General features: G+C 48.4%; 59 protein-coding genes and 3 riboswitches. Of the genes, 27 read left to right on the top strand and 32 right to left on the bottom strand.

Going from position 1 to position 55499, the window contains the following annotated elements; translation table 11 throughout:
* The coding region (locus tag BVJ53_RS01260; protein WP_158280553.1) for a helix-turn-helix domain-containing protein at positions 1 to 413 on the bottom strand (413 nt) is incomplete at its 3' end.
* Between the two features lie 567 nt (positions 414 to 980).
* Between BVJ53_RS01260 and BVJ53_RS01255 the strand changes: the two genes are divergently transcribed.
* From BVJ53_RS01255 to BVJ53_RS01210, 10 genes are all read left to right on the top strand, one after another.
* Positions 981 to 4790 (top strand): SpaA isopeptide-forming pilin-related protein, encoded by a 3810-nt coding sequence (locus tag BVJ53_RS01255; protein ID WP_191983423.1) that lies wholly within the window; start codon positions 981 to 983, stop codon positions 4788 to 4790.
* Position 4791: 1 nt separating this feature from the next.
* Positions 4792 to 5034 (top strand): septation protein SpoVG family protein, encoded by a 243-nt coding sequence (locus BVJ53_RS01250; RefSeq protein ID WP_129300802.1) that lies wholly within the window; start codon positions 4792 to 4794, stop codon positions 5032 to 5034.
* Between the two features lie 42 nt (positions 5035 to 5076).
* Positions 5077 to 5400 (top strand): DUF961 family protein, encoded by a 324-nt coding sequence (locus BVJ53_RS01245; protein WP_003606404.1) that lies wholly within the window; start codon positions 5077 to 5079, stop codon positions 5398 to 5400.
* Positions 5401 to 5417: 17 nt separating this feature from the next.
* On the top strand, positions 5418 to 5789 hold the full coding sequence (locus tag BVJ53_RS01240) for a YdcP family protein (protein WP_045600994.1): 372 nt from the start codon (positions 5418 to 5420) through the stop codon (positions 5787 to 5789).
* Positions 5790 to 5863: 74 nt separating this feature from the next.
* A complete protein-coding gene (locus BVJ53_RS01235) occupies positions 5864 to 6127 on the top strand; it encodes a hypothetical protein (RefSeq protein ID WP_003606402.1) in 264 nt (87 codons plus the stop codon).
* Positions 6087 to 6377, top strand: coding sequence for a hypothetical protein (locus BVJ53_RS01230; RefSeq protein WP_191983421.1), 291 nt, complete (start codon positions 6087 to 6089; stop codon positions 6375 to 6377). The genes BVJ53_RS01235 and BVJ53_RS01230 overlap by 41 nt, the downstream gene beginning before the upstream one ends.
* Before the next feature lie 34 nt (positions 6378 to 6411).
* Positions 6412 to 6660, top strand: a complete 249-nt coding sequence (locus BVJ53_RS01225) for a hypothetical protein (protein ID WP_129300800.1) — start codon at positions 6412 to 6414, stop codon at positions 6658 to 6660.
* Between the two features lie 19 nt (positions 6661 to 6679).
* Positions 6680 to 6967 (top strand): hypothetical protein, encoded by a 288-nt coding sequence (locus tag BVJ53_RS01220; RefSeq protein ID WP_107773161.1) that lies wholly within the window; start codon positions 6680 to 6682, stop codon positions 6965 to 6967.
* Positions 6964 to 8352, top strand: a complete 1389-nt coding sequence (locus BVJ53_RS01215) for an FtsK/SpoIIIE domain-containing protein (protein WP_129300799.1) — start codon at positions 6964 to 6966, stop codon at positions 8350 to 8352. The genes BVJ53_RS01220 and BVJ53_RS01215 overlap by 4 nt, the downstream gene beginning before the upstream one ends.
* Entirely contained in the window at positions 8342 to 8617 is a 276-nt protein-coding gene (locus tag BVJ53_RS01210) for a hypothetical protein (protein ID WP_129300798.1), read from the top strand. The genes BVJ53_RS01215 and BVJ53_RS01210 overlap by 11 nt, the downstream gene beginning before the upstream one ends.
* Positions 8618 to 8723: 106 nt before the next feature.
* On the opposite strand, the gene BVJ53_RS01205 is transcribed toward BVJ53_RS01210, so the two are convergent.
* Positions 8724 to 11423 carry a TrlF family AAA-like ATPase gene (locus tag BVJ53_RS01205; RefSeq protein ID WP_129300797.1) on the bottom strand — a complete coding sequence of 900 codons (2700 nt, stop codon included), beginning with the start codon at positions 11421 to 11423 and terminating at the stop codon, positions 8724 to 8726.
* A 422-nt stretch (positions 11424 to 11845) separates the two neighbouring features.
* Between BVJ53_RS01205 and BVJ53_RS01200 the strand changes: the two genes are divergently transcribed.
* The 11 genes from BVJ53_RS01200 to BVJ53_RS01150 all read left to right on the top strand — a co-directional run bounded on the left by BVJ53_RS01200 (position 11846) and on the right by BVJ53_RS01150 (position 22476).
* Positions 11846 to 13036: an XRE family transcriptional regulator gene (locus BVJ53_RS01200; protein WP_129300796.1), complete on the top strand. Its 1191-nt coding sequence runs from the start codon at positions 11846 to 11848 to the stop codon at positions 13034 to 13036.
* Positions 13026 to 13352: a hypothetical protein gene (locus BVJ53_RS01195; RefSeq protein ID WP_129300795.1), complete on the top strand. Its 327-nt coding sequence runs from the start codon at positions 13026 to 13028 to the stop codon at positions 13350 to 13352. The genes BVJ53_RS01200 and BVJ53_RS01195 overlap by 11 nt, the downstream gene beginning before the upstream one ends.
* A gap of 130 nt (positions 13353 to 13482) precedes the next feature.
* Positions 13483 to 14217 (top strand): DNA-methyltransferase, encoded by a 735-nt coding sequence (locus BVJ53_RS01190; RefSeq protein WP_129300794.1) that lies wholly within the window; start codon positions 13483 to 13485, stop codon positions 14215 to 14217.
* A 98-nt stretch (positions 14218 to 14315) separates the two neighbouring features.
* Positions 14316 to 14537 (top strand): hypothetical protein, encoded by a 222-nt coding sequence (locus BVJ53_RS01185; protein ID WP_003606383.1) that lies wholly within the window; start codon positions 14316 to 14318, stop codon positions 14535 to 14537.
* Between the two features lie 3 nt (positions 14538 to 14540).
* Positions 14541 to 15038 carry an antirestriction protein ArdA gene (locus tag BVJ53_RS01180; protein WP_129300793.1) on the top strand — a complete coding sequence of 166 codons (498 nt, stop codon included), beginning with the start codon at positions 14541 to 14543 and terminating at the stop codon, positions 15036 to 15038.
* Positions 15039 to 15099: 61 nt separating this feature from the next.
* Positions 15100 to 15492: a conjugal transfer protein gene (locus BVJ53_RS01175; RefSeq protein WP_129300792.1), complete on the top strand. Its 393-nt coding sequence runs from the start codon at positions 15100 to 15102 to the stop codon at positions 15490 to 15492.
* The gene (tcpF, locus tag BVJ53_RS01170; protein WP_129300791.1) at positions 15476 to 17941 is read left to right on the top strand and encodes a conjugal transfer ATPase TcpF; all 2466 of its coding nucleotides are present in this window, start codon (positions 15476 to 15478) and stop codon (positions 17939 to 17941) included. Before BVJ53_RS01175 ends, tcpF begins: the two co-directional genes overlap by 17 nt.
* The gene (locus BVJ53_RS01165; RefSeq protein ID WP_129300790.1) at positions 17928 to 20021 is read left to right on the top strand and encodes a CD3337/EF1877 family mobilome membrane protein; all 2094 of its coding nucleotides are present in this window, start codon (positions 17928 to 17930) and stop codon (positions 20019 to 20021) included. The genes tcpF and BVJ53_RS01165 overlap by 14 nt, the downstream gene beginning before the upstream one ends.
* Positions 20018 to 21013, top strand: coding sequence for a bifunctional lytic transglycosylase/C40 family peptidase (locus tag BVJ53_RS01160; protein WP_129300789.1), 996 nt, complete (start codon positions 20018 to 20020; stop codon positions 21011 to 21013). The genes BVJ53_RS01165 and BVJ53_RS01160 overlap by 4 nt, the downstream gene beginning before the upstream one ends.
* Before the next feature lie 6 nt (positions 21014 to 21019).
* Positions 21020 to 21556, top strand: coding sequence for a hypothetical protein (locus BVJ53_RS01155; protein WP_238150123.1), 537 nt, complete (start codon positions 21020 to 21022; stop codon positions 21554 to 21556).
* Positions 21553 to 22476 (top strand): conjugal transfer protein, encoded by a 924-nt coding sequence (locus BVJ53_RS01150; RefSeq protein WP_129300788.1) that lies wholly within the window; start codon positions 21553 to 21555, stop codon positions 22474 to 22476. The genes BVJ53_RS01155 and BVJ53_RS01150 overlap by 4 nt, the downstream gene beginning before the upstream one ends.
* A gap of 61 nt (positions 22477 to 22537) precedes the next feature.
* Here BVJ53_RS01150 and BVJ53_RS01145 read toward each other — a convergent pair whose 3' ends face one another.
* The 7 genes from BVJ53_RS01145 to BVJ53_RS01115 form a co-directional block, all read right to left on the bottom strand.
* Complete coding sequence (locus tag BVJ53_RS01145) at positions 22538 to 22951, bottom strand: hypothetical protein (RefSeq protein ID WP_129300787.1); 414 nt, start codon at positions 22949 to 22951, stop codon at positions 22538 to 22540.
* 131 nt (positions 22952 to 23082) lie between these two features.
* On the bottom strand, positions 23083 to 23457 hold the full coding sequence (locus tag BVJ53_RS01140; protein ID WP_129300786.1) for a DUF1304 domain-containing protein: 375 nt from the start codon (positions 23455 to 23457) through the stop codon (positions 23083 to 23085).
* A 9-nt stretch (positions 23458 to 23466) separates the two neighbouring features.
* Complete coding sequence (locus BVJ53_RS01135) at positions 23467 to 24123, bottom strand: DUF190 domain-containing protein (protein ID WP_129300785.1); 657 nt, start codon at positions 24121 to 24123, stop codon at positions 23467 to 23469.
* 10 nt (positions 24124 to 24133) lie between these two features.
* Complete coding sequence (locus BVJ53_RS01130; protein WP_129300784.1) at positions 24134 to 24976, bottom strand: metallophosphoesterase family protein; 843 nt, start codon at positions 24974 to 24976, stop codon at positions 24134 to 24136.
* A 63-nt stretch (positions 24977 to 25039) separates the two neighbouring features.
* Positions 25040 to 25101: riboswitch (Fluoride riboswitch) on the bottom strand.
* 35 nt (positions 25102 to 25136) lie between these two features.
* Positions 25137 to 25706, bottom strand: coding sequence for a DHH family phosphoesterase (locus tag BVJ53_RS01125; RefSeq protein WP_129300783.1), 570 nt, complete (start codon positions 25704 to 25706; stop codon positions 25137 to 25139).
* Between the two features lie 48 nt (positions 25707 to 25754).
* Positions 25755 to 25814: riboswitch (Fluoride riboswitch) on the bottom strand.
* A gap of 73 nt (positions 25815 to 25887) precedes the next feature.
* Positions 25888 to 26238: a fluoride efflux transporter FluC gene (locus BVJ53_RS01120; protein ID WP_024305594.1), complete on the bottom strand. Its 351-nt coding sequence runs from the start codon at positions 26236 to 26238 to the stop codon at positions 25888 to 25890.
* Positions 26232 to 26630: a fluoride efflux transporter FluC gene (locus tag BVJ53_RS01115; RefSeq protein ID WP_129300782.1), complete on the bottom strand. Its 399-nt coding sequence runs from the start codon at positions 26628 to 26630 to the stop codon at positions 26232 to 26234. Before BVJ53_RS01115 ends, BVJ53_RS01120 begins: the two co-directional genes overlap by 7 nt.
* 185 nt (positions 26631 to 26815) lie before the next feature.
* Positions 26816 to 26884: riboswitch (Fluoride riboswitch) on the top strand.
* A 50-nt stretch (positions 26885 to 26934) separates the two neighbouring features.
* Between BVJ53_RS01115 and eno the strand changes: the two genes are divergently transcribed.
* From eno to BVJ53_RS01085, 6 genes are all read left to right on the top strand, one after another.
* A complete protein-coding gene (gene eno, locus BVJ53_RS01110) occupies positions 26935 to 28221 on the top strand; it encodes a phosphopyruvate hydratase (protein WP_167470147.1) in 1287 nt (428 codons plus the stop codon).
* Between the two features lie 74 nt (positions 28222 to 28295).
* On the top strand, positions 28296 to 30569 hold the full coding sequence (locus BVJ53_RS01105) for an HAD-IC family P-type ATPase (protein WP_129300780.1): 2274 nt from the start codon (positions 28296 to 28298) through the stop codon (positions 30567 to 30569).
* Between the two features lie 179 nt (positions 30570 to 30748).
* Entirely contained in the window at positions 30749 to 31147 is a 399-nt protein-coding gene (locus tag BVJ53_RS01100) for an RNA polymerase sigma factor (protein ID WP_129300779.1), read from the top strand.
* A 20-nt stretch (positions 31148 to 31167) separates the two neighbouring features.
* Complete coding sequence (locus BVJ53_RS01095; RefSeq protein ID WP_129300778.1) at positions 31168 to 31425, top strand: helix-turn-helix domain-containing protein; 258 nt, start codon at positions 31168 to 31170, stop codon at positions 31423 to 31425.
* Positions 31426 to 31794: 369 nt separating this feature from the next.
* Positions 31795 to 32043, top strand: coding sequence for a DUF3173 family protein (locus BVJ53_RS01090; protein WP_129300777.1), 249 nt, complete (start codon positions 31795 to 31797; stop codon positions 32041 to 32043).
* Between the two features lie 3 nt (positions 32044 to 32046).
* A complete protein-coding gene (locus BVJ53_RS01085; protein ID WP_129300776.1) occupies positions 32047 to 33240 on the top strand; it encodes a site-specific integrase in 1194 nt (397 codons plus the stop codon).
* Positions 33241 to 33447: 207 nt separating this feature from the next.
* On the opposite strand, the gene BVJ53_RS01080 is transcribed toward BVJ53_RS01085, so the two are convergent.
* The 23 genes from BVJ53_RS01080 to BVJ53_RS00970 form a co-directional block, all read right to left on the bottom strand.
* Positions 33448 to 34632 carry a GH25 family lysozyme gene (locus tag BVJ53_RS01080; protein ID WP_129300775.1) on the bottom strand — a complete coding sequence of 395 codons (1185 nt, stop codon included), beginning with the start codon at positions 34630 to 34632 and terminating at the stop codon, positions 33448 to 33450.
* A 9-nt stretch (positions 34633 to 34641) separates the two neighbouring features.
* On the bottom strand, positions 34642 to 35088 hold the full coding sequence (locus BVJ53_RS01075; protein WP_129300774.1) for a phage holin: 447 nt from the start codon (positions 35086 to 35088) through the stop codon (positions 34642 to 34644).
* Entirely contained in the window at positions 35081 to 35290 is a 210-nt protein-coding gene (locus BVJ53_RS15280; RefSeq protein WP_129300773.1) for a hypothetical protein, read from the bottom strand. Before BVJ53_RS15280 ends, BVJ53_RS01075 begins: the two co-directional genes overlap by 8 nt.
* Positions 35259 to 35657: a hypothetical protein gene (locus BVJ53_RS01065; RefSeq protein ID WP_129300772.1), complete on the bottom strand. Its 399-nt coding sequence runs from the start codon at positions 35655 to 35657 to the stop codon at positions 35259 to 35261. The genes BVJ53_RS15280 and BVJ53_RS01065 overlap by 32 nt, the downstream gene beginning before the upstream one ends.
* A 12-nt stretch (positions 35658 to 35669) precedes the next feature.
* Positions 35670 to 39755 carry a CotH kinase family protein gene (locus tag BVJ53_RS01060; protein ID WP_129300771.1) on the bottom strand — a complete coding sequence of 1362 codons (4086 nt, stop codon included), beginning with the start codon at positions 39753 to 39755 and terminating at the stop codon, positions 35670 to 35672.
* Positions 39724 to 41826 (bottom strand): phage tail protein, encoded by a 2103-nt coding sequence (locus BVJ53_RS01055; protein ID WP_129300770.1) that lies wholly within the window; start codon positions 41824 to 41826, stop codon positions 39724 to 39726. The genes BVJ53_RS01060 and BVJ53_RS01055 overlap by 32 nt, the downstream gene beginning before the upstream one ends.
* A gap of 12 nt (positions 41827 to 41838) precedes the next feature.
* Positions 41839 to 42657 (bottom strand): phage tail domain-containing protein, encoded by an 819-nt coding sequence (locus BVJ53_RS01050; RefSeq protein ID WP_129300769.1) that lies wholly within the window; start codon positions 42655 to 42657, stop codon positions 41839 to 41841.
* Positions 42658 to 42660: 3 nt separating this feature from the next.
* Positions 42661 to 45639 carry a tape measure protein gene (locus BVJ53_RS01045; RefSeq protein ID WP_238150122.1) on the bottom strand — a complete coding sequence of 993 codons (2979 nt, stop codon included), beginning with the start codon at positions 45637 to 45639 and terminating at the stop codon, positions 42661 to 42663.
* Positions 45639 to 45872, bottom strand: a complete 234-nt coding sequence (locus BVJ53_RS01040; protein WP_238150121.1) for a hypothetical protein — start codon at positions 45870 to 45872, stop codon at positions 45639 to 45641. Before BVJ53_RS01040 ends, BVJ53_RS01045 begins: the two co-directional genes overlap by 1 nt.
* Before the next feature lie 74 nt (positions 45873 to 45946).
* Complete coding sequence (locus tag BVJ53_RS01035) at positions 45947 to 46378, bottom strand: tail assembly chaperone (protein WP_129300768.1); 432 nt, start codon at positions 46376 to 46378, stop codon at positions 45947 to 45949.
* 63 nt (positions 46379 to 46441) lie between these two features.
* Positions 46442 to 47092 carry a phage major tail protein, TP901-1 family gene (locus BVJ53_RS01030; RefSeq protein ID WP_129300767.1) on the bottom strand — a complete coding sequence of 217 codons (651 nt, stop codon included), beginning with the start codon at positions 47090 to 47092 and terminating at the stop codon, positions 46442 to 46444.
* A 2-nt stretch (positions 47093 to 47094) separates the two neighbouring features.
* On the bottom strand, positions 47095 to 47460 hold the full coding sequence (locus BVJ53_RS01025) for a hypothetical protein (RefSeq protein WP_129300766.1): 366 nt from the start codon (positions 47458 to 47460) through the stop codon (positions 47095 to 47097).
* Positions 47457 to 47831 (bottom strand): HK97-gp10 family putative phage morphogenesis protein, encoded by a 375-nt coding sequence (locus tag BVJ53_RS01020; RefSeq protein WP_129300765.1) that lies wholly within the window; start codon positions 47829 to 47831, stop codon positions 47457 to 47459. Before BVJ53_RS01020 ends, BVJ53_RS01025 begins: the two co-directional genes overlap by 4 nt.
* Positions 47824 to 48120, bottom strand: a complete 297-nt coding sequence (locus BVJ53_RS01015) for a hypothetical protein (protein ID WP_129300764.1) — start codon at positions 48118 to 48120, stop codon at positions 47824 to 47826. Before BVJ53_RS01015 ends, BVJ53_RS01020 begins: the two co-directional genes overlap by 8 nt.
* Entirely contained in the window at positions 48117 to 48476 is a 360-nt protein-coding gene (locus tag BVJ53_RS01010; RefSeq protein WP_129300763.1) for a phage head-tail connector protein, read from the bottom strand. The genes BVJ53_RS01015 and BVJ53_RS01010 overlap by 4 nt, the downstream gene beginning before the upstream one ends.
* Positions 48476 to 49354: a hypothetical protein gene (locus BVJ53_RS01005; RefSeq protein WP_129300762.1), complete on the bottom strand. Its 879-nt coding sequence runs from the start codon at positions 49352 to 49354 to the stop codon at positions 48476 to 48478. Before BVJ53_RS01005 ends, BVJ53_RS01010 begins: the two co-directional genes overlap by 1 nt.
* 67 nt (positions 49355 to 49421) lie before the next feature.
* A complete protein-coding gene (locus BVJ53_RS01000) occupies positions 49422 to 50339 on the bottom strand; it encodes a phage capsid protein (RefSeq protein ID WP_129300761.1) in 918 nt (305 codons plus the stop codon).
* 13 nt (positions 50340 to 50352) lie between these two features.
* Positions 50353 to 50895, bottom strand: coding sequence for a DUF4355 domain-containing protein (locus BVJ53_RS00995; RefSeq protein ID WP_129300760.1), 543 nt, complete (start codon positions 50893 to 50895; stop codon positions 50353 to 50355).
* 139 nt (positions 50896 to 51034) lie between these two features.
* A complete protein-coding gene (locus tag BVJ53_RS00990) occupies positions 51035 to 51844 on the bottom strand; it encodes a structural protein (protein ID WP_238150120.1) in 810 nt (269 codons plus the stop codon).
* Positions 51768 to 53288, bottom strand: coding sequence for a phage portal protein (locus BVJ53_RS00985; RefSeq protein ID WP_129300759.1), 1521 nt, complete (start codon positions 53286 to 53288; stop codon positions 51768 to 51770). The genes BVJ53_RS00990 and BVJ53_RS00985 overlap by 77 nt, the downstream gene beginning before the upstream one ends.
* 1 nt (position 53289) lies before the next feature.
* Positions 53290 to 54588, bottom strand: coding sequence for a PBSX family phage terminase large subunit (locus tag BVJ53_RS00980; protein ID WP_033573197.1), 1299 nt, complete (start codon positions 54586 to 54588; stop codon positions 53290 to 53292).
* Positions 54572 to 55039, bottom strand: coding sequence for a phBC6A51 family helix-turn-helix protein (locus BVJ53_RS00975; RefSeq protein ID WP_129300758.1), 468 nt, complete (start codon positions 55037 to 55039; stop codon positions 54572 to 54574). Before BVJ53_RS00975 ends, BVJ53_RS00980 begins: the two co-directional genes overlap by 17 nt.
* A 36-nt stretch (positions 55040 to 55075) precedes the next feature.
* The gene (locus BVJ53_RS00970) at positions 55076 to 55399 is read right to left on the bottom strand and encodes a thioredoxin domain-containing protein (RefSeq protein WP_129300757.1); all 324 of its coding nucleotides are present in this window, start codon (positions 55397 to 55399) and stop codon (positions 55076 to 55078) included.
* Positions 55400 to 55499 lie beyond the last annotated feature (100 nt).

Below are 55499 nucleotides of genomic sequence, written 5' to 3'. Positions count from 1 at the left end.
TATTCAACGACTTTAATGCGTTCTTCGAAGGTGGTTGTACGACTCATGGTGGGGACCTGCTTTCTAGACGGTGAAGCCGTCAAAGATTGATGATCCCTATTATACATGGCTATCCAACGTTGCAGTTGTGTTGATGAGCGCAGACCAAACTGCATCGTAACTTCGGCTAATGACCCTTCACCACTAAGATAAGCAAGCACTGCTTCAAGCTTTAGCTCTCTGGTATAATGTTGATTCTTTCGAGCTTCCTCTAATCCCTTAATCCCATCACGTTCATAGCGCGCCTGCCAACGTTGTAATGTACGATCACCAAGACCGTGTTGACGGGAGAAACTACTGATACTTGTCTTCGAATGTCTGAACTCCTCCAATATGAGTAACTTTTCTTGAGCTGTATGCTTAGATCTGGGCATAGAAAATCCCTCCATGATCATCAGATGAATTATGATATTTCATCTGACAACCATAAAGGGATTATCGCATTTGGTAAGGCCCTTTAAAATGTACAGTCGACTTATTGAATCAAAATCATGCAGAATAAAGCGTTTATCAAAAAAGCTGAAGCACCAACGATTTTCGTCATTGAGCTTCAGCTAAATTCATTTAAATTTTGTACCGGTCATTCCCACTCTGTTGCCCCAAAAAGCCGAATGAGCGCAAATCGGCGCCGTTAAAGGCTTTTGAATTTCGATAAACTCGATTATATCAAAAAACACAGCTTTGGAAGCAGCATAAAAGTTGCACGGTGCAAATTGGAGAAAACTTCATATCAACAGCAGGCGTAGACCCTCAATGTCCGAGCGGTCTATTTTTATTTCCTGTTATTTATTTGCCGACGACTTATTCACCGATGAATAGTCGCCCGCAAATTTTCCAAATAAAATAACGAGCTTACGTTGCTGAACCGTGATTCAGCTTCAATTTTGTTGCACTTAGTTCACACGCTGCTACTGAACAATAAGAATGGAGGAATTACATTGATGAAAGCAGTTCGGCGAACCTCCGTATTCGCCGCTCTAATTGCAATCTTCGTCCAGCTTTTTATCCCGGCCTCAATGGCGATTGCCGCCAGCATGACCAACACCAAGGTCGCTGACTGGCGTAACACTTGGCACCTGCATCTGTTTAATGGCTTACATTGGACGGACACCGGTATGTGGATGAAAAAGGTGGACGGCAAAGTTGCCTTCTGTGTGGAGCACGGCGTCGATCTCGATATGAGTGGCTCCGGCTACAACCCCAGCACCTACTCCGACGCTAAGAAGGATCAACTAGCCAAGATTGCTTACTACGGCTACTACCAAAATCCAACCAATCGCAACTACGCCGTAACCCAGATGATTATTTGGGAAACGCTAGGCGATTCGCTGCTCACCACACCAAACAAGACCTATCAGTCTGAAAAGAAAGCGATTCTCGATAAGGTCGACGCGCATGATCGCAAGCCGTCGTTCAACGGCAAACAGATCACCCTCGCAGTTGGCGATTCAATCACCTTGACTGACACCAACGGACGGCTTGCGGCTTTCGCCCAGCAAACGGCGAACACCGCAAACCTCAAGATCACCAAGTCTGGCAATAAGCTCACGCTGACGGCCACTGCCCAGTCGAAGGAATCCGGCAAGGTGGCTTACGCGATTGCGAAGGCCGCTGACGTTGGTACCTCTTTCGTCTACACGAAAGGCTCACAACAAAAACTCGTCAACTTCAAGCTCTCCAACAACGGTGAGTTCAGCCTACCAATCATGGTCAACTTGAATGGTAACGTGAAAGCCAAGAAGGTTGACGCCGACACCAACAAGGCGCTGCCGGGTGCTAAGCTCAAGTTTGAATACGATGGCACCACCAAGGAAGTCACGACTGGCACTGACGGCTATGCTGCCCTGAACGGGATCAAAGCTGGTACCAAAATCAAGATCAGCGAAGTCACTGCGCCGAACGGCTACGTCAATAAGGGTGAACTCAAGGAAGTCACCATTGAACCCGGCAAGACCGTTGAAGTTGTTCTCGGCAACAAGGAGCAACTCGGTAATGTGACCCTCGCCAAGATCGGGCGTGAGTTCGGCAGTGATATGTTCAATGCCTATTACTCGCTTAACGGCGCCGTTTATGGGATCTACACCAATAACGGAACACGGGTTGGTGCAATCACGACCGATGGCAATGGCAAAGGAACCTTGCAGAATCTCAAGCTCGGTAGCTACTACGCACTGGAAGAAAAAGCCCCTGCTGGCTATGTTCTGAACACGACCAAGCTGCCGTTTGAATTGAAGTATGCTGGTCAATCTGTCGCGGTCACTACGGCTCACGTCGATACGACCGATCAAGAACAACGCGGCACTGCCACCATCATCAAAGAAGACACAGTTACGGGTAAGCAGCCACAAGGCGCTGCCAGTCTTAACGGTGCTGTCTACGAACTCCACCGCGCAGCCGATGACAAGCTCGTGAAGTCAGTGACGATCGCCAACAACACGGCGTCTGTTTCCGGCTTGGAACTGGACGATTATTACTGGCAAGAAGTAAAGGCGCCAACTGGCTACGTTCTTGATCCGCAAAAGCACGCCTTCAAGTTAGCTTACGCTGGTCAGAACGTCACCACCACAACTGCTACCACGACGGTCAAGGAACAGGTCATCACTGGTGACCTTGACTTGCTCAAGTACGGGAACTACGACTGGACAACCCAAGGCAAAGGCACTAAACCGGTCATGCTCAAGGACACTCAGTTCACTGTCACCAGCAAGACCACTGGCAAGGTTGTCCGTACCGGCCTCACCGATGCCCAAGGCTACGTGAAGTTCACAGATCTGCCTTACGACACTTACACCGTAGCTGAAACCAAGACCCCAACGGGCTACAACGGGATCAAGCCGTTCACAGTCGTTATTGACGGTACCCAGAAGTCCCAGCATTACACTATTGAAAACAAGGTTATCGAAGAAAAACTGCGTGTAGTCAAAGTCGATAGCGAAACTGGTAAGACCGTGCTGCGCGCTGGTGCGATCTTCCGCGTGAAAAATCTGCAAACCAACAAGTACGAAACCCAGCCAACTGCTGACAAGACCGGTGCGACTGATAAGTTCGCGACCGACAACTCTGGCGAGTTGATCACAGCCGAAGCGCTCGGCTACGGCAAGTACCAGCTCGAAGAAGTTCAAGCTCCAGAAGGCTATGTACTGGCTAAGGAACCAGCTAAGTTCACCATCGACGACAGCCATAAGGACGGCATCGTGGTCATCAAGTTCGCTGACCTCTCCCAAAAGGGTGTCGCCACCTTGACCAAGACCGGGGCTACCCCAGTCGCCGTCGAAAAGGTTGAAAATGAATACGGCGATCAGTATAAGTACCGCTACGACTACACCGCCCTCGCTGGTGCGAAGTTCGAGTTCAAGGCCGCCGAAGACATTACGACTGCTGACGGCACCGTTCGTGCACACAAGGGTGATGTGGTTGCCACTGGCACGACTGATGCTCAAGGCCAGATCCAGACCCCAGAGCTGTACCTCGGCAAGTACACCGTAACTGAATTGTCTGCGCCAAATGGCTTCATCATGAACCCTGATCCGATTGATTTTGAACTCAAGTATGCCGGGCAAGAAGTGACGGTGACCTCCACTTCACTTGAAGCCAAGAACGACTTCCAACAGCTCGACATCACGCTCAACAAGCAAGAAGAAAGCATCACTGGCTGGAAGAACAACCTTCGAGAAATCAAGAACATCGCTGCGAATGGTCAAGTCTTCGGACTGTTCACTCAAGGTGAAGCCAAGATCGGCGACACTGTGATTCCTTCTGAATCACTCGTCGCCACCACGACGGTCGAGAACGGTAAAGCCGAATTTGGCGCGATTCAGCTTCCCGAAGGTTACTACTTCGTGAAGGAACTTGATGCTGGTGAGAAGCACGACTTGAATACCACGATGTATGGCTTCCATTTCCACACCACCGACAATGAGAAGATCAAACACATTGACCTCAATGACGGCAAGGTGATCGACAACAAGCTCCACGAAAATGAACTGTCATTCAAGAAGATCAATGAAGTTGCGACGCTGGTTTCAGGTAAGGGTTACACTTACGCGATGACCGGTAATGCTGCTGGGGCGGTTTTTGAACTGCTCGACGCTGACAAGAAGGTCATTCAGACGATCACGGTCGGCAAAGATTCCACTGGCTCCATCAAGCATCTGCCAGTAGGCACGTTCTACTTGCGCGAAACCAAGCCTTCTGCCACCAACCTTGTCTTATCGAAGGAAACCCTCAAGCTCGTGTCTACTAAGGACGGCGTGACGGTTTTCGATAGCAAAGACAAGCAGATTGGGGAGACCAAGGCTGACGCCAAGGAAACCACGATTGCCTTTGAACTGACCAACGACTTGATCAAGGGCACGGGCGAACTGACCAAGACCGACGTTTCTACCGGCAAGCGGCTACCCAACACCGGCATCCGCATTCTGGACGAAAACGGCAAGACGGTTGTGTCTGGCCGCACCGACAAGAACGGGGTCTTCTCCTTTGGCAATCTGCCTGAGGGCAAGTACAGCTTCCAAGAATACGATGCACCCAAGGGCTACGAAATTAGTGAAGCCCTCGTGCCATTCGAGATCACTAAGGATGGTGAAATCGTGAAGGCCGTCATGACCGACAAGCAGACACCTAAGCCTGGCCTCCCACAAACCGGTAACGCGACGTCCGGCTGGCTCATCGTCATCGGTGTAGTGCTGCTGCTCGGCGTCCTCTCTGCAATGGTTGTGATCGGTGGTACCAAGAAGAAAGATGGCAAGTAACATGCGCATTTCTTCTATCAATATGTACCCCGATCCCGGTGGCGACGTACTGCTCCAAGGCGACATCGTACTGGATCATGTACTCATCTTGAAAAACGTGAAGCTCATCGAAGGTCAGCATCGCTGGTATATCCAGTTCCCACGATACGCTGATGGTCGCACGGTTCACCCAATCTCCAAATCATTTTACGACTACCTACTTCAACAACTAACCGAATACTATCACCAAGCCACAGCCGAGTAGCCCACCTACCCGGCTTTTTGAATACGAAAGGAAGGCTACAACATGGAACTCAAATTTGTTGCACCAAATATTGAAAAGACGTTCGGCCACCTGTACTTCGGTTCGCTCAAGCGCGAACTGTCCGAAGGTGATCGCGACAATCGCAAGGTTGTCTCCCGCACTTACGAGTTGTTCTCCGACTTGCAGCGTACCGACAACATCGAGATCACCATTCCGGCGAAGAAAGGTGACAAGGCCGAAAGCATTGAAGTTGATGCGCCCGTCACCATCATCAAGCCGCGTATTGCGACTGTCGGCTACCGAATCGGTGAGCAGGCCTTTGTGCGCTACATCTGCAATGCCGACGATATTGTCCCAGTCAAATAAAGAAAAGAGGAACCCACATGCGATTAGCAGAAGGCATCGTTATCGACTTAGAAGAAACCTTTGGCGTCTTGAAATTCTCCGGTCAACGCCGCGAACGCTTCGTGCAAGACGAAGACGGCAACCGTACTGATGACGTGAAAGAACGCACCTATGACTTGAAGTCCATGAAACAGGGAATGATGATTCAGGTTTCCATTCCGGCCGAAGCAGGGGTCAAAGACTTCAAGTACAACCAGATTGTGACCTTGGTTGATCCAGTGATCGACACCGTGGCGAACGCGAACTTCAACCGCGTTGAAACCTCGTGGTACATGAAAGCCAAGGATCTCGTGATTGCCACCGCACCGGCCAAGCCACAGGAGAAGCCAAACAACAATGACAAGAAATAGCTCATTGCCCCACTCCTCTCGCGCGCCGCCCGCTGCGGCGGTTGCTTACCACTCACGAAAGGAGTTGATCACAGATGATGACTTCCACCCTGACCGTAGTTGGTCGTGAAGTGTTCATCGACGACTATAACGAAGAAATCGACAATGACTACCGCCTCGACCCAGACGAGATCCTGCAAGACATGGTGGAACTCATGGAAGAAAGCCCTGAATCCTACCAACACCTGCATATCGACAGCGAACAGACCAACGACGGCATGAATAAGTTGTTCTCGTTCACTTCATACGAAGGTGAAGATGGCTTACGGCTCTCGTATCTGGGCGTCAGCGATGAATAAGGATGTGAGATCGATTCAACCACAAAATTTTGAAATCACCGAATTCATCGAAGACTACATCAGACTTGTCAGAACGGATAGCGTTCCCCCAAACGCTGATTTTTTACAGGAATTGGTCGCTGATGCCGCAGCACAGGCAATGGACGGTCAATTCATTGTCTGGGTTGATGACAACACGATTGATGGCGAACCAAAGGAATTTATTTTCAACTTGCTTGAAGACACCGTGATTTATATGGGTGTGGAATGAATTTCGTATTATCACAAATGAAAGGAGCTCGAAAATGTCCGCAATGAATATCGACGGATTCTTGGAAGACTACCCCGCGCTAGTTGACCCTGATTTCCAGGATCCTAGCCCGGACGCTTTGATCGACATGGTGTTGATGGCTGCCGAGCAGGCAACTGCTGGCGAACCGTTTTCTATTTGGGTAGACGGCGAATGTACCCGCGATCATGAATCCAAAGAGTTCAGTTTCAATATCGACACCGAAGACCGACAACCCGCTATCAAATATATTGGCGTCAAGTAACGCCCAAAGGAGAATGTCTATGAATGATCAAGTAACCCTCGTCAACTTGGACGACTTTCAACTTCACTACGAACACATCGCTGATTTTGACAACGGTGCATCACCCACTGGTGACGTCATCATCAACTTAATCGACGCAGCTAATCACGCGATTCAAGCTGGCATGAATGCTTGTGACCTGATTTTAGCCAGTGAACAGTGTGCGAAACCCGAAGCCTACCTTCAAGGCGCGCGCTTTAGTTTCAACGTTTCAAGTAGTCCACTTGGTCTCGTGATTGGCTACGACGGAGTGAACATTGACGAATGAAACTCACGTATCGCGGTACACGGGTCTATCCCCGTCAACGTAACTTACTCTACAACACGGCGATGACGGTTGTGGTTTGCTTGTGGGTAACTGGAGCTGCCATTGCCTATTGGCCGCTGCTAAGACAAATCAACTGGAAATTCTTTAGTTGGTCGGACGTAGCGGCCTTGCCTTGGGCATGGTTGCCGCTGATTATCAATAGTTTATGCACAGCACTATTCTTTGGTACTGGACTGTGGGCATACCGAACTTGGTTTGCGGATTCCTATAAGCAGATGGAACATCGCCAAAAGCTCGCCCGCATGATCATGGAGAACAAGTGGTACCAAACCGACCAGTCCAACAGCGAGAGTTTCTTCAAAGACTTAGGCTCAACACGTACCAAAGAGAAGATTTCTCATTTCCCAAAGATTTACTACCGGCTCAAGGACGGGTTGATCCATGTTTCCGTTGAAATCGTCATGTCTTCCTATCAAGACCAGCTCCTTCACTTGGAAAAGAAGCTAGAAGCTGGTCTTTACTGTGAGCTGGTCGACAAGAACCTGCACGATTCTTACGTCGAATACACATTGCTGTACAACACTATCGGCAAGCGTATCACCGTCACCGACGTGACCTGTGAACATGGCTCCATGCAGCTCATGGAAACTGTCGCTTGGCACTACGACGCGCTGCCCCACATGTTAATCGCTGGCGGGACTGGTGGTGGGAAGACCTACTTCATTTTGACGTTGATTGAGGCGTTGCTGAAAGACGGTGCCCAGCTCACTATTCTTGACCCGAAAAATGCTGACCTCGCCGATTTAGCTGACGTGATGCCAGGTGTCTACTCGAAGAAGGAGGCCATGCTGGGTGCACTTGAAACCTTCTATCAGGACATGATGGCGCGTAACGACAAAATGAAACAAATGGACGGATACAAGACCGGCGAGAACTACGCCTATCTTGGACTACCCGCCCACTTCCTAATTTTTGACGAATATGTTGCCTTCATGGACATGCTTGGCCGCGATGCCATGCAAGTCATGTCCAAACTCAAACAGATTGTCATGCTGGGCCGTCAAGCCGGCTTCTTCCTCGTGTTAGCTTGCCAACGCCCTGACGCAAAGTATTTGGGCGACGGGATCAGAGACCAGTTTATGTTCCGCGTTGCGCTCGGGCGCATGAGTGAACTTGGTTACAGCATGATGTTTGGTGAAACCAACAAGGACTTCTTCCAAAAGCCAATCAAGGGACGCGGATACGTCGATACTGGCGGTAGCGTGATCTCTGAATTTTACACACCACTAGTGCCACGCGGCTATGATTTTCTCACCGAAATTGGTGCCGCAGTCAATACCGTACCCGCAACCCCAACAGAACAGGAGGTGCCAAATGAGCACTGATGTCAAAATCGAAAACCGCTCGCAATTTCTCAACGACTTTCACGAGAACGTGCCTTTCCAATCTGACGAAGACGCGGAAGACCAACTTAAATGGATGGCAATGCACGCTCACGAGTACCCGGATTCACGAATCTGGATGGGCGCTCCCGGTAGTCTGACCGCTGACCGTTTTCCGAAGCGCTTTTGGTTCAACGTCACCACTGGCGATGACGGCGGCTTGACCATGACTTACACCAATGTCGCAGATGAAGGTGAGGAAGACTAGTGTTTGATGTCGCGGGGTCGAAAAGCTACACTATGACCACATTGAAATCTTAAAGTTAATGAATTCGGACAACTATTTGAAGTAATTCAATGTCGCAACGATTTCTTTAAACGCCCCGACTAAATGCATAGCGTTCCTCACGCTTCTGAAATGCGCGTTTTCCTCCCTCCAACACTTCGCAAATTGCGTTCTGCATTGTGGGGTTTTCAATGGGGCCCTGAGTGTATTGAAATTGCCGGCCATTAGTAACATTCGAATCCATAACTTCCTCGGCGAGAGTCACACACTCGCTGTCCCCACCGACCAACACGTTAGCATTATGAGTAACAACGAATAATTGTCGGTGTTGTTTCTGCTGTCTCAGATACGAGACGAGTTCGTCATATATGGCCTTATTATCAAGTTCGTCTTCAGGTTGATCAATTAGGAATGGCTTGTCAGCTTTATCAAGACTTAGCTGCATCATTAACAGAATGAATGCTTGCTTGCCTTCTGACATCTCCGAAAAATCCTGTCCCTTATAGGTGATCTTGTAATTGGTTGAAATAAATTCCAGTTCAGAAAACTGTTCTAGCCATGAATACGGAGAAATGCCTGCACGAAATGGAGAATCAGAGGATGATGACAAATCGCTAAGTTCCAAACTTCTTTTCATCATTCCGTGAATACTGTCCGTTTTGATAGATTCCAAATCATTAATATTGATGGAATCGTCTTCAGAGTCAAGGTTTTCCAACTTCGTTTTAAACGCGACCGAGTGTACCTTAAAGTTCGAATTAACGAGATTTACTAACTTGTTGGGGTCAATAGCAGAAACAATTTCGAATTTTAGATTGCCATCTTCGGTTTGATAGATTTCTTCTGTGAATAGAGCGTCATCAAAAGTTAACTCATCCAGCATCTGTTCGAGTAATTCATCCCTTGATACTTTTAGCTTTTTAAGCGCCTCGATAGCAGCAGTCGTATCTTCGAGTATTTGCTTTTGCTCAGTAAGAATATTTTGAAATTTCTTAAGCTCAGGAGACCGCTTTTGCTGATCCTGGTATTGCTTGTATATTTCAGTAGCAAGCAATGCTTTAATCTCTTTGTTTTTTGCTGCAACAAACTGTTTCTTTGTTTGAATCAGCGAGGTCACTTTCTCCTCTAATGCTGAATTCAAGGCACTCACCTGATCCACAAAGTCAGTTAAAATATCCTTAGCAACCTGTCGGGTATATTGCCGTGCTTGTGGGTTCAGCTGAACGATATCTCCTTCGTTGAGTTGCATCAACTCTTTGATATCATCTTGCGCCTCTTTCGCTGCTGCCTGAAGTGTATGTCCCTGCTCAAGCATCTGGTCCACGGCTTGTTGATCAACAACATTGGACTGTTCCTGGAGCTTCTGTACACTCTGGTTTAAAGACGCGATATTACTTGTAATTGTTTGAATATCCTGCTGAGAATCCAGCTTTGTCTCTTGATCGCTGATTTTCTGATTTAGCAATTTGAGTTGGCTAACTTCTTTAACAATCAAATCATGCTTTTGTCGACGATAATTGTCATTCTTGTCCTTGATGGTATCAATATCGGTTAAAGCTGACAGTGTATTTTCAATAAAGTCATTGCGTTGTTGTGCATCCCGGGCTATTTCTTGCAATCCATCTTGATAGATGAACCTAATACGTCCCGCGGCGCTCGATTTACTGCCGTCCGCGTATTCCAGCACACACTTATCGCTCAGTTGATTGATAAGCTCATCATAATTAGAATTGTTACTCTTAAAATGTTCCACGCCACTTGCAAGTTTGCTAATTACTGAAAGGAGTACAGACTTGCCGCTCGACCGACCACCGATGATAGTATTCAAACTTTCCGAGAATTCGAGTTTATCGGTTCCAAATGAGGAATTGTTGAGTTGGAGAGACTTGATGACTTTCGATTTTACAGGGGGTTCGGGTTTATTAGCTTGAATTCTGACACGCAACTCAGGTTCATACGTAATTTGTTTCAGCCCTTCGAAGGTTTGTTCGGCCTTAATCCAAGTGAAAGAAGATTGTGGAAAATCGTGCAACTGCTCATACCGGTGTGCATCGCATCCGGTAATAGCCGGGAAGACTTTACCAAAGCGATTATTGTCAGATAACAGAAATTGCCGATCCGTTTCTCCTTGGGAAGTTTTCGCTTGAATGATGTTAACTGAACCTTGAATGAATTCTTTTCCATTCATTGATCCGTTGCCATCACTAAGATTGGGACCGTCACCACTATTCGGAAGCATGATTAAAACTGACTCTGCATAGTTATTGCCAAATGTATCCCGGAGTGCTTCCAATACGCCGGAGGTAGTGGGCATATAATCTACTCTATTGTCATGAACGATTTTGTCAATATCATCAACGTAGTTGAGTTTCATCCCCGATGCCGTTGTAGCCTTTACGCTCCGGAGAAACTTATTTAGCGTCTTTTCCTCAATTTCTGGGCTAAATATCAAGTGCAAATTAACAAAACTGGTCGTCTTTCCATGTTCAATCTGCTTTTTTGAAGCTAAATCCGTTACTCGGATTTCGATATTCGGGAATAAAACGATGTTAGAATTAAGTCCCCAGGAATTACGATACTTTCGTAACTTAAAAAAATTGCTGGCTGAGAAATAGTCGGTGATTCCAAGAACATCAGCACCATACTCATTAAGTTCCCGACAGTACCGTTTCCAAACTGCCTCTTTGTCTGTTTTTAGGTTCTCATCATCAACAAAATGATCTTGCATATGGGTCTCAGGTGTGTGGAGATGCATATCCCAACGAGACCAACTAGACATTTTTTCCATTTGTACTCCCCCAAAATCACTCACTGGTTTTCATCAAAACGCATATACATCATTGCCTTGTAATGTTAAACCCATTTTACACTGCTCATTATACCGCGCATTTCTGCCCCAGACATCCACAAAAAATGACATTAGTCTTGGCTCAGGAGCATTCTTCCGCATGTACAATCAAGAATCTGTATGCAACCTTCTTGCCGCCACGCGCGGCGGGCAACGCGAAAGCCGCAAGCGTGAGTGGCAGCGGTCGGCGCCAGCCGACCGCTTACCCCCAGTACTCTAACAGGGGGGTATTAAATACAACGTCTGTGCCTGAACACAAGGTAGAAAGCCTGATATGAAAGGCTTAAATTGAATAATTACAAAATGATGGATTGCACCTCGCATCCATCATTTTTTTGTCCAAAAATTAACGGAGGTTAAAAATGATTTCTTGGCATGAACAAATTAAGCTGCGGCGAAAACAACTACGACTGACGCAAGCTCAAGTCGCACGGCGCTTAGGTGTCACGCGGATGCATTACGTCCAAGTGGAAAACGGTAAAACGAACCCTAGTGCCTCGCTGCAAATGGAAATCGACCGGCTGCTCAAGAACTGGAACGACGAACCTGAACTGACGCTGATGTTTGACTACATGCGCGTGCGGTTCCCGACACATGACGCCAGGGCCGTGATCACAAAGATTCTCGGTTTGACCCCAGAACACCTGATATTTGAGGAACACGGCTTCTACGGCTATTCGGCCATGTATATCTTCTCTAACATTCAGGTCATGGTGGCACCGGTTGGCTCCAACCTCGGCACATTGGTTGAGATGAAAGGTCAAGGCTGCCGCGAGTTTGAAGGCATTCTGCTTAGCCACGGCGAAAACTGGTACGACTACTTCCTTCGGGTCGATGAAGCTGGCGGCATCTTCAAGCGGGTCGATATCGCGATTAACGACATGGTTGGCCTACTAAGTATTCCAGAGCTGGTCGATAAGTGCCTGAACAACGAGTGTATTTCCGTCATGCGGTCGTTCCAAGGACTGCAATCAGGCAAGCTCGTGGATCTCGACGAGGCTGGCCGGGGCAACACGCTATACGTCGGCACGATGAAAAGCGATGTGTACTTCTGCATCTACGAAAAGGCCGCCGAACAAGCTGCCAAGCGTGGTATTTCGATTGCCGACACACCGATTATTAACCGGTTTGAAATTCGTTTGAAAAACGAGCGGGCGATCAAGGCGATTGAGAACATGCTGATTACACGTGACGCCAAAAAAGTCGCGTTCGGTATCATCACCCGCTACATGCGGTTTGTTGATGAAGTCCCGGACAAAAGCCGCCTCAAGTGGCCGCTCAACGAACGTTGGGCATACTTCCTTGGCAAAGGACGCCAGCCAATCCGCCTGACTACCGATCCACAACCCTTTGACCTGAATAAGACCAAGGCGTGGCTCCAAAAACAGGTCATGCCCACGCTCAAGGTTATCAAGGAAATTGACAACTACTTCGGCACGACTGACTTGCAGCTCATGATCAAGGACGCCGAGCTGACCGACAAGCACCTCAAGTTGATTGAGCAGCAGACTGTCGGTAGCGAGGAACTAGGAGGTGACATGTTTGGTCAATGACGTGCTTGCTTCCCACCCGCTGCGCGGCAAGGCATTCAAAGACTGCGTGCTGAACATCTACGTCTACAAGGCCGCGCTAGTCGGTGTGGTCGAACACAAGAAGTACCGGCGTATCTGTGACATGAACAGTCTTGGCTTCACGGCACAAGACTACATCGCTTGGCGGCACCAGCAACAAGAACACCCGACGGCTCTAATTGGCCGCGATGGGCGCGCCTTGAACTATGGCGAGCTGCACCAACTGCTTTACCAAACTGCCGAAGAATCAGGCTGGCCCGTCTTTGCAACACCAGTGGACGAATTGTTTTTCGATTAACCAATTCGGTCGCGATTGACCACGCCAAAACAATCGCAATTCAAAAAGGAGTGATGGTCACAAATCCAACTAAAGGAGTATCAACGCAATCGAACTAGACATCATCTACAATCGCGATTGTCTGGAGGGCATGGCGGACTTACCGACAGCCTCCATCGACATGATCCTGTGCGACTTGCCATATGGCACCACAGCCAACGCTTGGGACAAGGTGATTCCGTTTGCCCACCTGTGGGGCCAATACGAACGGCTCATCAAACCTCAAGGTGCGATCGTGCTAACCGCAACCGAACGTTTCTCTGCGGACTTAGTGCACTCAAACCCAGCCTTGTATCGCTACAAATGGGTTTGGATCAAAAATACCCTCACTAACTTCGTCAACGCCAAGAACCGCCCGTTATCCCGCTTTGAGGAGATTCTCGTCTTCTCCAAAGCAGGAACGGCCAATTTTGGTAACTCCCCTGATACCAAAGGCATGAACTACTTCCCCCAAGGACTGCTCCCCTATAACAAAACCGTCAACTCCCGTAAGTACGAAAACGCCAACCAAATGCACCCGTGGAACGCGCCCGACACGTACACGCAAGAGTGGACAAACTACCCGTCTGACGTGCTCAACTACAAGTCTGATCGCACCGGCTGGCACCCGACGCAAAAGCCTGTCGATCTCTTTGCCTACCTCATCAAAACTTACACCCAGCCCGGCGAGATCGTACTGGATAACTGTATGGGGTCTGGCACCACCGCAATCGCCGCAATGGACACTGACCGCCATTTCATCGGCTATGAAATTAGCGAAGAATACTGGCGCCGTGCCCTCGACCGCATCAAGCACCATCACGCGACCCAAACTGAATTATTCTGATTCGTCACTCATGAACCGGTCGCCGCTGACCGCGACAAAACAGTGGCTCTCTTGAAAGGAGACTTGGTCACAAAACTAAAAATCAAAGGATGATTATTATGAATTTCGGACAAAACTTGTTTAACTGGTTCACTTCCAATGCGCAGAGCTTGGTGCTGATGGCGATTGCCATTATCGGGGTCTACCTCGGCTTCAAGCGCGAGTTCTCCAAGCTGATCGGCTTTCTCGTCATCGCGATCATTGCCGTCGGGTTGGTTTTCAATACCGCTGGGGTCAAAGACGTACTGCTGAATCTGTTCAACCGCGTCATGGGGGCTTAGCCGATGGACGACATCAAAGTCTTTATTGCCAATCTTGGCAAGTATAACGAGGGCGAGATCATCGGCGAATGGTTCACGCCACCAATCAACAATGAAGAACTCACGGAAAAGCTGGGACTGAATGACCAGTATGAAGAATACATGGTTCAAGACTACGAAGGCCCCGTTGTCTTTAGTGAGTATTCAACGATCGGTGAGATCAATGATGCTGCCGCTGCCGTTGAAGCGTTGAAAGGCACCGAGATTTATCCTGCCATCAAAGAGCTTATCGGCGAATGGTATGACAACGTGATTGAACTAGCCGCACACAAGGACGACATCGCCTGTTATCACGTCGCCAACATGACAGAACTGGCTGAAGAACTGGCCGATGAAGGCTGGTTCGGCGACATTCCGCCACAAGTCGAAAACTATATCGACTATGCCAAGGTCGGACGTGACCTCGAAATTGAAGGAGGTTTCGTTGAAACACCTTACGGCATCTACCAATTATTAGACTAACTCTCTGGGCTGGCGCTGCAAAAGGCGTCAGCCTTTTTATCTCACTACGAAAGGAGATCACATGAAGAGAGTCAGATCCTACACCAGCATCTGGTCGGTGGAAAAGGTGCTGTACGCCATCAATGACCTGCAATTACCGTTTCCAATTACGTTTACGCAAATGACGTGGTTCATCGTCAGTCTGTTTGCGGTCATGTTGCTGGCCGACTTGCCGCCTCTATCATTCATCGACGGCGCGTTTCTCAAATATGTCGGCATTCCTGCTGGGCTAACGTGGTTCATGAGCCAAAAGACCTTCGACAACAAGAAGCCGATGGGATTCTTACGGTCGGTGATCAACTACGCCATTACCCCGAAGCTCACTTATGCTGGTAAGCCTGTAAAGTCGCAGAAAGCCAAACAAACCGCTGCTGTGACCTACGTTTGGAGGTACCACAATGAAATTTCCAATTAAGTATATCGAAGACAATCTCGTCTGGAACACTGACGGCGAGTGCTTTGCCTATTTTGAATTGATTCCCTACAACTACTCGTTTCTAAGTCCCGAACAGAAGCAACAAGTCCATGAAAATTTCCGCCAACTGATTTCCCAGAACCGTGATGGCAAACTTCATTTGTTGCAGCTCGCCACCGAAGCCAGTGTTCGCGATACCCTCGACCGCTCAAAGAAGTTGGTTAAAGGAACGCTTAAAGACATCGCCTTTCAGCATATCGACGGCCAAGCCGAAGCGTTGACCGAAAACGTCGGTGACAACCAAGTGGACTATCGCTTTTTCATCGGCTTTAAGCTGTTGCTGAACGACGCAGAGGTTACCGCCAAGTCCATCTTCAAGGATATGTCCTTGGGTATTCGGGACTTTTTCGCCGAGTTCAACGAAACGTTTGCTGGTGACTTCTTCACCATGAACAATGCGGAGGTAGAACGTTACGCTAAGTCCGCAAAGTTGCTCGCCGAGAAGATCGGGCGGCGCTTCAAAGTGCGACCACTCGATAAAAACGACTTCGGCTACCTGCTCGAACACCTCTACGGCATGACTGGGCAAGATTACGATGACTACGAGTATCACTTACCCCGCAAGAAGTCTAAGCGCGACACGATCATCAAACGCTACGACCTGATTAAGCCAACCCGCTCACTGATTGAGCAGCATCAACGCTCGATCAAGATCACCCACGGGCTGGATATCAGTTACGTGACGTACCTGACGCTTTCCGACATTGTTGGTGAATTGGAGTTTCCCGGCAGTGAAATCTTTTATTTCCAACAAAGCCAGTTCGATTTTCCGATTGACACCAGTTTGAACGTTGAGATTGTAACGAACAAGAAGGCATTGACCAAGGTACGCAATAAGAAAAAGGAACTCAAGGACTTAGACGAACACGCCTACCAGTCCGGCAACGAGACGACCCGTGGCGTTAGTGACGCCTTGGATTCAGTCGATGAGCTTGAAAGCAATCTCGACCAAACTAAGGATGCCATGTACAAAATTAGCTACGTCATTCGCGTAGCTGGGCGGAGTGAAGACGAAATGAAGCGCCGTGCCGATCAGCTACTCGACTTCTACGACAGCCTCAACATCAAACTCGTGCGCCCATTCGGCGACATGCTGGGGCTGCACGGTGAGTTTATCCCTGCCTCAAAGCGCTACATCAACGACTATATCCAATATGTGACTAGCGACTTCATTGCCTCGCTGGGCTTTGGTGCGACACAATCGCTCGGTGAAAAGGAAGGTATCTACATCGGGTACAACGTGGATACTGGGAGGAACGTGTATCTCCAACCGGATATTGCGGCGCAAGGTATCAAGGGGACGGTCACTAATGCACTCTCCGCAGCGTTTCTCGGTAGCTTGGGTGGTGGGAAATCCTTCTCCAACAACTTGCTTGTCTACTATGCCGTATTGTATGGGGCGCAGGCACTGATCCTTGATCCAAAGTCGGAACGTACCGGCTGGGCGGAGAACCTCGACTTTATGGAAGATCAAATCAACATCGTCAACCTGACCAGTGAGGAACAAAACCGTGGGCTGCTTGATCCTTATATCATCTTGTCCAACTTGAAAGATTCTGAATCGTTGGCCGTTGATACCCTGACCTTCCTCACGGGAATCTCAAGCCGTGACGCCGACCGCTTCCCAACGTTGCGCAAGGCAATCCGGGCGGTGACGCAAGCACCTGAACCGGGACTATTGAAAGTCATTGATGAACTTCGCCGCGAAGGCACGCCGATTGCACGTAACATTGCCGATCATATCGAATCTTTCACGGACTACGATTTTGCGGCACTGCTGTTCTCTGACGGGACGGCGCGGCGAACAATCGCCCTCGACCGTAAAATCAACATCGTGCAGATCGCAGACTTGGTGCTGCCGGACGCCGACAAGACGCAAGAAGAATATATCACCGCGGAAATGCTGTCCGTCGCCATGCTCATGATCATCAGCACGTTCGCCATCGACTTCATTCACCAAGACCGCGCCCAGTTCAAAATCGTGGATTTGGACGAAGCCTGGGCTTTCTTGAACGTCGCGCAAGGTAAGGCGCTGTCCATGAAACTGATTCGTGAAGGTCGTTCCATGAACGCCGGGGTCTACCTCGTCACTCAAAATGCGGACGACTTGCTCGACGAAAAGATGAAGAACAACATTGCGCAAAAATTTGCGTTCCGCAGTACCGACATCACGGAAATCAAGAACACGCTCAACTTCTTTGGGCTTGATGCCGAAGATGAAGGCAATCAAAATCGGCTCCGGTCGCTAGATAACGGGGAGTGCTTGTTCCAAGACATCTGGGGGCACGTCGGCGTGCTGCACTTCGACTACATCTTTGAACACCTACACCACGCCTTTGACACTCGGCCACCGAAACCCGTGGAGGTGATTGCTGATGACGAAAGCTAACCGTCGGCGGCTACTGCTATTTCTCGGTGTTGTCGCAGCATTCATATTGGTAATGGTGCTTGCCGGAGGTCAGCCGGTACACGCTGCGGGACTAGTTGACGATCAGTCCGGTGGTGCCAATGAATATTCCAAGTACCCGCTATCGCATTATCAGCTCGACTACTTTGTAGACACAAGCTGGGACTGGCTCCCGTGGAACTGGGGCGACGGCATCGGCAAGTCGGTGAGCTATGGCCTGTATGCTATCACCAACTTTTTGTGGACACTATCCGTCTACCTCTCAAACGCTGCGGGCTACCTGATTCAGCAAGCCTATTCTCTGGACTTCATCAAAGATACGTCTGACGCGATTGGGAAGAACATGCAGCTCTTGGCTGGGGTCTCAAAGGACGGCTTCACCACTGATGGGTTCTACCCGGGACTACTCCTGATGATCACACTGGTTGTCGGCATCTATGTCGCCTACACCGGCATCATCAAGCGCGAGACCTCCAAAGCCATCTCGGCAATCGTCAACTTCGTGGTGATTTTCATTACCTCTGCCAGCTTCATCGCCTACGCCCCAGACTACGTGAGCAAAATCAACGAGTTCAGCTCAGACATCAGCACCAGCGCACTCAACACTGGCTCCAAGATGATTATGGGGACTGATACAGCCACCGATAAATCAGGCGTCGATGCGATCCGTGACACGCTCTTTGAAATTCAAGTGAAGCAGCCCTGGACGCTTTTACAGTTTGGGGACAGCGACGCTGACAACGTTGGCAAAGACCGCGTGAACACGTTGATGAAGACCGACCCATTTGGCGACAAAGGCAAAACCCGTACCGACGTGGTGAAGGCGGAAATTGAAGACAACGACAACGAGAACCTCTCACCGACCATGACGATCAATCGGTTGGGCACCACGACCTTCGTTGTCCTGTTCAACATTGCAATCACCTTGTTCGTCTTCTTCCTGACGGCAATGATGCTGTTCAGCCAGATTCTCTTTATCATCTACGCGACGTTCCTACCGGTGTCATTCTTGCTTGCGATGCTGCCGTCTTTTAACGGATTGATGAAGCAAAACATCATGAAGCTGTTCAACACGATCATGACGCGAGTTGGCGTGACGCTGGTGATCACGATGGCGTTCTCGCTATCGGCAATGGTCTACGGATTATCGGCCACCTCACCGTTCTTCCTCGTGGCCTTCCTGCAAGTTACCATCTTCGCCGGTATCTGGATGAAGCTCGGCGACCTGATGGGCATGATGCAGCTACACAGCTCTGACGCCCAGCAAGGCGCACAACGCTTCTCGCGTCGTGGGAACCGCATGCTTCGGCAATTTGTTGGCAGTGCTATGGGCGGCGCAATGGCAGGACGCTTCTTGTCGCGGGGCTATGGCAAGGGGCGCGGAACACCGCAGCTCCCGACGGGAACGCAACGCGAACAGACTGCGGACGCCACGAAACCGCAACAACCCAAGAAGCCACGCAGCCAACGACTGGGTGAGAAACTTGCCGATGTATCTGATGTCGGCAACAAGCTCAAAGCCAAGACCAAGCGTGGCATTGATCAGGTGAAGGACGCACCAACCAACGTTTTATATGGCTTGCATCGTGGTAAGCAACTGACTAAGGAGACCGCCGAAACTGCGAAGGATAGCTTCAAGGGCCGGCGTGAGGCGAACCAACAGGAACGTGACAAACAGCTTGAGCAGCGGCGTAAGCAGATGCAAGAACGCAAGCTCGCAATCAAGCCGAAAGCTGATCCTGAAAAGCCAAAACCAACGACTGCCAAGCAACCGGTTGAACCAACTCGTAAGCCAACAACTGCCACACCTACCAAACCCAAGTCCGAACAAGCTGATACCAGCGGGCAACCAAAGCGCGCTGCCACGAAGCCAACTTCCACTCGGCCTCCAAGCCCCGTGACGAAACTGCAAGCAGAGCCCACAATCAAGCCGCACCAAGAACCAACTCCTCCAACAGATAAACAAGAGAAGCCACTGACCCTCGTTTCCGAAAAACCAGCTAAGCCACGCAACCCAAAGCCACAGCGGATAAAAAAGGCTAAGGGGCGTAAGAAGCGATGAAACTCTGGCGCTGGTTAGCGCTTGCCGCACTCCCAATACTGTTGATTGGTGGTCTGTTCTTTTCAGTCATTGCCTCTGATGATGACGAAGACCAGCCTGCCTCTGCGATCACAGCCGACGCGATGAACTTATCCGCTGAAGTCTACAAGCACAAGCTGACGGTCGAAAAGTATTGTAAAGAGTTCGGCATTTCAGATCAGGTGATGGTGATACTCGCCATCATGCAAGTTGAATCTGGCGGTAAGGGCGGCGACGTGATGCAAGCTAGTGAATCATTGGGGCTGCCGGTCAATACGCTAGATACAGAAGCATCAATCAAACAAGGCGTGAAGTATTTCGCATCGCTGCTGAAAAGTATGAAAGCTGCGGGCGTGGATCTCAACACTGCCATTCAAAGCTATAACTACGGTGGCGGCTTTATTAACTACGTTGCTAAGCACGGCAAAAAATACACGCTGGAGCTGGCAACATCTTTCGCTAAAGAAAAGTCCGGTGGCAAGAAAGTCACCTACACCAACGCAGTTGCTAAGGACGGTTGGCGCTATGCCTATGGGAACATGTACTACGTGTCGGTCATCTCGCAATACCTTGTGACGGGTGGTGCGAAGTTCGACGACAAAACGGTACAAGCCATCATGGATGAAGCGCTCAAGTATCAAGGCACGCCGTATGTCTTCGGCGGCTCAACGCCAACAACAGGCTTTGACTGTTCGGGATTGACTAGTTGGTGCTACGGCAAAGCTGGGATTAAGCTCCCTCGCACTGCACAAGCACAATACGATGCCACAGCGCACCTGGACATCAAAGATGCTAAGCCCGGCGACCTCGTGTTCTTCCACTCAACCTACGATACCGCCGACTATGTGACCCACGTTGGAATCTATGTCGGCGGCATGAAAATGTACAATGCGGGCGACCCGCTGGGCTATGCCGACTTGAACTCAAGCTATTGGCAAGCCCACCTGATCGGCGCTGGGCGCGTGAAGAAGTAGGTGAAGATGATGGATCAAAACGGCATCGGCTACTTTGACTGGATGGATCTCATCACCAACACCTATGACGATGCGCTGCAAAAGGCGCACGTCGATCTCAAATTCGGTGACAACCGTGCATTACGCAATAAGGAACTAGACTTTGCGTCAGGCGAGTGGGAACGCATCAAGTTCTTCAAACAACGCCTGCCCAATACTGACGACCTGTGCCACGTTCTCGACCGCTTCGTTGACCGGATGCCAGAGATGGAATACGGACACCGACGCGAATATCGCCTCGCTGTCGCGCATGAAGTAGCCGTCGATCGATGGCTCAAGGGCAAAGTGTTCGCCCCAGAAGACCGCAAGTATATCCTCGACCGCGAACGCTACTTGGCCGAAGAATATTTCAACAACGACCGTGAACTCGGTCAGTATATCGAAACCGACTATGAAGGCTACAAACGAATCTCGCTACAACGCCTGTTCGTGCGTTTTCTCGATATTTACGATGACTTTTATCGCTGCTATGAAACTAGAAAGGACAAGGTGAACGAACCTTGAGTAAAGACAAAACCCAAAAGAACGGCTGGTTCAAGAAGAAGCCCGGCGCCCCAAAGCCGCCTAAAATTAAACACCGTGGCCTGCGCCGTCCGGTGACCCTGATTTGCTGGGCAGTGTTGATCAGTAGTACCAGCTTCGGTGTCTACAAGAATATGACCGCCATTGACACCCACACGGTGCATGAAGTCCAAGTGATCAAGACCAAGGTGATCGACACGCACGCCTTAGCGACCTTCACCACCGACTTCGCCAAGCTCTACTACTCGTGGCAGCCAAGCCACGAAGCGCTCGACCAGCGGCAGAAAGCCTTGCAGCCATATCTTGTGGAACAACTGCAATCGCTGAACGCTGACACCGTGCGGAGTGACATTCCCACCACGGCCACAGTTAGTGAGGTCAAGGTCTGGGACGTGAGCAAGACAACTAAAGACACGTTCCGTGTGTTATTTACGGTGAAGCAAGACCTCGCCAAAGGCAAAGACAAGAAGTCTGTGACCGGTACTTACACCATTAACGTCATGCAAAATGACAACGGCGATATGGTGGTCACTAAGAACCCAACGATTGCCGCTGAACCAGCAACGGCTCGAATCAAACTGCCAGACACCCAGTCTGACAACTCGGTAGACAGCAGCACCGCAGATGACGTAACCAAGTTCCTCAAAACGTTCTTCGCTTTGTACCCACAAAGTGATCGCAACGAACTCAAGTATTACGTCAAGGATGGCACGCGACCAATCGAACGCAACCTCAAGTTTGTGGAACTTCTAGATCCAGTCTTTCAGCAAACTAAGCGCGGTCTGATTGTCACATTATCTGTGAAGTATCTCGACACTGACAATGATATGAGCCAAGTATCGCAATACAACCTGACCCTCTCCAAGCAGAGCAACAACTGGATAATCACTGACGGCATCTAAAAAAATACCCGGCACGACCTCACGCTGAAACTAGCGTAGCAGGTCGTGCCGGGTATTGTCGTTATTCTGGAATTGTGACAGTGTTGCGTCTGCGGACTTTACGAATGATTAGATAAGGCAGGTAGCCGAAGACGAAGGCTAAGATTGCGACTTTGGTAAGCACTCTACCGATCTGAAACATGACGAAGATTGCTAACGCAGCAACCGCCAGTATAACGACCACTCGCATGATTGAATAGAAGAACCACAGAAACAGTGGCAAGGCAAAATATGCCAACACACAGACTAGCAAGGCTGCTATGATCATTACCCAGCCTTGCATGAAGAATGGGGATAGAACGTGCCACCATAGCGCACCGACCACATCACGAATACCCGTGAACAACGTCATTAGTAACCCGCCAATGATATTGGTAGCGAAGTCAATAAAAGTATCTAGCCCAGCGTTCACGGTTGAAATCAATGTCCCAATCATCAACAAGTACCTCCTCCATTTCGTATTGGAGCTTGAGGATACCAGATGTTGAAGAACAAATGCAAACAGTTCTAACCACACGGATGCCACTTATTGGCTTATCTTTAATGTACAGCGCTTTTATCCTCCAGTTACCCGCGCAACACTACGCCACCACACAATAGTGCTACCACGGCCGGTAACACTTGGATCAAGAATATTTTTTTGGTGACCGTCAGTCCGCCAAAAATACCAACTATCAAAACAAATCCGGCAAGTCCAAGCTGAACCAGTCTCATCACAGCGATATCAGGAACCCCAAACGTTGCTAACAGCGACACACCAAGCATTCCGTTATAGATACCTAAATTCTTCAACGCCACTTGCGCTCCTGGTTGTTTGACAAACGACTTGTCCATCTCAAAGGCTGACGATTGTATATCTGCATCTGCAAACATCTCCAACGCCATGACAATGAGGTGTATCACACCTAGCGCAATCACTAGGCAGGTAAATACTATCGTCATCTTCTACCTCTAATATGGCCCATTGACTAACGCCACTGGCACCGTAAATAATAGCCCATTGTCCGACAAGGGTTTGAGTGTCTCCAGCACTTCCTTTAGGCTCGCACGATCCACCACCGTCTCGATCACGATTGGCAGGTGGTCGCTCTTGTGCGCTGCGGTTTCTTCGTGCACATGGCGGCCGTCGTCATAGCCTGCGATACCGCGGGTGACACTGACCCAGCGCACGTGCATCGCTTGCAAATGCGCCACGATCTTGGTGTAGTGGTCTGGGGCAAAGTGCTTATTGTCTTCTCGGGTAAATAACTTCACGTCATAGTATGCTGCGGTATCGTCCATCTCAATGTCACTCCCTGTCTGTCCTTGAACCGTCGTAATCTGACCGCGATCGTCAACGAGCTGCGTCAGTTCAGCCAAAATTGCCTGCAAGTTGTCGCCGCTTTGTACCGTTTCGATGATCACCGGCAAGTCGTTGCCGCGTCTTGGTTTGCGTAGGCTTTGGCGCATCTCGTTATACTTATTGACGCCCATGATTGTGCGGCGGATCGTGCCGTCGACGATTCCACGCTGCCAGAAATATGCGAAGATCTGCTTCACCAGTTCTTGATGGGTCGGCGTCTGCATGACCTCATCAGTCACCACCCGAATCAAAGTTGCTTCTGTCATCGTTCTCCTCCTACCACGCGTCAGCGGCGATCAAGGCTTGGGCCTTGGTGCCGTAATTATAGGTCATATTTTCTGCGGTCACATCAACGTTACTGTAGCCGAAAGCACCGGTGGTCAACGTCCGCGTATACAACGCCGCATAGGGAAGCTGTTCACGGGTAACTAACCTTAGCTCCTGATCAACGTCGTACGGGAGCACACGGAGCGTCCAGCTGGTGAAACGGCCGGCGTCAATAGTCAACAAGCCATACTGAGCGCGCCCGGCGGCTAATTGCGGCTGCGGTGACGTCGCTAAGCCGACGCTACCGGGGTTCATGATGTAGCGGCCATCAGTAGTTTGACGCATCAGTGGCTGGTGGGTGTGGCCATACAGCGCAATGTCTGCGTCACTGCCGGCCAGCAACGCATCGAAGTTCTGTTGCTTAGCCACAGGTTCTGCTTGATGACCACGGCTGGTGGTCGGCGTTGCGTGAAATATGCTCAACTTCACGCCATCGATCACTAATACTTGATGTAGCGGCCGACTAGCCAACCAACGAAACTGTGTCGCGGTGAGATGCTCGCGGTCAAAAGCCGACGTGATGATCGCCACGACTGCCTTTTGGTTCTTCTCAAACGTCACGAACCGGTGGTGCAACAGGCTAGCATAAACTTCTTCGTGGTTACCGATCACCCACGCCAGCGGTTGGAGTACTTGAAGTGCCTGCACACACGCTGCTGGCTCTGGGCCACGGTTGCCAATGTCGCCCAACACCATGTAATCGGTGGCGTGTTGTTCGTGTGCATCTTGCAGCACAGCTTGCAGGGCACTGTAATTACCGTGTACGTCGGCGATCACTGCGATCTTATGCATCTACTCACCTCCCGGGTCAGAAAGAAAAAACGTCTGCCTCATTACCCCGCTACAGCACAGGGCATTAAGACAGACGTCATCAACAATTAGCTTGTATTAGGGTGAACGTCATCACCATTTCACTTGTTCACCGTCAATATAACATCGTTGCGGACAGAGTTCAAGCGCTTACCCATGCACTGACCCGATCAGCTAATAAGTGACGATCACGCTGTATTCGATCAGCCAGATAAGCCGCAGCCACTTGGTCTTTTTCAGTTGTCGCATCAGCTGTGAGCTGACGGGTATCGCACCAAATTCCCGTCAGCAAAAGCCCTGCTGACAAAGGCGAAAGTATCACGCCACGCTCTTGATAGAGTTCGGTGAGTATCGTGTTGACACTGGCCACAGGTTCGAGACGAATGTATGCCGGATGACTAGCACGAAAACCACTCATCCGGTGATTATCCACGACCGCTACAACGTTGGCTTCACTAATGTCTGGAGCACTCACCGCCAAGTCGTTATGGCCGACCATCACCACACCGCCCGCGGCCCCAGCAACTGCCTTGACCACTAATGGCGGTTCCACTCCCCAGAATTTCACAATGTCCCGCATGACCGGTGACAGCCGCGTATAAGCACTTGGCGCAGCGTCTTTGCCGAATGCGGAGGCCAGAAGCGCGGCGTTGATGACGGCAATGTCAATTCCTATGGTTGATTGCCGCGGGCCGATTGTTAAAATATCCATGTTATCGTCTCCTTCTAGAAAAAAGACACCTAGCCCCGGACTAAATGCCCGAAACTAGGTGTCATTAGTTTAATAACGGTTATGGCGAACACCTTCGCCTATCATGACCGAGGCCAATATAACACCATTATCCATGATTGTCTACGGGTGTCGTTATCGAGTAAGTGAGTACTGCCGTATCTCACCACAGGCTACCCAGCCACACACCGATGGTCAGGGTGACGATCCCGGCTCCCGTCGTGCCAAAATAATACCAAGCAAACGCACGGTAACGCCGGTTGCGCAATAAGATAAACGCGTCAGTCATGAATGTTGAAAAAGTCGTGTACCCACCACACACACCGGTCAAAAGTAGCAGTGACCACGCTTGCGGCAGTGCGCACATCGCCAAAAATCCCGCTAAGAAGGCACCACTAGCATTGATCACAAGCGTCGCCAGCGGCACCCCAGGCCACCAGTTCTTGCCTAGCTGCGTCAGCACGTATCGCATCACGGCGCCGACCCCCGCTCCTAAAGCCACTAACATCACCATGTCTGTCGCCGCCTTCCCCAGGCTTCGGCGCATAAATACCCGCCAAACGCCGCGCCTAAACCAACAAGCAGCTCAAGCAAGAAGATCCCGATCGCATACACCGGCGATTCGCCAACGTGTTTGTAAAGGTTCAGTACCATCGTCGAAAATGTCGTGAACGCGCCGACAAAACCAGTCCCTAACGCCAAAATCAGCCAGCTCGGCAAGTCGATGTACACCGCTAGACCGTATGTGACAAACGCCAGTATGAAGCTGCCCAATAGATTCACCGCCGTGGTGCCGAGCATCGTGTCGGCATCATTGAGCCACAAGCCGATTCCCCAACGGGCGGCCCCACCGAAGCAGCCGCCGATGAACACCGCTAAAATATCTTGGTATCGCAATCGCTGCATTGAACTTCCCCCTAAAACACGGCTACCAAAATACTGGCAGCCGTGTGGTTACACTCATTAAAATTTAATATAACGCCTAGCATTATAGCAAAACGTACAGCTGTAAGACAAGTCCGCCTTTTGCATGAAAATTTGTCGGTCTGGCTTGCGCAAAATTTCGTAAGGGAGTATGCTTTGGGTGTTAAAAGTTAATCGGCGATGACGTTCGCCACTAAAACTAATTGGTAAATCAATTTGATGACGTCTACTGCACAGATTTTGCGTGCAGTAGACGCCATCTTTTTTTACCGGAAGGAGCACAATTATGTCAGTAGTGATTGAATCTGTGAAGGCGCGCGAGATCTTCGATTCCCGCGGCAACCCAACTGTTGAGGCCGATGTTATTCTGTCGGACGGTACGCTCGGCCGCGCGGAGGTACCATCTGGTGCATCGACCGGCGAAAAAGAAGCCGTCGAGTTGCGCGACGGCGGCGACCGGCTCCAAGGCAAAGGCGTCTCAAAGGCCGTGGCCAACGTCAATACCGAGATCAACAAGGCTTTGCACGGCGCCGACCCCTTCAACCAAGCCCACATCGACCAGCTAATGATCGACTTAGACGGCACACCTAACAAGGCACGCCTAGGGGCTAACGCGATCTTAGGGGTGTCAATGGCCACTGCCCGTGCAGCAGCCAACGCCTTGCACACACCGCTGTATCGCTACCTCGGCGGCACCGACTTGGAGCTGCCACAAACGTTCCACAACGTGATCAACGGTGGTGAGCACGCCGACAACGGCATCGATATTCAGGAATTCATGATCACCCCAGTCGATCGTTCCAGCTTCCGTGATGGCTTCGAGAAAATCGCCAACACCTACCACACCTTGAAGAAGGTGATCGAAGAAGCCGGCTACACCACGGGCCTCGGCGATGAAGGGGGCTTTGCGCCTGACCTCAAGAACTCCGAAGACGCCTTGCAGATGCTGCATGACGCCATCATCAAGGCAGGCTACACGCCTGGCAAGGAAATCGCCATCGCCTTTGATGCGGCGGCATCATACTTCTACAACCGCGATACCAAGAACTATGACTTTGAAGGCAAAACCTACACGCCTGCCGAATTAGGCGAATACTACATTCACCTGCTGGACAAGTTTCCAGAAATCATCTCCATCGAAGATCCTTATGGGGAAGAAGACTGGGGCCACTTCGCTGACTTCACCAAGAAGTACGGCGACCGCGTGCAACTAGTCGCAGACGATCCGGTCTGCACTAACCCAGCCTTGATCAAAGACGCCATCAAACAAGGCATGGCCAACAGTATCTTGATCAAGCTTAACCAGATCGGCACGGTCACCGAAACACTGGAAGCGATCCGATTAGCGCGCAAGAACGGCTACACTACCATGATGTCACACCGTTCTGGTGAAACCGGCGACACCTTTGTCGCTGACTTTACCGTCGCCACGAACGCTGCGCAACTCAAGTCCGGCGCCCCGGCCCGTTCCGAGCGTGTGGAGAAATACAACCAACTGTTGCGGATCGAAGAAGAACTCGGCGCTGACGGCACGCGCTTAGCCCACTTCCCTGATTCAGTCGACTTCGACTGATCAGCATTGACCAAACGGCCGAGCACGAATATGTGCGCGGCCGTTTGTTATCTTGCAGAAAGCTGGTGTCTACTATGACCGAAAAAAACGATCTAAACGGCCTCGCCCAAGCCGAAGCTGACCGGCGACTGGCCCGTGATGGCTTCAACGAAGTGGCCGAACCCCCCTTCAACTTTGCCACGGCCATTATCACTCGCCTGTGGGAGCCTAGCGCGTGGATACTCGAAGCGGCGCTGATCATTGAAATCGTGTTAGGCAAGGGCATCCAAGCCGGGTTCATCGTGCTAATGTTGCTCTTTGCCGCGGTCAATGGCGCAATTCAATCTCGCCGCGCCAACACGGTCTTACGCAGCCTATCACATGACTTATCGCCGACCACCGCGGTCAGCCGCGATGGCAAGTGGAAACAGGTGTCAGCCAAGCACTTAGTCGTTGACGACCTCATCAGCCTACGCCAAGGGGACATTATCCCCGCCGACGTGCGTCTGCTGACGGACACGCTGGAAGTCAACGAAAGCAGTATCACAGGCGAAGCCAAGGCCGTCAACCGCACCCCTGGTGATACCGCCTATGCCGGCACCGAAGTCCTCTCCGGCAATGCCTTAGCGATCGTCACCGCCACCGGTGCTAATAGCCGCAGCGGCAAAACGATCAGCCTGATCAACCAAAGCTCGGCGCCGGGCCATTTGCAGAAGCTCTTGGGCAAAATCATCGGCTATCTAGCAGCACTCGATGCGGTGTTGGCCGTGCTATTGATCATCGTGGCCATTGTCCGCCATGAAGACTTGGTCGCCATGCTACCGTTTCTGGCAATGCTGTTCATCGCAACGATCCCAATCGCCATGCCATCGAGTTTTGCCGTTGCTAACTCGGTCGAAGCCAAGGTCCTGAGCACCAAGCGCGTCTTAGTTTCCGACCTCACCGGGATTCAGGAAGCTGCCAATATGAATGTGCTACTCGTGGATAAAACCGGCACGATCACTGCCAACAAACCCGCTGTGGTGGCCTTCTACAACTGGTCAACGCTCCCAGACGCCGACGTGACCCAACTGGCGATCAGTGCAGCAGATACGCGCAATGCCAGCGTGATCGACGCGGTGCTATTCAACTATGCTCAAGCACACAACATTAAGGCCTGGCCTCAGCATGAATTCACGCCGTTCACCTCCGGTATCGGCTACTCCCAAGCCACCGTGGTCACCGATAGCGCCACCGTCAACGTGAAACTCGGGGCATTGAAAAAATTGGCGACGCTGGCCACCAACCACCCAGACTTATCGGCGGTCAACTTCGCCGAAGGCCGTACGGCAGCCGTGGTCGTTGATTCACAACTAATAGGCTTGTTCGTACTCCAAGACCAACCTCGGGCAGATTCCGCAACTGCCATCAAGGCTCTGCAGGCACGCGGCGTCAAAGTGATCATGCTGACTGGCGATAACCAAAAAACTGCCGCCGCGATTGCCCAAGCAGTTGGGCTAAACGGTGAGGTGCGCTCGTACACCGAGGTTAATGTCGGGACCAAAATTGCAGACCTCGCAGGCATCGCCGACGTGACCCCAGAAGACAAATTGGCGATGGCCAAGCGTCTACAAGGTGAAGGCTATGTGGTCGGTATGACCGGCGACGGGGTCAACGACGCACCCGCCTTGAAACAAGCCGACGTTGGTATCGCCGTTGACAGTGCCGTTGACCTCGCCAAGCGCTCGGCGCGCATGGTCTTGCTAGCAGACGGCCTAACCCCGATCATCGAGATCCTAGATGCCGGCCACCGCGTCTATCAACGCATGATGACCTGGACGATCACCAAGCTTTCACGCACCGCGGAGCTGACACTCCTGCTGACATTAGGTTATCTGATTCTCCACTTCATTCCGCTGACCTTAAACGCGATGATCCTGGTCGCGATACTGAATGATTGTGTGACCCTTGTGCTCGGCACTGACCTCACGACGATCACCTACCAGCCAGAAAGCTGGAACCTGGCCAAACTTAGCAAGATTGCTGGCATCTTGGCCATAGGCTGGTCAGCGGTCGGCTACGGTTGGCTGACTTGGTTGCAACGGCTTGGTCTAACGACTGGACAAGTCAGCACCGGCCTTTACGTCTATCTGATTTTTAGCGCGATGCTGACGATCCTGATGACCCGCACTCAAAAGCCGTTTTGGGCTAGCAGACCCAGTCGTGCCGTGGCAATAGCAATCGGCTGCAACTGCGCATTGACGCTGGTTCTGGCACTGACCGGCTGGGGGATCGCCGCACTCAGTCCCGCCTTGATCGGCCTAGCAATCGTGATCACTTTGTTAACGGGCATTGTGCTGACGGCGATTCGATTTGCGGCACACATCTAGCGAACTTTCACCAGATCCACACCGCTCCTGAACCCATTGGCCAATGTGTATTGGCTAATGGGTTTTTTGCTTTCCTACGATTTTAGTTACCTAATTTAACGTTTTGGTTTCACCGCCACGCTCAAATTCGGTCTGTATAAGTGTAACTAATTTTCTGCAAATCTAGGGAGGCTGTATTCATGAGTAGTGAGCGTGAAGTGTCAAAAATGTTTGTCCGATATATGCAACGTGTGCTTCGTAACGAGCGAATCAACATTTACCGAAAGCACCTCAGAGATGTTAAGGAAACGCCGCTTGAGGACTGGTTATTAGAGGAAATCGTCGAACCATCCCATCTATCTGACTTTCTTCTGACCGAAGACGAAGTTGCCCATCTCGAATCATTCATCGAAAATGAGCGCCTTGCCAACGCGGTTGCAACCCTCTCTACACCTGATAAGATGGTGTTGTATCAATACTACTATTCCGAACTGAACGACGTAGAAATTGGCAGTCATATTGGCAAAACTAGTCAAGGCGTGAACAAAAGGCGCCGCCGGGCACTTTTACGCATTAAGAAGGCATACGAAAACATGTAGTGAATACGGAGGAGTGTTCGATGCATTATACAGAGGTCGATAACCTGATCCCGGTTATCTTGGCAGCGCAGGACGGAGACGACGAGGCAATGTCCCAACTACTCGATATGTTCAGCCACGATTTCGATCGCGAGGCTGCATACGGAAAAAGCTATGTCGATCCCGATTTAAGGCAAGAGCTTCAAATCAAGTTTGTATTTAGCATTCAGCGCTTCAATGTTGCTGAACACTTAGAGCAACTGCCTACACCGTTAAGTTCAAGATTTTGTCGTAAATAACTCGTTTCAAATTTTTTATGGTTTTGGTTTCATCTGGACCCGTTCCCGCTGTCTGTATATACAGAAGCGGGATTTTCTTTTGTCCGCTATGTCCTTTGACAACCGAATAGAATCATTCAACAACGAAGGCTCCGCAACGCCACGACCTCCCACGAGCGAGCGATTAACCCAGTGAGCCGGACACTTGCACGTCACCCTGACGAAACAAGGGAGAGAGGATCGTATTTAGTTCCTCGATAGCCGGTTGGGACCGGGCTGAATGATGACGAATCACTTTATTATTTTTTGCACTAGGTATTGTTGCACGTAACTTTTGGATGGTAGACTGGAGCATCGGTACGATCCGTGCTCCCCAGAAAGGAGAAGAATATGGTTCACGTGATCACGATGACGAAACACGAACTGATTGCTCTTGGGTATGGTGCCTCACGCGCACAGGACATTATTAGACGCGCTAAGCTGCTGATGGTGCGCAAAGGTGTTCCCTACTACAAAAGCCCGAAGCTCGGACGCGTACCGGTAACTGCTGTTGAAGAAATACTGGGTCTCCAAATTAGCACGCGCACGTTGGCAGAACTCGCCAAAACCATGCACTCCGAAGCACCAAAGGAGAAATAAAACATGGCTACAACTAAAGACCCAATCAAAACACGCAAGAATGGTACTTTCTACTTCCGCGCTTACCTCGGTGTTGACCCTAAAACAGGCGAGAAGATCCAGAAGCAGGTTGGTGGCTTCACGACCCGTCGTGATGCACGCAAAGCCTACAAGGAAATGGTCGGTGGCGGTGTAGAGGAAGTTGTCGCGGAACGTGACCAACAACACATTCAATTCAAACAATTCTGGGAAGAATTCTTTCTTCCGTGGTACAAGAACCAAGTCAAGCCGCAAACCTTCGACAGTCGGCGTTCCAGTTTGAAGCACTTCAAGATGTTTGAGCACATGTACATGGACAAGATTAAGCCGGTGGACATACAGAAATGGCAGAACCAAATGACCTGTCAAGTAAGTAAAAGCTACACCCGATTAGTCCAATGCATGCTATCGCGCGTCTTTCAACGAGCCATTGTACTCGACTTCATGAACGAGAACCCTACTAAGACTGTCGGCAACGTCAAGAAAGTGAAGAACCAAGTGGACTTCTGGACGAAGGAAGAATTCGAGGCGGTCATTAAGACCTTCTATATCGAAGACTTCTACCAGCACTTCTGCTTCTTCACCCTGTGGTTTCTGTTTATGACTGGTATGCGCATCGGTGAAGCAACCGCCCTGCAATGGGACGACATCGACTTTGAGGAAGGCACAGTTCGGATCAACAAGACGCTGTGGTTACGCAGCTACACGAACTACTCCTTCTCCACACCGAAGACCAAAGCCAGCAATCGCACGATTCCACTGGACGCAAAAACGCTTGAGCTTCTCTCCGATTGGAAGAAAGCACAAGCGCTTGAGTGTAAAACTGATTTTGTTCTATCGTTCAACGGCGTTCCTACTCGCCGCGATCTGGTCATGCGAATCATTAAGCGGCATGCAGCTCTGGCAGGAGTACATCGCATCCGCGTTCATGCTTTACGGCATTCACATGCTTCGCTATTGATCAGTCTGGGTGAGAACCCACTGGTGATTAAAGAACGCCTCGGTCATGAAGATATTCAGACGACGCTCGGAACTTACGGGCATTTATATCCGAATATGAACTTCGAGGCCGCCAAACGGCTGAATGGTCTAGTCGAAATTTCGACCGCTAAATCAGACGTAGCGCAGGTTCAAAACAACGGTGTTACCGCTGGACTTGCACCAGAAGTTGCACGATAGTTGCACGAACGGGTTAGGCAGTCATCAAAACGCTGATATACCGGCGTTTATAAGCCGATTCTGTCTATTCCCACTCAATCGTTGCATTTATTGACCTAATAGCTTTTGAATATATGTGTTCCATTTTCTTTCCATATTTTGGTTAAATTTCGCATTTTATGCACAAAAAAAGCCCTCCACCCGCGTTAGCGAGCAGAGGACTATTTGTTACCTGATATATAGGCTTTCACCTGGATGAATGACGCTGTAGATTGATTTGCCGTTGTTAGCGGCTAACGTGTACATGCTGATGCCATACTTTCTGGAAGTGCTCCAGAAGCTGTCACCATAGCGGACTGTGTAGTACGTGTGGCTTACCAGCGAAGTATATCCAGACGAACGCGAGCCATAGCTCTCCCCACCATTCACGCCCAAGGCAACATAACGATACCTGCCTGAGTAGCTGAGATAACGTGCCCAAACATATGTGCCACGGATATACACGTGATCATAAATCACACTTTCACCGGGTGCATAGCTACCAACGGATGCATATCCGGTACCAGCACCGGTGCGGATGTTAACAGTCGTGGAAGGTTTGAAAACACCAGTTTGCGCATAGTCGGTATCACTGGCTGCATTCGATTTCGCTGGTTGGCTTGGTGCCGGTGTTACAGGCACCGACGGAGTTGCTGGCTGCTTCGAGTATCCATTATCGGTCACACCAAGCAGATCAACGTTACCATCGAGGCCTTGCGACAGCCCAAATGCGCTCGTGTACTGCCAAATAGCTACCCCATCCATACTCGGGAAATAACCGTAGTCTGGTTTGGTAGTTGGTAGATAATCACGGTAAGCAGCAATCCAAAGGCTGTTAGGAAATTCTTTCAGGATACGCTGATAATCGACGTGTGCCAATGTATATGGCTTGTAACTGTAATACATGGGCGTGTAGCCTTCTGAACGAATGCGCCGCATGCCAGCTAAAATTGCATCCGTATTAGCTGCCATATTGCCAGAAGCACCATCTTCGTAGTCCAAAGCAACGATGCTTCCCTTTGGTGTCTGCGCTTTGATACGAGGCATATAACGGTCAAGTGCTTCTAACCCCAACTGGCTACTTGCACCAACACCATACCAGATGTAGCTATGCACACGTTTTCCTGCTGCCTTGGCACTGGCAATTTGGCTATCGTACGTCCACTGATCGATGTAAGTGCCACCGTAAGTGCCACCAATCTGAGCGATGACGAACTTATCTTGATCGGTGCCGTATCGTCCACTTGCTCCCTGATACTTTGACCAATCAGGTCCCTGATCACCCTTTGCCGCATTGACATGTGATGGCAGGGCAAAAGAAATAGCCGCCAAAAAGGCGACTACCAAAGTAATTAGTTTAGTTTTAAATTTCATGGGCCCTCCTTATTTCTGTGGAGCAACAGAATCCGGTGCCATTTGAGCCTTAACTGCATCTGCTGCTGTTTGAGCTGCGGCAGCTACCTTGTCTTGATTAGATGCTTCCTGATCAACTGTCTTTTGTGGATAGGTTTCTGCTAGGCTGTCTTTCAAGTCCGCGTAGGACTGTTCAACTGCGTTGGCAATTGTCTGCTCGTCTGTGCTGGTGAAGCCAAGCGACTTCAAACCATCTTTAACTGCTTGAATGGCAGTCGATTTCTTGACCGCACCATCAATCGCCTGTGTCACACCGAGCTGTTCTGCCGCAGTTACGGCCGCGTTTGCCAATGGGCCTAATACCTTTACCAAAGTGAGTGCCTGCTTGTTAGCCAGCAACTGTTTTGAAATCCAAGCCCCAATGATTGGGACTGCTGCTACTGCAAGTGATACTACAAGATCTGTCCAATTATTCATGATTGTTTTCCTTTCTGAGGCGTTCATTCTCACGTCTCAAGCGGTCATTTTCTGCGCGTAATCTGTCATTCATATCCTCAAGCTCATCATGCCTGTTTTTCCGTTTACCCTCGCGGTATGTCAAGTAGGCAATAACGGCCGATGCTATACCGGCAATGTATGGAGCAGAATCAACTATTGCTTTGGTTATCGCTGCTGTCACGGCTGTCACTCCTTCGCGCCAGAATCAGCACGAAGGCTGTTATGATCGCATTGCTGATCCAACATGTGTAGATTCCAGTTGAGATTGTTGTCAGGAATTGAAGCATTGTCAGGAATGACATCAAAAAACTGGTAGTTGTGAGCAACATACGATTGATTACTGCCGACTGTTCTTCCCATAGCACCCAACCCCCAATTCCGAGTCCGTCAACAACAAACAAAAACCCCACAATGTCATCGTTTAACCAGTCAGAGTAGTGTGGGGGCCAGATGAAATAATGGTCATTGATGATTAGAAACAAACCAATGGCAACCATGCCAATGGCGAGTGCTGCGTGTGTTGGGTGATCTCTAATTTTATTTAGCATTGTCATCACCTCCTAACTCAAGAGTGGCGCAATAAATGCCGCAAATTGAGTATCAACAAGCTTGAAGCGGTCATAGACAATGCTTTGCAGATATTGGTAATTTACAAGGCGTCCTGCAATAGGCCATTTTGCTACTTCTTTATTGTAGTTAGCAATGCCAATATGAGACCCATAATCTGTGAAGCGCTTAATGATGTTATCTTCACGCATGATGGTTTTGCGCAATTCATAATAACGATCATTTAGCTGTTGTGGATAAGCCTGTGCAATCAGATCAAAATACTTGTTATGAGTTGTTCCAAATCGCATTTGGACAACTGGGAAAGCATTAACATTTGTATCTGCACGGCCAATTCCGTTGTAGTCATTGAAGAACATCTGGTCAAGATCATATGGTATGACAGTGAAGTGATCGCCGTTGTCCCACGTTACCCATTCCAGATTGCGTCCACATGAATCAACGCTGCCCATCAAGTTGTAGAAAATAATGTAATCAATTGCGGCTTCAACAGATGTTTGCAAAGTGTTAGCTTTGAACGTCTCAATATTACCGTCATTGACCATTTTAACAAAGGCATTGAACTTAGCTTTTTGGTCATCTGTTAAGGTGTCAGGAATATTAGGCTCAAATTCAACTTCAAGGCCATCTCCTGTACCATCGCCCCATTTGGTGACTGCTGGAGCTTGGAACATAGCTGCGCCTTTTTCGCTTTCACCTTCAATAACAAACTTGGTTGTATCTTTACCATCGACACCATACGTAGCTTCTTTAGCACCGCTCCGGAAGAAATATAACCCTTGGTAATTATCGTTGAAGTACAATTCAACTGGTTTGCCATAGCATTGACCAAGATAAGCTGTGCTGTTCAAATCTGGAGAGAACGTTTTTCGCGAAGCCGCAAGATCGTGCATGATTTCATTGCCAATGTTATCAAGCGATAAGGTAGGATCGTTGTAGAATGCTTTCAAAACAAAATCACTTGCTGGTGCAAACTTAGGGTCTATCTGCATTGGCAATTTGGTTTTCATCGTAGCATCGGTGTACGGCTTAAACTTGTAAGATTTTTTAGGTAGGCTTTGCGAAGACTGTCCTTGCCACGAAGTTTTGGTATAACCGTTGATAATATACGTTCCATCTTGGTAAATGAACCGGTTAGTTGTTTTGTCAGTACCACTTGCTGGTACATCACCATATAGCTTTACAATCGGCAAAGCGTTGGCATTATTAGCCGTGCCTGAATTTTTGTCATCAGAAGAAGCATTAACTTTGTAAAAAGAAAAGTCGGACAAATGATATGACATTTTATCCGTTGGCATATCATTGTGCAAGCCAATGTTGGCAGAAACGGCTTTGTTATTTGATAACTGATTCAATGCTGGAATGATAACATCAACTGTTTTTGGATCGCCTGCCACGATTTTAAAATTAGCAAGAATGTAATGACTAATGTAGTTACCGTCAGCGGCTTGCATATCAACAAATACGCTCCAACTGCTTGTTATATCAGTAGCAATTGTTGTCTTAAATTCGGTTGGGTTATCAAACATGTTTGGAATATCAGTCGGTCGCTGGTTAAATGCAATATCGCTGTTGATACCTGTTTTTTCCGAGTGGATATGCAAAGCAGGACGGTTGTCATAATATTCAAAATCTTTTGAAACGTCGTTTTGAATGAATAAGCTGTTGCCACCGTAACGATTAAAAGTATTCGTAGTAAAGATAGCATCAGGGTCGTTTACATCATTAGGAACGTTCTTAAGAGATAAATCGGACATCATAAGAACGAAGTCCTTGTCATTATTATCAAAGTTAATGACAAAATTAATTGCTGAAACCGTAGACATATCAATACTTGCAACGTTACTGATGATAGGCATTAAGAATTCAATGTTACTGTCAATTGAAGCAAGAAGCTGTTTTTTTCCTAATGGAATTGTAACGTTCTTTGTTGGATCATTGTCAATAACATCAATTCGCATTGTAAGTGCTGTTTGTTTTGTTGCATTGGCAATGAATTTGAGTAACAATTGTTGCCAGTTAATCGTATTGGTTTTATCCATATCTGCTGGATTTGCAAAATGGATCATAATATCTCGGTTGCCATTAATGTTGTTTTGGTTAGGGTTGATAGTCAGCCAGTCAATCCCATCTGTGTGGTTATGAGCAATGTAAAGACCATTACCACACTTGAGGTAACCTTGTTCAAGAATTTCTTCAATTGAAGTAGGCAGATAGTTTTTGCCAGTCGCTTCTTCACGTGCTTGACGAGTGTCAATTCTAATATCGTTGACCCACATATCAGTTGCAGAAAGATTTGAAATGACAAAATCAATAATCGTTACATTGGCAAGATTGACAAGGCCAAATGTATTTAACTTAGGAATAACGAACGAAAGATTGCTCATTTCTTCTGCGGTTAAATGCGCATATCCAAATGTAACACGTTGAACGTTGCCATCGTTCGTGAAGACGTCAACTGAAAGTTTAACATCAGTGTCTGCTTTAACGTATCCGTTGAACTCATAGCGGTGCTGATGATTAAGCAAGTCTTGTAAAAGTTCAGGACGCTTGCCAGCATCAATTGTTGAAAAAACATCATACCAGCCGTTGCTACCAGTATAAGTGAATTTAGCGAAACGTTTACCATTCAAATCAGCATAAGAGAAATTACCATTGTTACATTGAAGCTCGTTTACCTTATGCGTTAATAATCCCTGGTCGGGAAACAAATTGTGCATTTTGTTGACTTTGTACGCAAGCGGCTGATCGTCAGTCAAATTAGTTGGCAACGAAAACCGTGTAATTTTGCACAAGCCAATGTTGTAATCTACCGAATCGTCAAGCGGTGATAAGCCAATATTAACGCTCGTAACTTCCAAGCCTTGCGGATTTACTTCGTTTACTTGTGGCGTCATGACATGAACATGATGATGAATGCCTGCTTCTAGCGTTAAATTGTGCTTGAGTACCGTTCGGTAAATGCCAGTTGCCGTCACTAAATCCATGAACACATCAAAACGCAAAGCACTTTGAGATAAAATATCAAAACTGAAATCGAACGCTTCGTATGCCAATGAACCTAAACGTTGGTCTGCCTTAGTCAAGGTAAAGTAAGCGTCCATGTTGCCATCGCCACTCTTGCGATCACCAATGACGTTAGCGAAGTCCATTCCGTCGGTGTAAACCCACTTTTTGGAAGCGGCAGAATTAACTATCAAGGCGCTAATATCGCCATCTACAAAATAGCCATTATTGATTAAGTTATCGGAGTTCAGTATATACTGACGAATTGCATCCTTTTGATTGTCAGCAATCCCAGCAGATTGATAAACACCGGCATCTGTCCATGTTCCATTTGTCCAGATGTACTTGTGCCCGTTATCGGCTGCCACCATGATCCCGTTGGCACCATTCGGATATTTTGCTTGAATTGCAGCAAGATCAGCAAAAGCCTCTGGTATAGATACAATTCCAGAAACTGAATTGTCAGTGTATGCTTTGGATTCCGTCAGTGTAGCTGAATCACCATAGCTTGAAAATTCTTTTGCACTAGCTAGTGTCGCAGCGTCTTTGCTGTCAGTCTCGGATTTGTTGTAAAAGTTTCCCTTGCTGTAATTTTTAATGATCGTATTAAAATCGATTTGTAATGCGTCCATTTTATCGCTTAGTGAATTGAGCGTGCCATCGATTATTGTTATATAGTCCTGAGCCTGTTTTTGTGTAATGTCAATTGCCGCAGAAACGACAAAAGGAACATTGAACGTTGATTCTGATCCCGAAGCATCAGACAAACTAAAATAGGCAGTATTAATTTTTCCAGCGACAGATGCAAGAGCATTTGGAACTTGATAAGTGAATTCACCGCCTGAAACATTAACGATGCTAAACCCCGTACTATCAGCGATTACAGCTTGACCATCAGCCGTGTTAGCTTTGAACATTGGTGTAAGGCCGCTAAGAGACACTGGAGCGCCATTGTCCATCAGCGTGGCATCAATCACCACAGCACCCGTTTTGTCCCCCTGACGCAAATATACAGGCTCAGGTGCGATGGCATTTTTTGAATCAAGAGTTACTTTGTAAGTTCTGATTGCCATTGGGTATCAGTCCCTCCATTTTTTCCAAATCTTCATAAGTGTCTTTTGTATCAACGAGGCGCTGATCCTCAAACCCTCGACGCTTACCTTTCAGTTCCCAACCAAATGCTGAATCAGAACTATCTGACGAAACGATGAAGTAGTCCTTGCCACGTTCGGAAACCCAGAAATGCGCATCACTGTAAGCTGTCAAGAATACTTGGTAGGGCTTATCCGTGTTAATCAAATCAAAAACGAGTGGATCAATGTCCACTCGCACTGTTTTGTCTTCTCCCGTTTTACTCTCGCCAATATCACCGACATAGTTTTCTGCCAGCTCATATGCAGGCGTGGCACGAAGGCCATCACGTGTAACCTGCACAGCGTTTTTAGATCCGCTGTATACATTGAAATTTCCCCACACATCAGTCTCAGAACTCGTGACGGCGAGGCGTGCAGTCACAACCCCAGTTGATGGGTCGGTTGCCCCAATGTTGACCTTTTCCAGAGAGGAAAGCCACAGCTTGTTTTCGGCATTAATCGAGCCCCCGCCAGAGAAGTTAAGGTCGGAATCTATCTTAGCGTTAATCTGAACCAGCGGCTTACTTTGCGTCGAGGTCGTAGGAATGGTGATAACGCCGACACTTGTACCGTTGCCGTCTGTTTGTGCCAACCTGAGCGTGTTACCGTCATGGTTATTGATGTCAGTACCGGTTATCATTTGGTTGATACCGCCGATTAGTTGACTACCCTTGTACAGCTCCATAGCTCCACCTTTTAGGCGAATCATGTAGTGGCTTTTCGGGTCTTCCGTTTCGTAGGTGATACCAGAAATGAGGTTACCGAATAGCCGATCAGCGACCACACCATCGGCAGTGACGGCGCTTTTGAATGTTTGACCACCATCAGTAGACACGCCCAGACCAGCACTATTGAGAATCACAACTTTGTTTGAGTCCGACTTGTCAACAGCGATTATTCCTTGATCAGTGAACCTGAGTTCTGTTCGTGCGGCAAGAAGACTGTTTGTTGCAAGCTGGACTTGAGATGTTAGCCATTCATTAGGCACTGGAATCTTGCCGGCAGCTACGTTAGACAGTGTTGATTGTGATGTCTTCTGCTGTTCTGAAAATGACAGGCTACCACATTCAACTTCCGTTTTGGTTCGTGTGCCGCGAATGTCATAATCACTGGTTACTTTGATGATTCGAACCTTATCACTGAAATTAAGGCTCTCATCAATCACCGTAATGTAGTCACCGGGGTTTGCCATCGCGTATTTGTAGCCGACAGATTGTAGATCAACGAGGTTAAGCGTGAGCGAAATTGCCCAGCTCTTGTCAACTTTATCTTTCACAGCAGCAAGCAAATTGTCGGCAACCGTATAGCGCTCGTCAGCAACCGGTACCGCTTCAATTGCACCGAACTTTGGATAATAGTAATCATATAGCGGCGATTTGTACTCAACTTCTAAGCGTTGGCTTGTGGTGTCGTTTGGCTTGCTGTATGCACCATATCCACGGCCATAGGTGGCAAAATTGGTGTTATCCGTTTGAATCTCTGCTGTGTCAAGATTGAACTTTTTGCGGACAACGGTTGACAGGTCTGATCCCATAGCTGGGACAACATGAACCACTGTGCCATAAACAGAGAACTCAACGTTTGCTTGATCGATGATGTCATTGAACAGTGTCAGGCGATCAGACATGCCCCAATCTTGTTTTTCAAAAGCTGTAACCGAGGCCGTGTTGTCGTACGTATAACCAGTTCCAGCAAACAAAGCATCAAGATAAGCTGCAAACGGGTGCGACCCATTCCAAGTCTCGTAGAAACCGGTCTTGCTCATCTTGTAGAAGAATGCCTGAACCGCGCTGAAGGTGATTGTGTTGTCCTTGTCATTCTTGGTGTAGGTCACAACAACGTAGTCTTCATCAAGGAAAGACAGCGTCCATCCTTTGCTGATGTTGTCTTTGACGTCTTGGCCAAAATAAATTGTGCCAGAGAGGGACTTCTCGCCATTCACTGCATCTGTCTTCTCGATCTCGCACTGGGCCTGATATTCATTATTCTCAACGTCTGTGAATGTAATCAATAATCACGCCTCCTATGCGTACAAATTTTGGAAGCCAAGGATCTTGACGGTCCCAGGAACGTTGCATGTGATTCGGTTTGGCTTATCTGGTTGCAAAATAAAATAGGCCTTGTTCGTCTTGCTGACGATGCTTAGCCCATTTTGTGTGTAACTAAATCCGTTCAATAAGATCACGTCTCCAGCGGCAACAACGTTGCTAGACGTCAGCTCAGTGTCATCGATTTTGAACGACAATGACGAAGCTGAACCGGTCGCAGTTAGCTGAACGGTGAACCCTTGTTCGAGCTGATTGCATGGAACTGTCCCTCGGTATGGGACGTTGCTGCTAACATCAATATTGGCCTGTGGCGTTTCGCCGTAAGGCAACTTAATTGTCTTAAATTCGGCAGTTAGCTTATATAAAAGTGTCCCATTGACGTTGCCAACCAGCTCCATCTCAGGAGCCTCTGTATAAACTAGAAACCGCTTGTGGGACGGATAGTCGCTCAGCCTATCATAGTACCCACCAGACGTCTCACCCGGCCGTTCCATCGCCACACTGGGCGTTGTTTTTAGCTGGGTGATATAATACCCGTCTGGGTCTGAAAGTAGCGCATACAACTTCTCACGAAGTATTTCTTCTTCGTCCATGTCGTCAGCACGGTAGTAACCAGTAATGTTGATTGTCTTGTCTTTATGCCAGCCTCCAAAATCAATATTGCCATTCCGCTGATCAAGTTGCATATTGTTTCGAGTGACTGATGGTGCCGATTCCTCAAATTCAGTAATCAGTACCTTATATTGGCTCAGGTAGTATCGGCTACCATCAAGCTTTTCAACTAATAGGTCCATGTACTACCCTCCAATCGGCCGGAAGTAGCTGCTAACGGCTGCGTCATTAGCGTCCACTTCCTTGACCATGCTGTTAATACCATTCTTATCAACGTTGTTCTGAACGTAGATATTTGGCGTGATCCGTTCGCTGGCATCAATTGACTGAGTGACGTCTCCAGAGCTGAACTGCGCGCCCGCGTTTGACAAGTTGCTGATGTTAGCCGACATATTGTCAGAAATATCGCTTGCCATACCGGAAACCGTCTTTTGAACAGCCCCGAATGACTTTTGCAGTCCTTGATTCAAGCCACCCATGATTGCATTACCGGCAGGGATCAAGAGTTTAGCATCATAGCTAATAGGACCCTTATGTTGGCGAATCCAAGAAGCAATCCCGCCAACAAATGATTGAACCTTGCTCCAAGCGGCAGTTAATCCGCTGAAAAAGCTGTCCATGATAGCACGACCAGCGTCAAGCAGATTGATATTCCTTAGTGCATTGAATCCATTCCGAATCCCATTCACAACATTGGACACAATTCCTTTAAAACCACTCCAAACGCTTCTGGCTCCATTCACAATGTTGCTTGCGGCTCCCATTACAATTGAGCTGATGCTACTCCACGCTGACGAGAAGAAGGAAGCGATGCCGCTCCACAGTCCAGAGAAGAAACCAGGAAGAGCATTCCATATGCCCTCTGCGGTGCTAACTGTGCCACTCCATAAGCCTGAAAGAAAAGAAGCAACACTATTCCAAGCGCCTTGCGCATACGATACTATCCCATTCCATAATCCAGAGAAGAAACCAGGAAGCGCGTTCCAAATGCCCTCTGCGGTGCTAACAATTGCATTCCAGACGCCTGATAAAAACGATGTAAAGCTAGTCCATGCTGCTTCTGCATATGACACGATACCGTCCCACAAGCTGGTAAAGAAAAGCACCAACGTTGACCAGACCGCTGTAGCACCAGTTATGAAACTTGTCCATATGCCTTCAATGGTAGCAACAAGCGCGTTCCACTCTGTAACAGCAAATGTTGAGATTAGGCTCCAAATGCCTGAGAAGTAAGTTACAAGACCGTTCCAAATCTGGGACGCGGCAGATACGATACTTGTCCAAATTAGTTGCAAGTCTGATCCCAGCTTGTTCCAACCGCCGTCAATCAAGTCAAGCACTAGCAGAATCGGTCCCATAATTACTGCCTTTAGCATATTGAAAACACCAGAGGCAACCTGAACAATACCATTCCAGATAGACGTTAACGATGATCCAAACGTTCCCCAAACAGCGGTAGCAATAGTCACAATACCATTCCAAAGTCCGGAAAAGAATGAACTTATACCGTCCCATATTGAAGAAGCCGTGCTGGAAACGCTAGACCAACTGCTTGATAAGAACGAAGACAATCCATTCCACGCTTCACTGGCACCGCTTGTAATGCCACTCCACAGGCCGGAGAAGAACGATCCTAAACCACTCCAAGCCGATTGTGCACCGCTTACAGTACCGCTCCAAGCTGATTGTGCACCGCTTGTAATGCCACTCCATAGATTTCCAAAGAAGGATTTGGTCGAATTCCATCCGTTTTGAACTCCCTTAGCGGCATTGTTGAAGGTTTTAGTTATGCCACTCCAGAGGCCGCTAAAGAATGAAGCAAGGCCGTTCCACATGCTCTTTAGGCCAGAAACAAATTCAGACCATATTTTTTGGCCCGTTTTTGTTTTGGTGAAGAAGTAAACTAGGCCTGCAACGACTGCGGCAATAGCCGCAACCAACAGTACCCAAGGATTTGCTGCCGAAACAGCTTGAAGAACCTTCTGAGCCGCTGCTGCAATCTTACTATTCTGAGCCATCAAGCTAAGCCCAGCAGCAGCGTCCTTGCTACCAGATACAATTCTGGTGAGAAGTCCGCCTACTTCCAACGCGTTTCCAAAAGCAGAAAATGCGTTTTTTGCAACTCCAACCACGGTTATGACACTCTTGAATGCTGATACTGATGCTACTAGCGGCAAGAGCCAATCTTTGTTTTGTCCTACCCAAGCAACAATTGACTTTAAAGTGTCAAATATTGACTTTGCTACTGGCGTGAACGACTTGATCGCATTAGAAGCAATCGCCATTCCTGCAGTGACAGCGCTCGCTGCTTGTTTTATCCAGCCCGAAATGTTAGTCCCAGTAACAGATTTAATGAAATTATCAACCACCGTCAGCATGTTTGCAGAACCACGCACAACGGCAGTCTTTAAGTTCGCAAAAGACGATGAAATGCCGGCGGTAGAGTCAAGGGCAATCTTATGGAGCGATTGCATTCCACCGCCACCGTTTTTGTCCATATTGATCAGTGCTTCAGAAAATTGATCAGCACTAACTTTTCCGTTCGATAGAGCATCTTTCAGTTGACCAGAAGTCATTCCCATGGACTTTGCCAATGCTTTTAGGGCTGGACCCATGCCATCGTTGATCATAGAATTCCATGTTGCAGCAGTGATTGTGCCACTTGATAAGTCTTGCGATAATTGTTGAACAGCAGAGCTTGCTTGCGCTGAAGAACCGCCAAAACCTAATACCGCATCATTGACAGCGCTGAACACTTTTTGTCCTTTTTGAACGTCACCAGTTGATGCTGCCATTAATTCCATTCCTTGAACAGCTTGGTCCAGACTAGTTGGAAGTCCCATGATTGAATCGTTAAGGCCGCTCATCGCTTTTTTGGTGTCTGTAGTAGCGAATCCCATATTTTTAAAAGTACGATTAGCATTGTTGAGTGTATCGAAACGACTGACAATTGATGTTGTCATAGACCCCATCGTCTGCAGGGCTTTTGTGACAACTCCGGCGCCAATTCCGGCCAAAGCTCCCATTTTCAGAAATGATTTTCCACCGCCTAAAACGGAACTGGAAGCGCTATCCGTGGCGCTCGCAGTCTCGCCTTTCAATTGTTTCATTGCACTCTGATATCCGCCAATATCAGCAGTGAATGATGCGACAACGTTTGCCATTAGCTACCACCTCCAAATGCAGCATTGAGTTTCCTAATCATTTCTACATCAGGCTTTCTTACAGTCCCGTTGCCATTGCGATTGATTATCTTTTGTTCGGCCTTATCAATATTCTTGTACCCAGTTTTAACGGATCGTTTAGGATTCTTAGCATTCTGGACATTGGCAATATTGACGGCAAGTTCCATCAAATCGCGGCGCATATCGACATCACGCAAAAAAGACCCTTCCAAGACTGAGCGAGCCTCCCAAAAATATAATCGAAAAGGCATATCAGGATCATATATTCCGTGACGAGCAAAGTCGGTTAAGAGAGACTCTTCTTGACTTCTTCCAGGGTATCTTTCAGCAGTGCCTTCTTGCCCTTTTCCTCTGCTGTCATGTTTTTCTTTTCCATCAGCGAGATTCCGTATTTCTCGTTCAATTTCAGCCATTGTTTCATCTCGCGTCGGAAAAAAGCCGACTTGTGCAATTCCTCAACTACTTCATCATAAAAGGCATCAGGATCTGGCTGTTCATCAATTGCAGAAATAATATCTGCATCAGTGTATTTTTCCGGCAACATCGCCTTAATTGCATTAAATAATGCTGTCACATCACCAGTTACAAAACCTAACCAAATGCTACTTGCACCATCATTTGCGTTTGGCTGTGAACTAAATAATTTGTTAGCTCGAAATAGTGCCTTAAAATTAAACTTTAATTCGACTTTTTCGTTCTTTACTTGAATTTCTAACATGAATATCCTCCTAGATTGTCGTCTCAGATCGGCCGTTGCCTACTCGTCTCTGTGTGTGATTAATTAAGCGTGCGAAGTGGTTGTGGTGGTAGATGAGCTTGTGGTGGTCGATGTTACTGCACTGTCAGCAAACTCTCCTTCTTTTTCGCCTGGGCGTTCGTAGTCGTACAATTCGCCAAGCGCTGCTACCTGTGCATCAGACAACGGGAAAGTGCCAGGTGTCCCGTCAGCGTTCTTGTCTGCCAGCTTACCAATGATGTTCAAAGTGAAATCCATCTCTGAGAAACTGTCTTCGTCAGAAATGTCGGCGCTGTCAACAACACCATAACCAAACATTGCTGGGTAAGCCTTGTGGTCGCCTTCTACAACGGCCAGACGTTCATCAACAATGACACGCCATACCTTAACTTGCCGGCCATTGTGCTTAGCATCAATAATGATGTCGTTTGCGGTGTCCCCAGGTACCATGTAACTCGTTAGCTCAATACTATCTTCATTGGTTGATGCTGCTACAACGCGGCCCATCTTGGTTTGTTCATCAAGAGAATCACCTTCAATGCTTGTATCACCAGACTCTTGATGAGCTGGCAAGATTGCAGGACTGCCAATGGGTGCTACTTTAGGATCTGTCGATTGGATAAAGTACCAAACATCCTTGCCACGATATGGGGTATCTTTTACGAACTGGACACCGTTGTTTACTGGTTCTGCCATAATTAATAATCTCCTTCTAAAGTAATGAGAAGCATGCAGCGGCGTAATGGTGTGCTCTCGCCCATGCTTGTGTCGATTGAATTAGATGCCGTTAGTGAATGCCACCGTGTCACCTTACTGAGTGACCATTTCACTTTGCGAACGAAGTCTTCCCATTCAGCTGGTGGTGTGTCGATGCTATCGTATATGTCAATCTGTTGGCCTACACTCGAAAGTGTCCCTGTCTTAGATGACATATCAGCATCAACATGAACGTTCACGAAAACCAGTGGCAACGTGCTCTTAGCGTCCGGCTGAACGAATACAGGGTTGAGGCCATCAGCGATCAATTGAGTTTGCACATCTTCGTACCATTGAGAGAGTGTCATTTGAACGTTGCCGCCTCCTTTAGCTTGTCCATTGTCGTTTTAATGAAAAACGATTGTGCTGCTGAAACGGCTGGACGAATGAATGGCTCGGCTGACATTTTGTAGGTGCCAAATTCCACAAAAGATGAATAATCAGCCTTGGCATCTACAGTTCCCGTGACAGAGGTCGCTGTCTTCTTGACTGGCTCAACACTAATATTGTTTGCCATGTATCCGGTTCTTTTTGGTGCCACCTGTTTAGCTGTTGCTTGAACTTGGCCGGTAGTTGTTTTCATTGCTGAGGCGGCGGCATCAATAGTCGCTCCGGCTGTTGCGCTTAGTTCTTCCATCAATTTATCGAGACCTGACCACGTGACATTGGTATTAGCCATTGCTTGCACCTCCAGACACGATGAATACCGTTGACTTGCGGTTAACGAATGTCTTGTTGATTGTCCATTTGACACCGTCAAGCTCGATTTCATTCACAGGCTTTACTGGGTTCTTTACGTGAATCTCATAGGCCATGGTGTTCACAAGACCGTATACAGACAGTTCTTGTGCACTGGTGATTGGGATTGTCAGGCAAGTTACCGTCTCTCGCGTCTCTGTCGGTCTGTCATGCAACGGATCAGCGGGCGGTACCTTCCTAATGAGGGTGATTCGATTATTGTATCTCATACGAATCTCATCCCCGGTCGGCGGCTTTGCGATGACTCACGGTAGACATCGAGAGCGTCAGCATACTTAGACAAATCTATTGCTTCCCATGTGTTGGATACGTTGCCCTCGGTGCCACTTTGCTTACCTTCGTCTCCGATGCGGTTATACATCTTCACCACAATGTCCTTGATTACCCATGCAACTGCATCTGGCACAGTCTGATTGACAATACCGTCTTGGTTGATATACGTCAGTACACGCGCTGTGGCGTCATCAATCAAATCATTCAACAAGTTATCTTGCAACGTATCAGTCAAACCGATGCGAAGCTTAACACTTGCCAAAATATCTTCCTTTGTATCTGAATCAGCCATCATTTCACCGCCTTTACTGCTTGCACATACTTGTATGAGCACTTTGACTTGTCAACGAAGCTCAAATCATCATCAAATGGTGTTCGGTTTACATACTGCCCTTTGAAGAACAGCCGTTTGTCATCAACAGTCACGCCAGCATTGTGCATGATTTTAGTTTCGTTCCATCGCTTTAATGGATCAGTAGCCCAACAAAAATCGAGCTCGTCACTGATGACGGGACCGATATTGAAGTACATCATGTTCCAAAGTTGCGCCCACATTTCTGCAGTCCATTTTTGGATATTGCTGTCGACCGTTTGCAAGTATTGCCACAGTCGGTTGCTGTCGACGTACACCTTCCGCCAGTACTCAGCCGAAGGGTGGCTGATAATCCACTGAGCACCACCAGAATTACGGTTGATTGTCTCAAGCGAGGCTACCGTAACCCCGACAATATCAGCCATGCGTTTCAGGATTTCTTCTCCATGTTCGCATTGCTTGATATAGTCAACGCTGATATAGCTGAGAGTATTGCTACACAACCAGCGATCAGGCTTTGCTTTTAGCTTGCGGAAGTCTGGCCGTTTACGGAAGATGACGTCACTATCAAAGTAGAAATAGTCCTCATTCTCACGTTCGGGGTCTTCAGCGAGATATTGCCACCAAAGCCAAGGCTTCACAGACGGGATATATCGCTTGTCTGTGCGCTTGTCGGTATACGTGTGTACTTCTACACCATATTTAATAGAAAGCGTTTCTGGCACCTTAGAATCATGCACAGTGAAGAGCAAAACGACATCTTTCATGTCAAACCCGACACTTCGCAGATTGGTTAGGCAGACTTCCAGCTCCCATTCAAAACGCTTGATAGCGGGTTGACACAAAATAAGCTTCATTCTGTCCTCCAATCAGCCGCCCGGTTTCCCGTACTGTCCCATTTCGATAGGCGACTTGCATCAATTGTTAAGCGTGCGAAGTAGTAGTCGTGGTGGTCGGCTTCACAGTCGAAGTCGTGGTGGTTGCTGACGTACCAGCAGTGAAGATTGCCTGACGGTTGTCATCGCTGATCCACTGGCCGGCCTTACCGGCACCTTGCAAAGCAACACCAGCAAAGTTCTCGGATTGAATCGTCCGAACAACGTTGATGCCGGTGAATGCGCGGCCAACGTTATCAGGTGCGAAGATGATAGACTTGCCAGCCATGTAACGGGTAGGCGTCTTGGTAACAACAATGTCACGGAAACGAACGATGCCGTTTTCATCAATGTTCACAGCAGAACCTTTGTAGCTGGTTACCAACTGATGATCGATGATTGCGTTGTAAACTTCGGCAGTCACGTATGCGCGTACTGGAACAACTACTTCCAAGTCGGTGTAGCGTTCGGAAGCTTCCTCAAACACCTTGTTCACATCATCAACTGCACCAAGATCAGCTGCAGCACTATCAACCAAGTAGGCGCCCAGCTTGCCGTTGAACAGCCGTGTCTTAGCTTGCGCTTGCAAGTTCAGACGGTCAGCCACTGCGGCATTCAGATCGTTGTTGACAGTTAGCTGGTCGATGCCTTCGTTGAAACTCCAGCCGAAGGAATACGGTACATCGATGTCACCATAGATGATCTCTTTCATTGGCCCGAAGCGGTTTGAGTTGCTGGTGCCGCTGCCAAACGCAACGTTAGGGTCAGTGTTGTATGTGCCAACAGCAACCGGCACATCATTTGCCTTAACACTGAACGCAATCGCGTTGTTTTGAATGCCATCGAGTGCTTGCAACGCACCGAATGTCGGGGTGAACGTGCTTTGAATACCGAAGACGGTTTGCATCAAGCCAATAAACTGTTTCTGATAAAGACGTACTGGTAAATTGTTGTTTTCTGTAGCCATGATTAGCTACCTCCTATTTCTTTTTGTATTGTGCCATGATTTTTTTGAATGGATCGTCGGCACCATCAAGGGCAGAAGCGCCATTCTTAGGTGGGTCAGTTTGCAGCTTTGCTTCAACCTGCTTGTTGACTGTTTCCTGAATTGTCTTTTGAATGTTCTCAACAGCCGTCTTGATCTTGTCAGCATCACCGAGGGCAACCAACGGGTCAGCAAAGTCAGCCGGCAGTCCTTTATCAACCAATAGTGACTTGGTACTTGTTGATAATTCGCGCTGATTGAGTTCAGCCTCACGCTTGTCTAGTTCTGCCTGTCGCTGTTTCTCAACCTCTTTTGCCTTTTCATCTTCGGTCATCTTTGCAAGCCGAGCGCCTTCACTCTTGGCTTCCTCAAGCGCCTTAGCCTGTTCTGCTTCCCACTTAGCCTTGGCTGTTTCCAGCGCCTTAGCTGCGCGTCTATCGGCCTCGCTGTCAAGCTGAGCCTGCGTATATGTGGCTGGTGCCTGAGTGGTGGTTTCAGTTGTCTCGACTTCTTCTTGAGTTTGTGTTTCTTCTGCCATGATGGTTCCTCCTGTTTAGCCCAAAACGAATAGACGTGCTTAATGATCCCAGCCACGCCATAAGGCCCAGCCACGATCACACGTCTATCACTTCACGCTATTATTTTTGAGTAGTTTAGGGACTTGCTCAGGTCACGTATTATTCGTCTACTTCATCACCGGTATCATATGCAGCCCATGAGCAAAGGCAGTTTGGATGCGCTGGTATCATCCCCTCGGCTTGTTTCAACGTGTAAACCTCACCGCTATGTTGCAAGCAGATGTCACACGCCCCTGAGTTAATGACCCATACAACCTTTTTATAGCCGGCTTCACGTGCATTCACAATGCTCTGATGAGCCATGACACGATCGCTTTCCGTTCTGATGATACGGTCTGACTGATACTTCATGACACCAAACTTCTTGCGAAGCGCCGGGCTTTGTGTAATTGGGTTGCTGTGTGTCAGTAGTGCATTCTTCATCATCTTTTTGAGATCACTGCGCAAGGCGTCTTGATTTGACCAAATACGATCGCTCCACGTGGCACCGTCAAACATCTTATTGATTACTGATAAATCGGCTTTGATGTGTTTTCCGTAAATTGATGACCCCAGCTTGGCCGTCTGCTTTGCCAAATCGCCAAGAGTGGTGCCGATATAATCAGCAACCTTGATGGCCACTGCTGTTGCGTAAACATAGGCCGCATATGACAGCAGTTCATCGTTGTTGGCAACTGATTTCTGTTTAACTCCGGCCTCTTGTGCGTCCCTGTCAACTTGCTCTTTCAGTTCTGGATCGTAGTAACGCGAATCGTCAGCGTGTGTGTAGTCTTCGTGTTTCTCATTGAACGCATACCAGAATGCCATGAATGCTGCGGTGTATTTGGCAACATCACTTGCTATCTGGCGGTGTTTCTTGTCTTGCTTGTCTGCGAACGCTTTGATCCGTTCCTTCGGTGTTTTCGTCATTGTTTGTCAGATCCTCACTGTAATCGCTGTTTGCTCGTTGTTTGGCAATCATGTCAGTAACCTCTTGCGGATCAGTGATTCCCGGTGCGAATCTGTAAAGATACTCTTGCGGCAACGTCGCACCAGCGGCAACGAGTGCTTGAATCTGCGTGATGTCATCTGTTGGCAAATTGTCACGGAACGTGAACTGAATCGTATTAGGATCCGTTTTCATGCCGCCTGACACGCTTTGATCGAGTGCATATATGATTGAGTATCTTTGGTACAGTGATTTCTCAAACATGCGTCGCTTGATTGCTGCTAATTCGACAGTACCAAGCAGCTTGTACTTCATCGCAACACCAGAAACGTTAGCCGCAAAGTTGCTATCAGTCAGGTCTGGTGTATGGCTGAACTTGTGAATGTCATCGGCAATGCGTTTCTTGTATGCCTCGGTGCCGCTGACGTCATATGACTTATTGATATACTTTGCGTCAACGCTCGTTTGCTGACCGGTTGCTGTCATTCGAGACTTGAGCAACAGCATGTTGGCGTCTTTCTGTTCTTTAATAAGCTCTAGCTTGTCCTGTGCGAGCTTTTTCATCGCCTCAGGATCGTTAGGGTCGACACCACTTAGAAGCGTACTGCCGTTGAATAAGGCATCAATATCGCCACTAATGACCAGAAGAGCATCATTCAGGTCGGTCATGTAATTAGCTGTGTCTGACTGGGCCGAATCGTAAAGGTCAATCAGTGAAATCACATGCTCGAAGTCACCAGTTCGGAATCGATTGTTGTCATACTCGACAACGGGGAACACGCGAATGATTTCGCTGTGATCCAAGTACATTGCACCGCCAACCGTGGTCGGCTTGTAAACGTCATGCTCCGTTGCGGTCCATGTTTCGGGGATGATGTTGATAATTGTCTTGTTGTTATCGTCAACTAATTCAACTGAATGGTACCGAACAGCCATGATTGGCTGCGGATCAACATCAAGTGAGTAGATGACGAACGTATCAAGCGGATCAAGACGAACGCAATGCTCGATTGAGTCACTACCGTAGTAAACATACTCGTATGCGCGTCCATAACGCGTCATGTCGAGGAATAAATCGTAGTTGAGCGCGTCAAAGTCGTTCACTTGCGTAATCTGGTCGAGCCGCTTGTCATCTTCATCAAGCTTCACGTTCACTGGATTACCAACAGAGTAGGCAGTCTGGAAATCAGCGATGTACTTGCCGAACGAGTGAACAGCTCTGTGGTCTGACTTGCCGGTTTCAATACGCCGTGATTGTGGCTGTAGAATACCCTCGTTCTGGCCCTTGTAGTATCGGTCGAGCTTCTTCAGCCGTGGAAGCTGATACTCGTGATGGTGGAAAATGAACTTCATGATCCGATCCGGAGTGAGGTTCGTAATGTCTTCTTGGTAAAGTAAGTTTGATTCTTCAAATGGATCCATCATGTCACCCCAATCCTAAATTTTTGATTGTCTGAATGCGTTCTTGGTTGCTCATGTAATGGCCGGCAGTTCTGAACATGAACGGCTCCATCGCATATCGCAATGCGTCAATCGCATGGTTATTCGCATCTACTGGAGTATTCGTCCAGTTGTCAAACTTGTCTTTGGAATAAACGTAAGTGTTGAATTCTTCCAACAGTCCCTTGACACGGGGATGAACAACAAAGTGATACGATTGCATATATTGAATGCCCTGTGAGACGCTGTCTTTTCCCTTGCCAGCGCCTACGATGTTCGGTACACCATATACACCAGACAGCTCAGAAATTAGCCTCTGCTCGGCACTATCAGCCGTTATCTGCAAGCCGTAGCCTTTGTGTTGTCCAATAGCCTCAGCAATCTGCTGTGTTAGCATTCCCTGTTGGTAGAATTCATCGTAGATGTACACGACTCTGTTCTGCTGATCGATTGCCATGAACTCGCCTGCTGTCGGGTCATGTTTGAACCCAAAGTCTAGGCCAACCGCTTTTGGCAGTGCTGCAATATCTTCCATACTGAAGTCACGCTGCTCGAACAGTCCATCAAACACAAGCCCTTCTGCAATGCCCCAGTCTCCGTATACGGCAACACGAGCACGATTGGGATTGCGCTTGATCATGTCTTTTAGGCTTGCGATATAGTCATCATCAAGATATGGGTTGTCCTTGTATGTGGTAGTGAACGACTTAGATCGTGGGTTCTTTGTGTCTTCATCGAAGAACTCACGCTTTAGCCAATGCTGATCACTCCACGGGTTGAACGTGATAATCGACTGGTAATAGCCATCAGGATCGTCGATTTCACCACGCATGGTTTCTTCAACGGTCTTGAATGCGTCCAGCGATTTCAGCTCATACGCTTCCTCCCACCATGCACGAGCGAGCACACCAGTTGTTGGTTGCAATGAAGTGACGGCCAGTGGTTTATCCATGCCACGAAAAAACACCTTCTGGCCGGTTGGCTTAAAGGTGATTTCCAGTGGTGACAGTGTGAACTTGAATAGATCATAAACGCCAAGACGCATGGCTGCCTGTTGAATGGTGCTGTATGTCGAATCCTTATTTGTATACGCGTACTGCCTGAGCACAATCCAGTTGACATAGGGGTGCATGATGATTTGCATAATCACATCCTCGGCAACAGAGAAAGACTTGCGCGATCCACGACTGCCCTTGTATGTCAGGTAGCGTGTTCTGTCATTGTAAAGCGGTGCGTAAGCTTTGGGGACGATTGAATCCAGATCAATATTAATCTGCACTGTCATCGCCTCCGTCTTGATGAATTGGCTTGATGTTGATTGTGATGTTGCTCGTGTCTTCGCTCGTTTCGCGTTTGGCCTTGGCTTCCATGATGTCAGCCTCAGCTTTGGACTTGCGAGCCTGTTGTCTATTCAACTCATCATTACTGCTTATAACCTTTTCGATGATGTATGAAGCGGCATTATATCGAACCATTTCAGATTTCGCCTTCAACAGCTCTCTCATGGTCAGCACAGCCTCAGATGACAAATCGTGAAGCATAAACCGTGTGTATTCATCTTGCCCAAGCCTGAAAGCTTCGCGCGTTTTCCACGTAGATAAAGTGGTCGGCGAGACATGAACTTCCTCTGCTATTTTTGCCTGTGTCATTGCCCCTGAAAACAGCAACATAATGGCTTTTCTCTGTTTCTCAGGTAGCTTCCAAAAATGCCGCAAACTTTTGATTTTTTCAACCATTACATATCACCACACCTCCCGCATTTGTACGAGCTCTTAGTCTTCCGTGTATTGTTTGATCTTGTCAACCTGCAAGTCGCACCATGTTTCGTGGGTACCGTTCGCTTTATATACCGTTACGACTGGGAATGACTGATAGCCTTGCTTCCGGAACCGCTCGTAGTCGTCCGCGTCTGCTGTGATAGTTTGCACTGGCATGACTTGTGACAGCTTGAATATTGTTCGTCGACACTTTTGACAGTGCGGCTTCGTGTAGATAATTGCTTGCATGTGTTTCTCTTCTCTCGATAGCTTCTCAATGATTAATTGCTCTGTTCGGCTTACATATCCGTATCCGACACGTTTCATTCCGCTAGACATAATAGATCGCCCTCGTCTCGTGGTCCGAATATTCGACCAATTCGAACGTTTTGTGAGCAACAACCCCGAGGTCATCTGTCCACTTATCCGTAGGTTTTCT

The organism is Lacticaseibacillus chiayiensis, assembly GCF_004123795.1.
Taxonomy (GTDB): Bacteria; Bacillota; Bacilli; order Lactobacillales; family Lactobacillaceae; genus Lacticaseibacillus; species Lacticaseibacillus chiayiensis.
This window is presented reverse-complemented; position numbering and strand designations above follow the sequence as displayed.

Coding starts and splice junctions, on each gene's coding strand:
- BVJ53_RS01075 (WP_129300774.1), bottom strand. CDS start 35,088: ATGAATAATTGGACAGATCTTGTAGTATCACTTGCAGTAGCAGCAGTC.
- BVJ53_RS00980 (WP_033573197.1), bottom strand. CDS start 54,588: ATGACAGTGCAGATTAATATTGATCTGGATTCAATCGTCCCCAAAGCT.
- BVJ53_RS01155 (WP_238150123.1), top strand. CDS start 21,020: ATGATGGATCAAAACGGCATCGGCTACTTTGACTGGATGGATCTCATC.
- BVJ53_RS01255 (WP_191983423.1), top strand. CDS start 981: ATGAAAGCAGTTCGGCGAACCTCCGTATTCGCCGCTCTAATTGCAATC.
- eno (WP_167470147.1), top strand. CDS start 26,935: ATGTCAGTAGTGATTGAATCTGTGAAGGCGCGCGAGATCTTCGATTCC.
- BVJ53_RS01010 (WP_129300763.1), bottom strand. CDS start 48,476: ATGGCTGATTCAGATACAAAGGAAGATATTTTGGCAAGTGTTAAGCTT.
- BVJ53_RS01050 (WP_129300769.1), bottom strand. CDS start 42,657: ATGGACCTATTAGTTGAAAAGCTTGATGGTAGCCGATACTACCTGAGC.
- BVJ53_RS01225 (WP_129300800.1), top strand. CDS start 6,412: ATGTCCGCAATGAATATCGACGGATTCTTGGAAGACTACCCCGCGCTA.
- BVJ53_RS01235 (WP_003606402.1), top strand. CDS start 5,864: ATGATGACTTCCACCCTGACCGTAGTTGGTCGTGAAGTGTTCATCGAC.
- tcpF (WP_129300791.1), top strand. CDS start 15,476: ATGAAATTTCCAATTAAGTATATCGAAGACAATCTCGTCTGGAACACT.
- BVJ53_RS01215 (WP_129300799.1), top strand. CDS start 6,964: ATGAAACTCACGTATCGCGGTACACGGGTCTATCCCCGTCAACGTAAC.
- BVJ53_RS01020 (WP_129300765.1), bottom strand. CDS start 47,831: ATGGCTAATACCAATGTCACGTGGTCAGGTCTCGATAAATTGATGGAA.
- BVJ53_RS01140 (WP_129300786.1), bottom strand. CDS start 23,457: ATGACGATAGTATTTACCTGCCTAGTGATTGCGCTAGGTGTGATACAC.
- BVJ53_RS01095 (WP_129300778.1), top strand. CDS start 31,168: ATGCATTATACAGAGGTCGATAACCTGATCCCGGTTATCTTGGCAGCG.
- BVJ53_RS01085 (WP_129300776.1), top strand. CDS start 32,047: ATGGCTACAACTAAAGACCCAATCAAAACACGCAAGAATGGTACTTTC.
- BVJ53_RS01060 (WP_129300771.1), bottom strand. CDS start 39,755: ATGGCAATCAGAACTTACAAAGTAACTCTTGATTCAAAAAATGCCATC.
- BVJ53_RS01025 (WP_129300766.1), bottom strand. CDS start 47,460: ATGACACTCTCTCAATGGTACGAAGATGTGCAAACTCAATTGATCGCT.
- BVJ53_RS01125 (WP_129300783.1), bottom strand. CDS start 25,706: ATGGATATTTTAACAATCGGCCCGCGGCAATCAACCATAGGAATTGAC.
- BVJ53_RS01145 (WP_129300787.1), bottom strand. CDS start 22,951: ATGATTGGGACATTGATTTCAACCGTGAACGCTGGGCTAGATACTTTT.
- BVJ53_RS00975 (WP_129300758.1), bottom strand. CDS start 55,039: ATGGTTGAAAAAATCAAAAGTTTGCGGCATTTTTGGAAGCTACCTGAG.
- BVJ53_RS00970 (WP_129300757.1), bottom strand. CDS start 55,399: ATGTCTAGCGGAATGAAACGTGTCGGATACGGATATGTAAGCCGAACA.
- BVJ53_RS01045 (WP_238150122.1), bottom strand. CDS start 45,639: ATGGCAAACGTTGTCGCATCATTCACTGCTGATATTGGCGGATATCAG.
- BVJ53_RS01130 (WP_129300784.1), bottom strand. CDS start 24,976: ATGCATAAGATCGCAGTGATCGCCGACGTACACGGTAATTACAGTGCC.
- BVJ53_RS01250 (WP_129300802.1), top strand. CDS start 4,792: ATGCGCATTTCTTCTATCAATATGTACCCCGATCCCGGTGGCGACGTA.
- BVJ53_RS01245 (WP_003606404.1), top strand. CDS start 5,077: ATGGAACTCAAATTTGTTGCACCAAATATTGAAAAGACGTTCGGCCAC.
- BVJ53_RS01165 (WP_129300790.1), top strand. CDS start 17,928: ATGACGAAAGCTAACCGTCGGCGGCTACTGCTATTTCTCGGTGTTGTC.
- BVJ53_RS01100 (WP_129300779.1), top strand. CDS start 30,749: ATGAGTAGTGAGCGTGAAGTGTCAAAAATGTTTGTCCGATATATGCAA.
- BVJ53_RS01220 (WP_107773161.1), top strand. CDS start 6,680: ATGAATGATCAAGTAACCCTCGTCAACTTGGACGACTTTCAACTTCAC.
- BVJ53_RS01090 (WP_129300777.1), top strand. CDS start 31,795: ATGGTTCACGTGATCACGATGACGAAACACGAACTGATTGCTCTTGGG.
- BVJ53_RS01135 (WP_129300785.1), bottom strand. CDS start 24,123: ATGACAGAAGCAACTTTGATTCGGGTGGTGACTGATGAGGTCATGCAG.
- BVJ53_RS01180 (WP_129300793.1), top strand. CDS start 14,541: ATGGACGACATCAAAGTCTTTATTGCCAATCTTGGCAAGTATAACGAG.
- BVJ53_RS01120 (WP_024305594.1), bottom strand. CDS start 26,238: ATGGTGATGTTAGTGGCTTTAGGAGCGGGGGTCGGCGCCGTGATGCGA.
- BVJ53_RS01160 (WP_129300789.1), top strand. CDS start 20,018: ATGAAACTCTGGCGCTGGTTAGCGCTTGCCGCACTCCCAATACTGTTG.
- BVJ53_RS01105 (WP_129300780.1), top strand. CDS start 28,296: ATGACCGAAAAAAACGATCTAAACGGCCTCGCCCAAGCCGAAGCTGAC.
- BVJ53_RS00990 (WP_238150120.1), bottom strand. CDS start 51,844: ATGACGAAAACACCGAAGGAACGGATCAAAGCGTTCGCAGACAAGCAA.
- BVJ53_RS01065 (WP_129300772.1), bottom strand. CDS start 35,657: ATGCTAAATAAAATTAGAGATCACCCAACACACGCAGCACTCGCCATT.
- BVJ53_RS01205 (WP_129300797.1), bottom strand. CDS start 11,423: ATGGAAAAAATGTCTAGTTGGTCTCGTTGGGATATGCATCTCCACACA.
- BVJ53_RS01190 (WP_129300794.1), top strand. CDS start 13,483: ATGGCGGACTTACCGACAGCCTCCATCGACATGATCCTGTGCGACTTG.
- BVJ53_RS01030 (WP_129300767.1), bottom strand. CDS start 47,092: ATGGCAGAACCAGTAAACAACGGTGTCCAGTTCGTAAAAGATACCCCA.
- BVJ53_RS01080 (WP_129300775.1), bottom strand. CDS start 34,632: ATGAAATTTAAAACTAAACTAATTACTTTGGTAGTCGCCTTTTTGGCG.
- BVJ53_RS01240 (WP_045600994.1), top strand. CDS start 5,418: ATGCGATTAGCAGAAGGCATCGTTATCGACTTAGAAGAAACCTTTGGC.
- BVJ53_RS01015 (WP_129300764.1), bottom strand. CDS start 48,120: ATGAGATACAATAATCGAATCACCCTCATTAGGAAGGTACCGCCCGCT.
- BVJ53_RS01000 (WP_129300761.1), bottom strand. CDS start 50,339: ATGGCTACAGAAAACAACAATTTACCAGTACGTCTTTATCAGAAACAG.
- BVJ53_RS01175 (WP_129300792.1), top strand. CDS start 15,100: ATGAAGAGAGTCAGATCCTACACCAGCATCTGGTCGGTGGAAAAGGTG.
- BVJ53_RS01210 (WP_129300798.1), top strand. CDS start 8,342: ATGAGCACTGATGTCAAAATCGAAAACCGCTCGCAATTTCTCAACGAC.
- BVJ53_RS01115 (WP_129300782.1), bottom strand. CDS start 26,630: ATGCAGCGATTGCGATACCAAGATATTTTAGCGGTGTTCATCGGCGGC.
- BVJ53_RS01035 (WP_129300768.1), bottom strand. CDS start 46,378: ATGTTAGAAATTCAAGTAAAGAACGAAAAAGTCGAATTAAAGTTTAAT.
- BVJ53_RS00995 (WP_129300760.1), bottom strand. CDS start 50,895: ATGGCAGAAGAAACACAAACTCAAGAAGAAGTCGAGACAACTGAAACC.
- BVJ53_RS01230 (WP_191983421.1), top strand. CDS start 6,087: ATGGCTTACGGCTCTCGTATCTGGGCGTCAGCGATGAATAAGGATGTG.
- BVJ53_RS01185 (WP_003606383.1), top strand. CDS start 14,316: ATGAATTTCGGACAAAACTTGTTTAACTGGTTCACTTCCAATGCGCAG.
- BVJ53_RS00985 (WP_129300759.1), bottom strand. CDS start 53,288: ATGATGGATCCATTTGAAGAATCAAACTTACTTTACCAAGAAGACATT.
- BVJ53_RS01200 (WP_129300796.1), top strand. CDS start 11,846: ATGATTTCTTGGCATGAACAAATTAAGCTGCGGCGAAAACAACTACGA.
- BVJ53_RS01005 (WP_129300762.1), bottom strand. CDS start 49,354: ATGAAGCTTATTTTGTGTCAACCCGCTATCAAGCGTTTTGAATGGGAG.